This is a genomic window from Micromonospora sp. C28SCA-DRY-2 (genome assembly GCF_030519475.1).
Lineage (GTDB): Bacteria > Actinomycetota > Actinomycetes > Mycobacteriales > Micromonosporaceae > Micromonospora.
In genome coordinates this window covers 168,822-224,856 of record NZ_JAUMKD010000010.1, presented here as the reverse complement: position 1 = coordinate 224,856, position 56,035 = coordinate 168,822, and the positions used below count along the sequence as shown (strand labels likewise).

52 protein-coding genes and 1 pseudogene (2 of these 53 only partly in view) are annotated in these 56,035 nt (G+C 73.0%); 29 read left to right on the top strand and 24 right to left on the bottom strand.

Features of this window, described 5'->3' with window-relative positions; translation table 11 throughout:
- On the top strand, positions 1-1,016 hold the 3' portion of the coding sequence (locus tag Q3W71_RS29685) for a WXG100 family type VII secretion target (protein ID WP_302922767.1). The gene continues 46 nt to the left of window position 1, outside the view; 1,016 of the gene's 1,062 nt are visible here — the last part of the coding sequence; its start codon lies off the left edge, out of view; the stop codon is at positions 1,014-1,016.
- A 120-nt stretch (positions 1,017-1,136) separates the two neighbouring features.
- A complete protein-coding gene (locus Q3W71_RS29680; RefSeq protein WP_302922766.1) occupies positions 1,137-2,045 on the top strand; it encodes a hypothetical protein in 909 nt (302 codons plus the stop codon).
- Positions 2,046-2,062: 17 nt separating this feature from the next.
- On the opposite strand, the gene Q3W71_RS29675 is transcribed toward Q3W71_RS29680, so the two are convergent.
- Entirely contained in the window at positions 2,063-3,034 is a 972-nt protein-coding gene (locus Q3W71_RS29675) for an aldo/keto reductase (RefSeq protein ID WP_302922765.1), read from the bottom strand.
- A gap of 244 nt (positions 3,035-3,278) precedes the next feature.
- On the opposite strand from Q3W71_RS29675, the gene Q3W71_RS29670 reads away from it, so the two are divergent.
- Entirely contained in the window at positions 3,279-4,331 is a 1,053-nt protein-coding gene (locus tag Q3W71_RS29670; RefSeq protein ID WP_302922764.1) for an LLM class F420-dependent oxidoreductase, read from the top strand.
- Complete coding sequence (locus Q3W71_RS29665) at positions 4,328-5,164, top strand: undecaprenyl-diphosphate phosphatase (RefSeq protein WP_302922763.1); 837 nt, start codon at positions 4,328-4,330, stop codon at positions 5,162-5,164. The genes Q3W71_RS29670 and Q3W71_RS29665 overlap by 4 nt, the downstream gene beginning before the upstream one ends.
- Positions 5,165-5,980: 816 nt before the next feature.
- Here Q3W71_RS29665 and Q3W71_RS29660 read toward each other — a convergent pair.
- Positions 5,981-6,554 (bottom strand): annotated as a pseudogene (locus tag Q3W71_RS29660) (hypothetical protein).
- A 1,461-nt stretch (positions 6,555-8,015) separates the two neighbouring features.
- Between Q3W71_RS29660 and Q3W71_RS29655 the strand changes: the two are divergent.
- The 4 genes from Q3W71_RS29655 to mshC all read left to right on the top strand — a co-directional run bounded on the left by Q3W71_RS29655 (position 8,016) and on the right by mshC (position 11,550).
- Positions 8,016-8,729 carry an MSMEG_4193 family putative phosphomutase gene (locus Q3W71_RS29655; protein WP_302922762.1) on the top strand — a complete coding sequence of 238 codons (714 nt, stop codon included), beginning with the start codon at positions 8,016-8,018 and terminating at the stop codon, positions 8,727-8,729.
- 121 nt (positions 8,730-8,850) lie between these two features.
- Complete coding sequence (locus Q3W71_RS29650; RefSeq protein ID WP_302922761.1) at positions 8,851-9,429, top strand: DUF3090 domain-containing protein; 579 nt, start codon at positions 8,851-8,853, stop codon at positions 9,427-9,429.
- A complete protein-coding gene (locus Q3W71_RS29645) occupies positions 9,426-10,244 on the top strand; it encodes an SCO1664 family protein (protein WP_302922760.1) in 819 nt (272 codons plus the stop codon). The genes Q3W71_RS29650 and Q3W71_RS29645 overlap by 4 nt, the downstream gene beginning before the upstream one ends.
- Before the next feature lie 67 nt (positions 10,245-10,311).
- Complete coding sequence (mshC, locus tag Q3W71_RS29640; protein ID WP_302922759.1) at positions 10,312-11,550, top strand: cysteine--1-D-myo-inosityl 2-amino-2-deoxy-alpha-D-glucopyranoside ligase; 1,239 nt, start codon at positions 10,312-10,314, stop codon at positions 11,548-11,550.
- Between the two features lie 192 nt (positions 11,551-11,742).
- Here mshC and Q3W71_RS29635 read toward each other — a convergent pair whose 3' ends face one another.
- The gene (locus Q3W71_RS29635; protein WP_302922758.1) at positions 11,743-12,534 is read right to left on the bottom strand and encodes a GntR family transcriptional regulator; all 792 of its coding nucleotides are present in this window, start codon (positions 12,532-12,534) and stop codon (positions 11,743-11,745) included.
- 206 nt (positions 12,535-12,740) lie between these two features.
- The gene (locus Q3W71_RS29630) at positions 12,741-13,610 is read right to left on the bottom strand and encodes a PAC2 family protein (RefSeq protein ID WP_302922757.1); all 870 of its coding nucleotides are present in this window, start codon (positions 13,608-13,610) and stop codon (positions 12,741-12,743) included.
- Between the two features lie 263 nt (positions 13,611-13,873).
- Here Q3W71_RS29630 and metH point away from each other — a divergent pair, with 263 nt between their 5' ends.
- Positions 13,874-17,389 (top strand): methionine synthase, encoded by a 3,516-nt coding sequence (metH, locus tag Q3W71_RS29625; RefSeq protein WP_302922756.1) that lies wholly within the window; start codon positions 13,874-13,876, stop codon positions 17,387-17,389.
- Between the two features lie 247 nt (positions 17,390-17,636).
- Here the strand turns inward: metH and Q3W71_RS29620 are convergent, their stop codons facing one another.
- The 3 genes from Q3W71_RS29620 to Q3W71_RS29610 are packed head-to-tail and all read right to left on the bottom strand — an operon-like array spanning position 17,637 to position 19,902.
- Positions 17,637-18,614 carry an ABC transporter permease subunit gene (locus tag Q3W71_RS29620; RefSeq protein WP_302922755.1) on the bottom strand — a complete coding sequence of 326 codons (978 nt, stop codon included), beginning with the start codon at positions 18,612-18,614 and terminating at the stop codon, positions 17,637-17,639.
- On the bottom strand, positions 18,611-19,510 hold the full coding sequence (locus Q3W71_RS29615; RefSeq protein ID WP_302922754.1) for an ABC transporter ATP-binding protein: 900 nt from the start codon (positions 19,508-19,510) through the stop codon (positions 18,611-18,613). Before Q3W71_RS29615 ends, Q3W71_RS29620 begins: the two co-directional genes overlap by 4 nt.
- Positions 19,507-19,902 carry a GntR family transcriptional regulator gene (locus Q3W71_RS29610; protein WP_302922753.1) on the bottom strand — a complete coding sequence of 132 codons (396 nt, stop codon included), beginning with the start codon at positions 19,900-19,902 and terminating at the stop codon, positions 19,507-19,509. Before Q3W71_RS29610 ends, Q3W71_RS29615 begins: the two co-directional genes overlap by 4 nt.
- A gap of 464 nt (positions 19,903-20,366) precedes the next feature.
- On the opposite strand from Q3W71_RS29610, the gene Q3W71_RS29605 reads away from it, so the two are divergent.
- On the top strand, positions 20,367-21,053 hold the full coding sequence (locus Q3W71_RS29605) for a Type 1 glutamine amidotransferase-like domain-containing protein (protein WP_302922752.1): 687 nt from the start codon (positions 20,367-20,369) through the stop codon (positions 21,051-21,053).
- Positions 21,054-21,500: 447 nt separating this feature from the next.
- Here the strand turns inward: Q3W71_RS29605 and Q3W71_RS29600 are convergent, their stop codons facing one another.
- Complete coding sequence (locus Q3W71_RS29600) at positions 21,501-22,079, bottom strand: dienelactone hydrolase family protein (RefSeq protein WP_302922751.1); 579 nt, start codon at positions 22,077-22,079, stop codon at positions 21,501-21,503.
- Positions 22,080-22,144: 65 nt separating this feature from the next.
- Between Q3W71_RS29600 and Q3W71_RS29595 the strand changes: the two genes are divergently transcribed.
- The 3 genes from Q3W71_RS29595 to Q3W71_RS31045 all read left to right on the top strand — a co-directional run bounded on the left by Q3W71_RS29595 (position 22,145) and on the right by Q3W71_RS31045 (position 24,365).
- Positions 22,145-22,708 (top strand): transcriptional regulator, encoded by a 564-nt coding sequence (locus Q3W71_RS29595; protein WP_302922750.1) that lies wholly within the window; start codon positions 22,145-22,147, stop codon positions 22,706-22,708.
- Positions 22,709-22,826: 118 nt separating this feature from the next.
- On the top strand, positions 22,827-23,735 hold the full coding sequence (locus Q3W71_RS29590) for an aminoglycoside phosphotransferase family protein (protein WP_302922749.1): 909 nt from the start codon (positions 22,827-22,829) through the stop codon (positions 23,733-23,735).
- 66 nt (positions 23,736-23,801) lie between these two features.
- Positions 23,802-24,365 (top strand): DUF4262 domain-containing protein, encoded by a 564-nt coding sequence (locus Q3W71_RS31045; RefSeq protein ID WP_368051347.1) that lies wholly within the window; start codon positions 23,802-23,804, stop codon positions 24,363-24,365.
- Between the two features lie 72 nt (positions 24,366-24,437).
- On the opposite strand, the gene Q3W71_RS29585 is transcribed toward Q3W71_RS31045, so the two are convergent.
- On the bottom strand, positions 24,438-25,064 hold the full coding sequence (locus Q3W71_RS29585) for a bifunctional 2-polyprenyl-6-hydroxyphenol methylase/3-demethylubiquinol 3-O-methyltransferase UbiG (RefSeq protein ID WP_302922748.1): 627 nt from the start codon (positions 25,062-25,064) through the stop codon (positions 24,438-24,440).
- 172 nt (positions 25,065-25,236) lie between these two features.
- Between Q3W71_RS29585 and Q3W71_RS29580 the strand changes: the two genes are divergently transcribed.
- The 3 genes from Q3W71_RS29580 (at position 25,237) to Q3W71_RS29570 (ending at position 27,661) form a co-directional block, all read left to right on the top strand.
- Positions 25,237-25,461 (top strand): hypothetical protein, encoded by a 225-nt coding sequence (locus tag Q3W71_RS29580; protein WP_302922747.1) that lies wholly within the window; start codon positions 25,237-25,239, stop codon positions 25,459-25,461.
- An 87-nt stretch (positions 25,462-25,548) separates the two neighbouring features.
- Complete coding sequence (locus tag Q3W71_RS29575; protein ID WP_302922746.1) at positions 25,549-26,373, top strand: hypothetical protein; 825 nt, start codon at positions 25,549-25,551, stop codon at positions 26,371-26,373.
- Positions 26,374-26,560: 187 nt separating this feature from the next.
- Positions 26,561-27,661 (top strand): calcium:proton antiporter, encoded by a 1,101-nt coding sequence (locus Q3W71_RS29570; protein WP_302922745.1) that lies wholly within the window; start codon positions 26,561-26,563, stop codon positions 27,659-27,661.
- Positions 27,662-27,757: 96 nt separating this feature from the next.
- Here Q3W71_RS29570 and Q3W71_RS29565 read toward each other — a convergent pair whose 3' ends face one another.
- Positions 27,758-28,999 carry an RNA polymerase sigma factor gene (locus Q3W71_RS29565; RefSeq protein WP_302922744.1) on the bottom strand — a complete coding sequence of 414 codons (1,242 nt, stop codon included), beginning with the start codon at positions 28,997-28,999 and terminating at the stop codon, positions 27,758-27,760.
- A 7-nt stretch (positions 29,000-29,006) separates the two neighbouring features.
- Positions 29,007-29,411 (bottom strand): YciI family protein, encoded by a 405-nt coding sequence (locus Q3W71_RS29560; protein ID WP_302922743.1) that lies wholly within the window; start codon positions 29,409-29,411, stop codon positions 29,007-29,009.
- 130 nt (positions 29,412-29,541) lie between these two features.
- On the opposite strand from Q3W71_RS29560, the gene Q3W71_RS29555 reads away from it, so the two are divergent.
- Together Q3W71_RS29555 and Q3W71_RS29550 are read left to right on the top strand one after the other, a co-directional pair.
- Positions 29,542-29,751, top strand: a complete 210-nt coding sequence (locus Q3W71_RS29555) for a hypothetical protein (RefSeq protein ID WP_302922742.1) — start codon at positions 29,542-29,544, stop codon at positions 29,749-29,751.
- A 111-nt stretch (positions 29,752-29,862) separates the two neighbouring features.
- Positions 29,863-30,612 carry a neutral zinc metallopeptidase gene (locus tag Q3W71_RS29550; protein ID WP_302922741.1) on the top strand — a complete coding sequence of 250 codons (750 nt, stop codon included), beginning with the start codon at positions 29,863-29,865 and terminating at the stop codon, positions 30,610-30,612.
- A gap of 6 nt (positions 30,613-30,618) precedes the next feature.
- Here Q3W71_RS29550 and Q3W71_RS29545 read toward each other — a convergent pair whose 3' ends face one another.
- Positions 30,619-31,173, bottom strand: coding sequence for a hypothetical protein (locus tag Q3W71_RS29545; protein ID WP_302922740.1), 555 nt, complete (start codon positions 31,171-31,173; stop codon positions 30,619-30,621).
- 374 nt (positions 31,174-31,547) lie between these two features.
- Between Q3W71_RS29545 and Q3W71_RS29540 the strand changes: the two genes are divergently transcribed.
- Positions 31,548-32,198, top strand: coding sequence for an HAD family phosphatase (locus Q3W71_RS29540; protein ID WP_302922813.1), 651 nt, complete (start codon positions 31,548-31,550; stop codon positions 32,196-32,198).
- 51 nt (positions 32,199-32,249) lie between these two features.
- Here the strand turns inward: Q3W71_RS29540 and Q3W71_RS29535 are convergent, their stop codons facing one another.
- From Q3W71_RS29535 to Q3W71_RS29515, 5 genes are all read right to left on the bottom strand, one after another.
- Positions 32,250-34,799, bottom strand: coding sequence for an ABC transporter permease (locus Q3W71_RS29535; protein ID WP_302922739.1), 2,550 nt, complete (start codon positions 34,797-34,799; stop codon positions 32,250-32,252).
- A complete protein-coding gene (locus Q3W71_RS29530) occupies positions 34,799-35,569 on the bottom strand; it encodes an ABC transporter ATP-binding protein (protein WP_302922738.1) in 771 nt (256 codons plus the stop codon). Before Q3W71_RS29530 ends, Q3W71_RS29535 begins: the two co-directional genes overlap by 1 nt.
- A 344-nt stretch (positions 35,570-35,913) precedes the next feature.
- On the bottom strand, positions 35,914-36,600 hold the full coding sequence (locus Q3W71_RS29525) for a response regulator transcription factor (RefSeq protein ID WP_302922737.1): 687 nt from the start codon (positions 36,598-36,600) through the stop codon (positions 35,914-35,916).
- A gap of 133 nt (positions 36,601-36,733) precedes the next feature.
- Positions 36,734-37,927 (bottom strand): sensor histidine kinase, encoded by a 1,194-nt coding sequence (locus Q3W71_RS29520; protein WP_302922736.1) that lies wholly within the window; start codon positions 37,925-37,927, stop codon positions 36,734-36,736.
- A gap of 287 nt (positions 37,928-38,214) precedes the next feature.
- Positions 38,215-39,126, bottom strand: coding sequence for a PD-(D/E)XK nuclease family protein (locus Q3W71_RS29515; protein WP_302922735.1), 912 nt, complete (start codon positions 39,124-39,126; stop codon positions 38,215-38,217).
- A 152-nt stretch (positions 39,127-39,278) separates the two neighbouring features.
- Between Q3W71_RS29515 and Q3W71_RS29510 the strand changes: the two genes are divergently transcribed.
- From Q3W71_RS29510 to Q3W71_RS29500, 3 genes are all read left to right on the top strand, one after another.
- Positions 39,279-40,370 carry a M50 family metallopeptidase gene (locus tag Q3W71_RS29510; RefSeq protein ID WP_302922812.1) on the top strand — a complete coding sequence of 364 codons (1,092 nt, stop codon included), beginning with the start codon at positions 39,279-39,281 and terminating at the stop codon, positions 40,368-40,370.
- 62 nt (positions 40,371-40,432) lie between these two features.
- On the top strand, positions 40,433-41,386 hold the full coding sequence (locus Q3W71_RS29505) for a tRNA (adenine-N1)-methyltransferase (protein WP_302922811.1): 954 nt from the start codon (positions 40,433-40,435) through the stop codon (positions 41,384-41,386).
- 153 nt (positions 41,387-41,539) lie between these two features.
- The gene (locus Q3W71_RS29500; protein WP_302922734.1) at positions 41,540-42,112 is read left to right on the top strand and encodes a hypothetical protein; all 573 of its coding nucleotides are present in this window, start codon (positions 41,540-41,542) and stop codon (positions 42,110-42,112) included.
- Between the two features lie 77 nt (positions 42,113-42,189).
- On the opposite strand, the gene Q3W71_RS29495 is transcribed toward Q3W71_RS29500, so the two are convergent.
- The gene (locus tag Q3W71_RS29495) at positions 42,190-42,483 is read right to left on the bottom strand and encodes a ferredoxin (RefSeq protein WP_302922733.1); all 294 of its coding nucleotides are present in this window, start codon (positions 42,481-42,483) and stop codon (positions 42,190-42,192) included.
- Between the two features lie 178 nt (positions 42,484-42,661).
- On the opposite strand from Q3W71_RS29495, the gene arc reads away from it, so the two are divergent.
- The 7 genes from arc to prcA all read left to right on the top strand — a co-directional run bounded on the left by arc (position 42,662) and on the right by prcA (position 50,907).
- A complete protein-coding gene (gene arc, locus Q3W71_RS29490) occupies positions 42,662-44,443 on the top strand; it encodes a proteasome ATPase (protein WP_302922732.1) in 1,782 nt (593 codons plus the stop codon).
- A 147-nt stretch (positions 44,444-44,590) separates the two neighbouring features.
- Positions 44,591-46,573 (top strand): hypothetical protein, encoded by a 1,983-nt coding sequence (locus Q3W71_RS29485; RefSeq protein ID WP_302922731.1) that lies wholly within the window; start codon positions 44,591-44,593, stop codon positions 46,571-46,573.
- 117 nt (positions 46,574-46,690) lie between these two features.
- Positions 46,691-48,208, top strand: coding sequence for a depupylase/deamidase Dop (dop, locus tag Q3W71_RS29480; RefSeq protein WP_368051341.1), 1,518 nt, complete (start codon positions 46,691-46,693; stop codon positions 48,206-48,208).
- A 160-nt stretch (positions 48,209-48,368) separates the two neighbouring features.
- Complete coding sequence (locus tag Q3W71_RS29475; RefSeq protein WP_302922730.1) at positions 48,369-48,584, top strand: ubiquitin-like protein Pup; 216 nt, start codon at positions 48,369-48,371, stop codon at positions 48,582-48,584.
- 5 nt (positions 48,585-48,589) lie between these two features.
- A complete protein-coding gene (locus Q3W71_RS29470) occupies positions 48,590-49,258 on the top strand; it encodes an endonuclease VII domain-containing protein (protein WP_302922729.1) in 669 nt (222 codons plus the stop codon).
- The gene (gene prcB, locus Q3W71_RS29465; protein WP_302922728.1) at positions 49,177-50,016 is read left to right on the top strand and encodes a proteasome subunit beta; all 840 of its coding nucleotides are present in this window, start codon (positions 49,177-49,179) and stop codon (positions 50,014-50,016) included. The genes Q3W71_RS29470 and prcB overlap by 82 nt, the downstream gene beginning before the upstream one ends.
- Positions 50,017-50,070: 54 nt before the next feature.
- Positions 50,071-50,907: a proteasome subunit alpha gene (gene prcA / locus Q3W71_RS29460; protein ID WP_302922727.1), complete on the top strand. Its 837-nt coding sequence runs from the start codon at positions 50,071-50,073 to the stop codon at positions 50,905-50,907.
- A gap of 133 nt (positions 50,908-51,040) precedes the next feature.
- Here the strand turns inward: prcA and Q3W71_RS29455 are convergent, their stop codons facing one another.
- The 6 genes from Q3W71_RS29455 to rfbB form a co-directional block, all read right to left on the bottom strand.
- Positions 51,041-52,069, bottom strand: coding sequence for a glycosyltransferase family 2 protein (locus tag Q3W71_RS29455; protein WP_302922726.1), 1,029 nt, complete (start codon positions 52,067-52,069; stop codon positions 51,041-51,043).
- Entirely contained in the window at positions 52,066-53,373 is a 1,308-nt protein-coding gene (locus tag Q3W71_RS29450) for a lipopolysaccharide biosynthesis protein (RefSeq protein WP_302922725.1), read from the bottom strand. The genes Q3W71_RS29455 and Q3W71_RS29450 overlap by 4 nt, the downstream gene beginning before the upstream one ends.
- Positions 53,373-54,074, bottom strand: coding sequence for a glycosyltransferase family 2 protein (locus Q3W71_RS29445; protein ID WP_302922724.1), 702 nt, complete (start codon positions 54,072-54,074; stop codon positions 53,373-53,375). Before Q3W71_RS29445 ends, Q3W71_RS29450 begins: the two co-directional genes overlap by 1 nt.
- Positions 54,067-54,438 (bottom strand): DUF2304 domain-containing protein, encoded by a 372-nt coding sequence (locus Q3W71_RS29440; protein WP_088993756.1) that lies wholly within the window; start codon positions 54,436-54,438, stop codon positions 54,067-54,069. Before Q3W71_RS29440 ends, Q3W71_RS29445 begins: the two co-directional genes overlap by 8 nt.
- A complete protein-coding gene (gene rfbD / locus Q3W71_RS29435; RefSeq protein WP_302922723.1) occupies positions 54,435-55,322 on the bottom strand; it encodes a dTDP-4-dehydrorhamnose reductase in 888 nt (295 codons plus the stop codon). Before rfbD ends, Q3W71_RS29440 begins: the two co-directional genes overlap by 4 nt.
- Positions 55,323-55,473: 151 nt before the next feature.
- Positions 55,474-56,035, bottom strand: the 3' portion of a protein-coding gene (gene rfbB / locus Q3W71_RS29430; protein WP_302922722.1) for a dTDP-glucose 4,6-dehydratase. 440 nt of this gene lie beyond the right edge of the window; 562 of the gene's 1,002 nt are visible here — the last part of the coding sequence; the start codon falls outside the window, past its right edge — the gene reads right to left on this strand; the stop codon is at positions 55,474-55,476.

Below are 56,035 nucleotides of genomic sequence, written 5' to 3'. Positions count from 1 at the left end.
ACAACGCGCTCTCCGGCGTGCACGAGGCGGTGGACAGCGTCTGCCGCACCCTGGCCTGGCCGCTGATCCAGCTCGTCGACCTGGTCGACGGCGAGCCGGCGGCGCTGCGCGCCAAGGCCACCGAATGGGACGCGCTGGCCGCGCAGGTGCGCGAGCTGGCGCAGAGCCACCGCAGCACCCGCGAGGCCGCCCAGGCGGGGTGGCGCTCGCCGTCCGGTGAGGCGTACGGCCGCCGGATGGCCGAGGTGGAGCAGCAACTGCTCGACCTCGGCGAGCAGTTCGCCGCCACCGCGGAATACCTGCGCGGCGTCGCCGACGGCCTGCAGACCGTGCACGACGTGCTGGTCGACCTCTGCGTCGAGTTCGTGAACTGGATGCTGGTCACGCTGGTCACCGCGCTGCTGATGGCGCCGTTCACCGCCGGGGCGTCCTGGGCGGCCGGCATGGCCATCACGGTCACCCGCGGCATGATCGTGCTGACCCGGATGCTCAAGGTGATCCGGCCGCTGGCCGCGCACCTGCAGAAGGTGATCAAGCTGCTCCAGCGGGTGCTCTACTACCTGCGAAAGCTGCGCAGCCACCTGGACAAGCTGGTCGACAAGCAGAAGTGGCTGCGCACCGGCCAGAAGTTCGCCGACAAGCGGAGCGCCGGCGGCAAGGCGGACAAGTGGTACCACAAGGCCCTGGACCCGGCTCGGGGTCACCTCAAGCTGGGCAAGTCCGGTTCGCCGTTCGACATGGGCGCCTTCGAGCGGATGAAGGTGCTGCGCAGCGAGGGCATCACCAACGGCGCCCAGACGATCGCCCGCGACTGGGCCACCAACCTGCCGTGGAACGTGCCGAACACCATCGTGCACGGGGTCACCTGGGGCACCGCCGCGGTCGCCACCGGCCTCTCGATCCCCGGCGCCGACCTGGTCGACGACAAGGTCGGGCAGGCGGTGCAGGACGGCGCCGACTGGATCGACCAGAATGTCTTCGGTCAGCCGCCCGCGGAGCAGCCGGCGGGCCGGTGACGGTCGATCGAGGAGGTACGGCGTGAGCGCGAGGAGTGAGCCGGTCCGGCGAGCCCCGCAGTCGCGAACCGAGCTGGCGCCGGTGAGCGCGAGGAGTGAGCGGCGAACCGAGGTGGCGCCGTGAGCGGTGGTGGGCGGGGCCGGCTCGGGCGGCTCACCGAGGCGGTGCTCGGTGGCGCCCGGGCGGCCCGGGACAAGGCCCGCGAGCTGCGCGACGAATTCCGTACCAGCGACGAACCCGAGCGCGCGCTGGTCGCGCCGCTGGTGCCCGGGCAGGAGCTGCGCTACGTCGGGCTGGCCCCGGTCCGGGCGCCCGAGGGGCACCGCGCCGGCAGCCAGCTCGTCGACCGGGTCGGCGACGAGATGGCCGAGGCGCTCGACCCCCGGGCGCTGTTCGGGCTGCTCAACATCGTCAACCCGGTGGCCTGGGTGGACGCGGTGATGACCCCGGTGCGGCTGGCCGCGGGCGTACTCCTGCTCCCCGGCAAGGCCGCCGTGCTCGCGGCCGGCGTGCCGGGCGAGGATGAGCCGGCGGCCGGGCCGCCGCAGCAGGCGCCGGCCCGGGAGCCGCTGCCGCTGACCGAGGAGCAGGAGGCGTTCCGGGCGCTGTTCCGGCTCAGCCGCTACCGGCCGCTGGCCGACCAGCTCGCCGAGATCGCCTACCGGCGCCGGTACGTCTTCAGCGGCGACCTCGCCACCCTTGCCGGCAGCCTGCTGCTCTTCCTGGAGCGCTACACCGGCACCCCGCTCGCGGTGACCGACACCCACCTGCACCTGCTGCGGATGGGCCGCCGGCCGGACGAGGGGCGGCCGGACAAGCGCCAGCCCCGGCTGCTGTGGAGCGTGCAGCGCGACCGGATCGCCCGGATCGACTGCGACCACGGCGGTGCTCGGCTGATGCACTTCCCGTCGACCATCGGGTTCGACGACGGGTCCTGGATCCGGATCGTCAATCCGGCGACCCGGGACGACCAGAACCGGTTCCTCGCCGCCGTCCGGGAGATCCCCGGCCAGCGCCCGCCCGGCTGACGCCGCGGCGGCGTCGGTCAGCCGTCCCGCTCCGGGTAGCCGACCGGCACCGACGACACGTCGTCCAGCGCGGTGGTGATCTCCTCCGGCAACGTCATCCGCTCCACCTGGAGGGCGCCGAGCAGTTGCCCCACGGTACGGGCGCCGAGGATCGGCGCCACCACTCCCGGCCGGTCGCGGATCCAGGCCAGCGCCACCTCCAGCGGCGAGACCCCGAGCCCACCGGCCGCGGTGGCCACCGCCTCGACGATGCTGGAGCAGCGCGGCTCCAGGTAGGTGGCGACGAACCGCTCGAAGTGCGGCGACGCCGCGCGGGAGTCGGCCGGCCGGCCGTGCCGGTACTTGCCGGTGAGCACCCCGCGGCCCAGCGGCGACCAGGGCAGCACACCCAGCCCGAGCGCCTCGCAGGCCGGCAGCACCTCCCGCTCCACGCCCCGCTCCAGCAGCGAGTACTCCACCTGCGCCGCCACCACCGGGGCCCGCCCCGGCCAGGCGGCCTGCCAGGTCGCGGCGCGGGCGGTCTGCCAGCCGGAGAAGTTGGACACCCCGACGTAGCGGACCCGCCCGCTGGCCACCGCGTGGTCCAACGCCGCCAGGGTCTCCTCCAGCGGGGTGTCCGGGTCGTAGCCGTGCACCTGGAACAGGTCGACGTGGTCGGTGCCGAGCCGGCGCAGCGAGGCGTCGAGCGTACGCAGCAGGTGCCCGCGCGAGCCGTCACGCCGGCGGCCGCTGCCCGGCCGCAACCCCGCCTTGGTGGCGATCAGCAGCTCGTCGCGGGGGACCAGGGTGCCCAGCAGCGAACCGATCACCGACTCGGCGTCGCCGTCGCCGTAGACGTCGGCGGTGTCGACGAGGTTGCCGCCCGCGTCGAGGTAACTCTTCAACTGGGCGGCCGCGTCGTCGGCGTCGGTGTCCCGGCCCCAGGTCATGGTGCCGAGAGCGAGCCGCGAAACCGCCAGCCCGCTTCGGCCGAGCGGTCGCTGTTGCATGGGTGAACCTTATTTCGAACCGGGCCGGACGGATATCCTCGCTCGCCGGCAAGTCTGCCGCTCCGCCCCGGTGTCCGCTCGGCCCGGTGCCGGCTGGTCCGCCCGGCCGGCCGGAGCCGTCCGTCCGCCCGACCCGCCGGCCGCCCGACGCCGAGGTCGGGGCGATTCCGGTGAGCCGGTGATCGGCCCCGCGGGCGGCATTGCGTAACCTGGTGCGACCTGTGGTGCGGATGGGGGAGGACCAGTGCGACTCGGGCTCAGCCTCGGATACCAGACGGCGTGGAGCACGCCGGCCGACCACCTGGCCCTGGCCCAGGAGGCGGACCGGCTCGGCTACTCGGTGGTGTGGGCGGCGGAGGCCTACGGCTCCGACTCGCCGAGCATGCTCGCCTGGATGGCCGGCCAGACCGAGCGGATCGACGTGGGTGCCGCGGTGATGCAGATCCCCGCCCGCACCCCGGCGATGACCGCGATGACCGCGGCGACCATCGACGCCCTCTCCGGCGGCCGGTTCCGGCTCGGCCTCGGGGTCTCCGGCCCGCAGGTCTCCGAGGGCTGGCACGGCGTACGGTTCGCCAAGCCGCTGGCCCGCACCCGCGAGTACGTCGACATCGTGAAGCTGGCGGTGGCGCGCAAGGAGGTCGCCTACGACGGCGAGTTCTACACGCTGCCGCTGCCGGACGGCCCCGGCAAGGCGCTCCGGCTCGGCTTCCACCCGCCGCGCGAGCACATCCCGATCTACCTGGCCGCGGTCGGCCCGAAGAACCTGGAACTGGCCGGGGAGATCGCCGACGGCTGGCTGGCCGTCTTCTACTCGCCGGAGTTCGCCGAGGAGCACCTCGCCGCGGTCCGGGCCGGGCGGGCGAAAATCGGCAAGGACCTCGCCGGCTTCGACGTGGTCCCGTCCGTTCCGGTGGTCGTCGGCGACGACGTCGCCAGCTGCGCCGAGCTGGTCCGCTGGTACGCGGCCCTCTACGTGGGCGGCATGGGCAGCCGGCAGCAGAACTTCTACAACCAGCTGGCCACCCGCATGGGGTACGGCGACGCCGCCCGCGAGGTGCAGGACCTCTACCTCGCCAAGCGGCAGCGCGACGCGGCCGCCGCGGTGCCGATGGAGTTCATCGACCGCACCTCGCTGCTCGGCCCGAAGGAGCGCATCGCCGAGCGGATGCGGGAGTACGCCGCCGCCGGCGTCACCACCCTGTCGGTGAGCCTGTTCGCCGCCGACCGGGACAGCGGGGTGCAGACCCTGCGTACCGTCGCCGAGGCGCTCGACCTCGCCGGAGTCGGCGAGTGACCTGGGTCGAAGCCATCGTCCTGGGCATCGTCCAGGGTCTGACGGAGTTCCTCCCGGTCAGCTCGTCCGGGCACCTGCGGATCACCTCCGCGATCTTCTTCGACCGGGACGCCGGGGCGTCGTTCACCGCGGTGACCCAGCTCGGCACCGAGGCGGCGGTGCTGATCTACTTCGCCAAGGACATCTGGCGGATCACCCGCACGTGGCTGGTCGGGATCAGGGACAAGTCGGTCCGTTCCAGCCTCGACTACCGGATGGGTTGGTACGTGATCGTCGGCTCGATCCCGATCGGGCTGTTCGGCTTCCTGTTCAAGGACCAGATCCGGACCGCCGGCCGCAACCTCTGGCTGGTCGCCACCACGCTGATCGTCTTCGCGTTCGTCCTCGCCTTCGCCGAGTACTGGGGCCGGCAGACCCGGACCCTGCAGAACTTCCGGATGAGCGACGGCGTGGTGATGGGCTTCGCCCAGGCGATGGCGCTGATCCCCGGGGTGTCCCGCTCCGGCGGCACGCTCACCGCCGGCCTGCTGCTCAACCTGACCCGCGAGGCGGCCGCCCGGTACTCGTTCCTGCTGGCCATCCCGGCGGTGGTGATGTCCGGGATCTTCAGCATCGGCGACGTCTTCGAACCGGCCGCACCGGGCACGTCGGCGCCGTCGGTCGCCCAGATGGTCGTCGCCACGGTCATCGCGTTCGCCATCGGCTACGCGGCCATCGCCTGGCTGCTGCGCTACGTCGCCCACCACACCCTGTACGTCTTCGTGCTCTACCGGGTGGCGCTGGGCACTCTGGTCCTCGCCCTGCTGATGACCGGCACCATCAGCGCCACCTGAGCGGGCCCGACACTCGACGGCCCCCGGCACCGCGCGGTGCCCGGGGGCCGTCGCCGTTCCAACGCGCATTCGGCAACGGCGAGGGACTCGCGCTTCGGCCGGGTGCGGGCTCTCGGGCCTGCCCGGCCGGGATGCGGGCTCGGGCGGCCGTCCGGGGGCCTGCGCGGCCGGGTGCAGGGGTCGGCCTGCGGGCTCGGGCTCCGGTCTGTGCGGCCGGACGCGGCTCGGGGTCGGGGCGACCGGGTCTGGAGACAGCGCCGCCCCCCGCGGCCTGGTGGCTGCGGGGCGGCGGTGTCGGTGTGCAGGTCGCCCTCTCGGCGAGTGGCGACGCGGTTCCAGCCGGACGGTATTCCGCAGAAGGCTGTTGGGGTGAGGCCCGGGGACACTGGGTCCCATCCGACACTGGTCTCAACAGGGTGGTGGGTCTGGTTGTTCCCCGGGTGGCTGGAATCGGTTTTGTCGTGCTGGCCGCGTCGCCCTGGCCGTCCGGGTCGCGTCGTCTTGCGGTGGTCGGGTCGGTGGCTGGTGCGTGGGGTGGTCGCGTCTCTGCCTGCTGCGTGGGGGTTAGGGTTGGGGTGTGGCCCGCCGTGCCCGGCTCCGCGGTCCGGGCTTGATCCCTGCGCCGGTCACGGCGGGCCACCCCGGACCTGGCTGAGCCGCCGACGCCTGGTCGCGGTCGCCGGCGGGGGCCTGGCCTTGTGCGGGCCGGCATCCCGGTCGGTGGTGTTGGCCCTGTGGTGGTGGATGTGCTGCTGGCCGGCGCACCCATGTGGTGCCGGCCAGCAGGTCTAGCAGGAAAGTCCGTGTGTTTGGTTGTCAGTTGTTCCAGTGCTCGGCGACGAGGTCGGCGGCCTGCTGTTCCACTGGGCGTAGTGGTCGGGGTAGGCCGCCGACACCTGCACCCTGGGCGGCGACGGTCAGGGGCATGTCCTGCCAGCCGTCGACCTGCTAGGCCCGGGAACGCCATGGTGGAGTACTCGGGGTCGGTGATCTGCTCGACCGTGCCCAACCCGAGCTCGGGCGCTGCTGGAACAGGCCCCGCGAGTCGTGGTCGTTGCGCCACCCAGGTGACCCAGGTTCTCCAGCTTCGACTCCTGCAACGCGGTGGCGATGCCACACGGCGGCCCGCTCGTCCATACCGGACTTCTTCGTCGCCGCGATGATCGCCTTCATTCGCGGTCTGCTCATCGTTCAGCTCGATGCGCGACTGCTCGCCCTGCACACCATGCGGATCAGCTTCCCCTTCACACCCGGCTTGTCGGCCTGCACGGCGGCGACCGGCTGGCCGCCTCAACCGAGCAGCGTGGGCGGTGGCGGGGCCGGCGGCGACACCACCGGCGAACGCCAGACCAGCGATACCCAGAACGCTCTTACGCATGATCGTGTTCATCACAAAAGCTCCTTCGGGGGTCAACGCCACCAGCCCAGGGGGGAACGGGCACAGGGGCGCAAGCACCACCAGGGCGCTCAGAAGACTTCGGAGGATCCGGCACGCGCGGGGCGGGGATGCCCTGGTACCGGGATGCCCGGCAGACCTGCCGGACGGTGTCCCTTCGCGGTGCCGGACTGTGTGTAACGACCACCGGGCCACCATCATTCCGGGGCCCTCAACCCTCCGCCGGCGTGTGCCGGGGCAAAGGGCTGCCGCGATCGTTCGGGGGATGCAACGACCACCGGGCCGCCGTCATTCGGCGCCACGACCCTCAACCTGGCGCCGGGCAAGGACTGCCGCGATCGTCGAGGGGATGCAACGACCGGCCGCCCGCCATCATTCCGCCAGGCCGGGACCCTCACGCCGGCCATACCAGCGAGCCCTTGCTCGATCGTCCGCAGTATAACGCCCCGACCCGGGCCCGATTCCGCCACCCGGATGCCGCCGGTCACACCCACGAACCCGACAAACACCCACACCGGCACGGCGGCGGCCTATGTGCCGGCCGCAGCCGACGCCGATCGACTCCATACCGCCGATATGGGGCCATCCCGACCCAGTTGACACCGCAAAATCGGCGACCTGGCGCAGGCCCTCCGGGTCGATACCCCGCCGCATCGGCGAAACGGTGCGGGGCCCTCGGGGCGGACACCGCCACGTCGGCGAGACAGCGCAGCCCTTCGCGCACCCCCGACACCCCGTGCGCGGAATGTCTGGATGACCGACCCACTGCCCGGCTCCACGAAGGGGTGAGCCCTCGGTCCGCGCTCGCCGATCAGCCCGCCCGGCAGCGAGCCGCCCTCGGGCCCCCACGGCGGGGCGGACCCCAGAGAACGAGCGCCGGACGTCTGGCCCCGCCAGTCGCGGCAACCAAGCGCATCCGCTGATACCTCCACGGCATGATGACACAGGGCATCACCCTCACCGGACACCATGCCCACCCAGACGACAACGTCCGCCGGCCAACCGCCGGCCGGCATGGTGATCCCGCGCGCTACCCGCACCAGACAGGGCGAGCGAACGAGGTGGGCACGGCACATCGCCAACGTCACCGCCGACCAGGACGGGGCGCGCGGACCCGACCGCGACCAGACCCGACCGCGACCAGGGCGGGCGCGCCGTAACCTCGCGAACGGACTCGGACTGCGGCACCGGTGGCCCCGTGACCAAGCGAATCTGGACCACCACAACGTGGCCCCGCCGCACCGACACGGGCGGACCGGGACCACGACGCGGGTGTGGCCCGCCGTGACCGGCGCAGGGATCAAGCCGAGCCGCCCGGAGCCGGTCACGGCGGGCCACACCCCACCGCAACCACCCACCTCACCAGGAACGCGCAGACAACGCGGAACGGCGGACCGAAGAGCCAGAAGCCGGGCGCACCGGACGGCGGCGGACCTCGAGATCCCAGGCCCTAGGGTGGTGACCGTGGCGACCCTTCTGCTTCTGCGACACGGCCGGACGACCGCGAACGCGGACGGTGGGCTGGCCGGCCGTCAGCCGGTCGAGCTGGACGACACCGGCCGGGCCCAGGCGACAGCGGTCGGGGAGCGGCTCCGGGCGGTGCCGCTGGCGGCGGTGGTGACCAGTCCGTTGATCCGGTGCCGGCAGACCCTCGAGTTGGCGTTGCCGGAGGCGACCCCGGTCGTCGAGGAGGGCCTGATCGAGTGCGGTTACGGCAGCTGGGAGGGGCAGCCGTTGAAGAAGCTGGCCAAGGAGCCGCTCTGGCCGGTGGTGCAGCAGCATCCCAGCGGGGCGGTCTTCCCGGAGGGGGAGGCGATGGCGGCGATGGCGGCCCGCGCGGTGGCGGCGGTGCGCTCCTGGGACGCCCGGGTCACCGCCGAGCACGGCGCGGAGGCGGTCTGGCTGGCGTGCAGCCACGGCGACGTGATCAAGGCGATCGTGGCCGACGCGCTGGGCGTACACCTCGATCTGTTTCAGCGGATCGTGGCGGACCCGGCGTCGGTGACCGCGATCCGCTACACGCCGGTGCGCCCGTTCCTGCTGCGGCTCAACGACACCGGCGGTGACCTGGCCGGGCTGGTGCCGCCGCCGCGCAAGCGGCGCCGGCGGGCGGCCCGGGCGGCCGACTCGGACGCCGCGGTCGGCGGGGGCGCGGGGGCGTCGCGGTGAGCGCGGCGGGCGCGGTCCGGCCCGGGTCGGCCCGGCGGTACGGCGGGGTCGCCGGGGCGGGGGCGATTCGGGGTGTCGGTGGGGTGCGCGTTGCCGTTGCGGGCCGGATAGGGTCGTGGGTATGACCCACCAGGTGCACGCCTTCGAGCCGCCGGAGCGGTTCGTCGCCGGGACCGTCGGGCCGCCGGGGGATCGCACGTTCTTCCTCCAGGCGCGCGGCGGTGGCCGGCTGGTCAGCGTCGCGCTGGAGAAGGTCCAGGTGTCGTTGCTGGCCGAGAAGCTGGAGGAGCTGCTCTCCGAGGCGCAGCGCCGGTTCGGCGTCGAGCTGCCCGAGCCGGCCACCAGCGTCGGCGACAACGACCCGCTGGACACGCCGGTCGACGAGGAGTTCCGGGTCGGCACCCTCGGGCTGGCCTTCGACGTGGACACCGCCACCGTGGTGATCGAGGCGATCGCGGCCGGTGAGGCGGAGGCCGAGGTCGAGCTGGGCGAGCCCGACGACGACGAGGACGCCGACGACGACGAGCCCGACGACGACCTCGACCGGCTCCGGGTGCGGTTGACCCCGGAGGCGACGCGGCAGTTCATCGAACGGGCCCGGCGGGTGGTCAACGCCGGCCGGCCGCCCTGCCCGCTCTGCGGTCAGCCGCTGGACCCCGCGGGCCACCTCTGCCCGCGGCACAACGGTTACCACCGGTGACGTCGTCCGGGCTGCAACCCCGCCAGGACGGCGACGCCGCGCTCCGGCTGCTCCGTGACGGCGCGCTCGACCTCGAGGGCCGGCTGGTGGACGCCTCGAACACCACCCTGCGGGGGATCCTCACCCTGGACGGGGTGACCGCCCGCTGCGTCTACAAGCCGGTGCGGGGCGAGCGCCCGCTCTGGGACTTCCCGGACGGCACGCTGGCCGGTCGGGAGGTGGCCGCGTACCTGGTCTCCCGGGCCAGCGGCTGGGACCTGGTGCCGCCGACGGTGCTGCGCGAGGGCCCGTTCGGGCCGGGCTCGTGCCAGCTCTGGATCGACGAGCCGGCCGACGCGCAGCCGCTGGTCGGGTTCGTGTCGGCCGACGCGCTGCCGCCGCGCTGGTTCCCGATCGCCGCCGCCCGCGACGACGACGGCACCCCGTACGCGCTGGCGCACGCGGACGACCCGCGGCTGGCCCGGCTCGCGGTGCTCGACGCCGTGATCAACAACGCCGACCGCAAGGGCGGCCACGTGCTGGTCGGCCCGGACGACCGGATCTACGGCGTGGACCACGGGGTGAGCTTCCACGTCGAGGAGAAGCTGCGCACGGTGCTCTGGGGCTGGGCCGGCCGGCAGTTGCCGGCGGACGCGGTGGAGATGCTCGACGGGCTCGCCGGGCAGGTCGCCGGGGCGCTCGGCGCCGAACTGGCCGACCACCTGACGATCACCGAGATCGCCGAACTGGCCGCCCGGATCGACCGGCTGCGCGACACCGGCCGGTTCCCGCAGCCGCCCGAGGACTGGCCGGCGGTGCCCTGGCCGCCCATGTGAGCCGCTGTCGTGATGATCACCCCGGTGCTCGTCCTGCCCTGTCGTACCGCTGGTTAGGCTGGCAATCATGGAGTCTTGGGCGGGACATGAGGTGCCGCGGCTGCCCGGCAGGGGCGGGCCGCTGGCGTTGTTCGACTCGGCACGGCAGGGGGTCCACCCGAGCACGCCGGACGGCACAGCGACCATGTACGTCTGCGGCATCACCCCGTACGACGCCACCCACCTCGGTCACGCCGCCACCATGATCACGTTCGACCTGGTCCAGCGCGTCTGGCGGGACGCCGGGCTGAACGTGAAGTACGTGCAGAACGTCACCGACATCGACGACCCGCTGCTGGAGCGCGCGGCCCGCGACGGGGAGGACTGGAAGGTCCTCGCGATGCGGGAGACCGCCCTGTTCCGGGAGGACATGGAGGCGCTGCGGATGATCCCGCCGGCGCACTACATGGGCGCGATCGAGTCGATCCCGGACATCGCCGAGAAGGTCCTGGTGCTGCTCAAGGACGGCGCCGCGTACCGGCTGGAGGACGGCACCGGCGACGTCTACTTCGACATCACCGCGGCGCCCCGGTTCGGCTACGAGTCCAACCTGTCCCGCGAGCAGATGTTGGAGATCTTCCCGGAGCGCGGCGGCGACCCGGAGCGGGCCGGCAAGCGCGACCCGCTCGACCCGCTGCTGTGGCGGGGCGCCCGTGAGGGGGAGCCGTCCTGGCCGGGCGGCGAGCTGGGCCCGGGCCGTCCGGGCTGGCACATCGAGTGCGCGGTCATCGCGCTGGGCCTGCTCGGCGACCGGATCGACGTGCAGGGCGGCGGCAACGACCTGCTCTTCCCGCACCACGAGTGTTCCGCGGCGCACGCCGAGCGGCTCACCGGCGAGGCGCCGTTCGCGACGCACTACACGCACGCCGGCATGATCGGCCTGGACGGCGAGAAGATGTCGAAGTCCCGGGGCAACCTGGTCTTCGTCTCCCGGCTGCGGGCCGACCAGGTGGATCCGATGGCGGTGCGGCTGGCGCTGCTGTCCGGGCACTACCGGGCCGACCGGTCCTGGACCGAGGACCTGCTCACCACCGCCCAGGAGCGGCTGGCCCGCTGGCGGCGGGCCGCCGCCGCGCCGGCCGGGCCGTCCGGGGCTGAGCTGCTGGCCGGCGTACGCGCCCGGCTCGCCGACGACCTGGACACTCCGGGGGCGCTGGCGCTCGCCGACGCCTGGGCCGAGCAGGCCCTCGCCGGCACCGCCGACGACCCGACCGCCCCCGCCCTCTTCGCCGACACCCTGGACGCCCTCCTCGGCATCCGCCTCTAACGACCCCCACCCCCACCCGGCCCCACCCGCTTGATTATGAGGTGCTGCCATGACCCGGGCGGCCTCCCGGTCGGTCGCCTCGGCGGAGGGGCAGGTGATGATCGGCATCGATCACTGACGCAATGAGCTGCGACACGTCGAGGCGGCAGGCGACTACTTGATGATCGCCGGACTGGAGCCGGGGAGGGGGAGTCAGGCGAGGGTGAGGCCGGGGTCGGGGTCCGGTTCGGGGGCCGGGGCGGGGATCCGGTACTCCTCGGTGAGCGTGGTGACCGGGCCGGGCCAGGTGGCCTGGGCGACCTCGATCGGCTTGCGGGCGCCGTCGTAGGCGACGTGTAGCAGGTGCAGCACCGGGGTGTCCGGGCGGATCTGCAGGATCTCCGCCTCCTCCCGGCTGGGCTGGCGGGCGCTGATCGTGTCGGTGGCCGAGACGTACCGCCGCCCGGTGGCCTCCTCGGCCTCCTGGTAGAGCGGCCGGCCGTACGCCTCGCTGCGTTCCAGCGAGGTGCCGGCGGCGTCGGCGGGCAGGAACCAGGAGGCGCCGACCTCGACCGGGGAGTCCTCGGTGCGGACCAGGTGCCGGCGGCAGACCAGTTCGGTGCCGTCGGGCACGCCGAACGCGTCGGCCACCTCCGGCGGGGCCGGGGCGCGGCCGACGGAGACGAGCTGCTGCTTGTACCGGGCGGCGAGGTCGGTGTGGTAGCCGCGGAAGCCGCCGTACCGCCCCCGGGAGAGCCGGTTGAGCCGCCGCCGGGTGCCCCGGACGTACGTGCCGGAGCCGGGCTTGGTGATCAGGATGCCCTCGACCCGCAGCTGGTCGACGGCGCGTTGGACGGTCTGCTTCGCCACCCCGAACATCTCGGCGATGGCCGGGATGGACGGCAGCCGTTCGCCCGGCCCCCAGTCGCCGCGCCGCACCTGCGCTTTGAGCTGCGCGGCGATCTGCCGGTGCGGGAACTCGGCAGCGCCCGGATTGATCTGCATGCCCGCCTCCTCGATCACAGCTAGGTTCCTAGGATGGCCTAGCGGGTGTGACCGCGCCACCCCGGACACGCCGGAGCACCGCGCTTCGGCCCGGAAACCGCACCCGAGGCAGGCACCGCGGCGGTGAACCGTGGAACGTCGGGCGAGAAAACGACCGGACCCCGGAACGGCTGTCCGGGGCCCGGTTCGCGAAACGGGGGAGAGGGCTACCAGGAGCCGGCGGTCGGGCCGGCCGAGCCGCCGCGGCGGCGCAGGTACTTCTCGAACTCCTGGGCGATCTCGTCACCGGTCAGCGGGGTGATGCCCGCGTCGCCGACGCGCTCCTCCAACTCGCGCACGTACTCGCCCAGCTCGGCGTCCTGCTCGGCGGCGCTGCGCACCCGCTGCTCCCACTCGGCGGCCTCCTCGGCCAGGTCGGCCATCGGCACCGGCAGGTCGAGCACCTCCTCGACCCGGTGCAGCAGGGCGAGGGTGGCCTTCGGGCAGGGCGGGTTGTTGGCGTAGTGCGGCACGTGCACCCAGAACGAGACCGCGTCGACCTCGGCGCGGGTGCAGGCGTCGTGCAGCACCCCGACGATGCCGGTCGGCCCGTCGTAGCGGGTGGGGGTGAGCTGGTAGCGCTCGGCGGCCCGGGAGTCCGAGGCGCTGCCGCTGATCGGCAGCGGCCGGGTGTACGGCACGTCGGCCAGCAGCGCGCCGAGCAGCACCACCCGCTCGACCTCCAGGCTGTGGCAGATCTCCAGCACCTGCTCGCAGAAGGTGCGCCAGCGCATGCTCGGCTCGATGCCGCGGATCAGCACCACGTCGCGTTCGGTGCCCTCCGGGCTGGCCACCATGAACCGGGTGGTGGGCCACTGCACCCGGCGGGTCTCGCCGTCGGCCATCGTGATGGTGGGCCGGCTGACCTGGAAGTCGTAGAAGTCCTCCGGGTCCAGCTCGGTGACCTGCCGGGCGTTCCACACCTGCTCCAGGTGTTCAACTGCGGCGGTGGACGCGTCCGCGGCGTCGTTCCAGCCCTCGAACGCGGCGATGGCCACCGGGGACCGCAGCACCGGCAGTCCGTCGAACTCGGTCACGCCGTCACCTCTCCCTGCTGGTCGCGGACGGTGCCGGGGCCGCGCCCGGTGTCCCGCCGGCCGGGCGCGGGGGCGCTGCTGTAGTCCTTCACGTCCGCCAGCCTACGTCCAGGGGCGGGGCGCGGCCCGGTGGCCGCGCCGGTCGGCAGGCGGGAAGCAACCGGCATAAGCCTACAGACCGGACAGGGTGATCCGGCTGACAGTATCTGGGACGGGGGTATGGGCCGCGACGCGGTCGGGGCCGGCACACTAACCTGAACGGCGTGCGGACTTCGTTGCTCGACGTACTGGCAGAGCGGATCCTGATCGCCGACGGCGCGATGGGGACGATGCTACAGGCGGCCGACCTGACCCTTGACGACTTCGAGGGCCACGAGGGCTGCAACGAGGTCCTCAACGTGACCAGGCCGGACGTGGTCCGCGGCGTGCACGAGGCCTACCTCGCCGCCGGGGCCGACTGCGTCGAGACCAACACCTTCGGCGCCAACCTGGCCAACCTCGGCGAGTACGACATCGCCCACCGGATCCGGGAGTTCTCCGAGGCGGGCGCGCGGATCGCCCGCGAGGCGGCCGACGCGTTCGCCACGCCGGAGCGGCCCCGCTTCGTGCTCGGCTCGATCGGTCCCGGCACCAAGCTGCCCACCCTGGGGCACGCCGACTACGCCACCCTGCGCGACGCGTACCGGGAGAACGCCGCCGGCCTGATCGCCGGCGGCGCGGACGCCCTGATCATCGAGACCTGTCAGGACCTGCTCCAGGTCAAGGCGGCGGTGGTCGGCGCGAAGCGGGCGATGGCCGAGCTCGGGTCGACCGTGCCGATCATCTGCCACGTCACCGTCGAGACCACCGGCACCATGCTGCTGGGCAGCGAGATCGGCGCGGCGCTGACCGCGATCGAGCCGCTCGGGGTGGACCTGATCGGGCTGAACTGCGCCACCGGTCCGGCCGAGATGAGCGAGCACCTGCGCTACCTCTCCCAGCACGCCGGGCTGAGGCTGTCGGTGATGCCGAACGCCGGCCTGCCGCAGCTGACCGCCGACGGGGCGGTCTACCCGCTCACCCCGGTCGAGCTGGCCGACGCGCTGGAGCGGTTCGTCGCCGACTACGGCGTGTCGCTGATCGGCGGCTGCTGCGGCACCACGCCGGAGCACATCCGGGTGGTCGCCGAGCGGTTGCACGGCGCCCGGCCCGGGGCCCGCGAGCCCCGGCACGACGCCGGCGTCTCGTCGATCTACCACCACGTGCCCTTCGCCCAGGACGCCAGCGTGCTGATGGTGGGGGAGCGGACCAACGCCAACGGCTCCAAGGCGTTCCGCGAGGCGATGCTGGCCGCCGACTGGCAGGCCTGTGTGGAGATCGCCCGCAGCCAGGCCCGGGACGGCTCGCACCTGCTGGACCTCTGCGTCGACTACGTCGGCCGGGACGGCACGACGGACATGCGCGAGCTGGCCGGCCGGTTCGCCACCGCGTCCACTCTGCCGATCATGCTGGACTCCACCGAGCCGGCCGTGATCGAGGCGGGCCTGGAGATGCTCGGTGGCCGGTGCGTGGTCAACTCGGTGAACTTCGAGGACGGCGACGGCCCCGGGTCCCGCTACGCCCGGGTCATGCCGGTGGTCGCCGAGCACGGCGCCGCGGTGGTCGCGCTGCTCATCGACGAGGAGGGCCAGGCCCGCACCCGGGAGTGGAAGGTACGCGTCGCCGAGCGGCTGATCGAGGACCTGACCGGCCGCTGGGGCCTGCGCCGCTCCGACATCCTCATCGACGCGCTGACCTTCCCGATCGCCACCGGCCAGGAGGAGACCCGGCGGGACGGCATCGAGACCATCGAGGCGATCCGGGAGATCGCCAACCGCTGGCCGGGGGTCAACTTCACCCTGGGCATCTCGAACGTCTCGTTCGGGCTCAACCCGGCCGCCCGGCAGGTGCTCAACTCGGTCTTCCTGCACGAGTGCGTGCAGGCCGGGCTGACCTCGGCGATCGTGCACGCCAGCAAGATCCTGCCGATGTCGAAGATCCCCGACGAGCAGCGCGAGGTCGCCCTCGACCTGGTCTACGACCGCCGGCGCGAGGGCTACGACCCGGTGCAGCGGTTCATCGAGATCTTCGAGGGCGTGGACGCCGCCTCGGCGCGCGCCGGCCGGGCCGAGGAACTGGCCGCGCTGCCGTTGGAGGAGCGGCTCAAGCGGCGGATCATCGACGGCGAGCGCAACGGCCTGGAGGCCGACCTGGACGCCGCCATGGCCGGCGGCCGGACCCCGCTGTCGATCATCAACGACATCCTGCTGGACGGGATGAAGGTGGTCGGCGAGCTGTTCGGCTCCGGGCAGATGCAGCTGCCGTTCGTGCTCCAGTCCGCCGAGGTGATGAAGACCGCGGTGGCGTACCTGGAACCGCACATGGAGAAGGCCGACGACGGCGGCAAGGGCCGCATCGTGCTCGCCACCGTGAAGGGCGACGTGCACGACATCGGCAAGAACCTGGTGGACATCATCCTGTCCAACAACGGCTACGAGGTGGTGAACATCGGCATCAAGCAGCCGATCACCGCGATCCTCGACGCCGCCGAGGAGCACCGGGCCGACGCCATCGGCATGTCCGGGCTGCTGGTCAAGAGCACGGTCATCATGAAGGAGAACCTCGCCGAGATGGCCTCGCGCGGGGTCGCGGAGCGCTGGCCGGTGCTGCTCGGTGGGGCGGCGCTGACCCGGGCGTACGTCGAGGACGACCTGCGGTCGATGTTCCCCGGGCAGGTGCACTACGCGCGGGACGCGTTCGAGGGTCTGTCCCTGATGGACCGGGTGATGGCCGCCAAGCGCGGCGGCGCGCCGGTGATCGACGCGGAGCGGGAGGCGGCGCTGGCGGCCCGGCGGGCGCGCCGGGAGCGGCAGCGGGCCATCGTCAACGAGTCGCTGCCGGAGCTGGACGACGCGTCGGTCCGCTCCGACGTGGCCACCGACGTCGAGGTGCCCACCCCGCCGTTCTTCGGCACCCGGGTGGTCAAGGGCGTGCCGCTGGCCGACTACGCGGCGCTGCTCGACGAGCGGGCCACCTTCCTCGGGCAGTGGGGCCTGCGCGGCGCCCGGGGCGGCAAGGGACCGTCCTACGAGGAGCTGGTGGAGACCGAGGGCCGGCCGCGGCTGCGCTACTGGCTGGACCGGCTGATCGCCGACAAGGTGCTGGAGGCGGCCGTGGTCTACGGCTACTTCCCCGCCTACGCCGAGGGCAACGACCTGGTGGTGCTGGACGAGAACGGGCACGCCGAGCGGGCCCGGTTCTCCTTCCCCCGGCAGCGGCAGGAGCGGCGGCTGTGCCTGGCCGACTTCTTCCGGCCCCGCGGCGACCAGCTGGACGTGGTGGCCCTGCAACTGGTCACCGTCGGCCAACCGGTCAGCGAGTACGCGGCGAAGCTGTTCGCCCGTAACGAGTACCGCGACTACCTGGAGGTGCACGGGCTGTCGGTGCAGCTCACCGAGGCCCTGGCCGAGTACTGGCACAAGCGGGTCCGCGCCGAGCTAACGCTGCCGGGTGGCCGTACGGTCGCCGACGACGACCCGGCCGACCTGGCCGGCCTGCTGCGCACCGACTACCGCGGCTGCCGGTACGCGTTCGGCTACCCCGCCTGCCCGGACCTGGAGGACCGGGCGAAGGTGGTGGAGCTGCTCGGCGCCGAGCGGATCGGGGTGCAGCTGTCGGAGGAGTTCCAGCTCATCCCGGAGCAGGCCACCGACGCGATCGTGGTGCACCACCCGGAGGCCAGCTACTTCAACGCCAAGTGACGACCGCGGGCGTTCTGACCTGCGGCGAGAACTCGTCACGGCCCTGATGGGCTCCCCCACGGGGGTGGGGACACCCCGAGACTGGATCTTGAGTCCAGAGGAAGGGGTGTCCCCCCGTTGGGGCGCCCATCGAAGTACCCGCGAGAGTTTCGGCGCGACGCGGTTGACCTGGTGCGCTCGTCCCGGCGGCCGATCATCGGGGTCGCGCGCGTGTCAACCAGGACCGTGAACGCTTGTGGTCAGGGCACTAGATCATGCGGCGCCGTACCCGCCACACCACCACACCGATCAGGACCGCCGCGACGGCGAGGAACAGGGCCGCCTCGATGAGCTGGAACGTCCAGAACCGGTCGGCCGGGTGGTAGACGTTGAACTGCTGGATACCCCGCGCGTGCAGGAACTGGTTGAGGTTGGTGCCGGCCCGGTTGGCGGCGGCCTCCAACTCGTAGTACTCGGTCCAGCTCAGCCTGCGCCCAGTGGCGTCTGCGTAGCCGTGTTCGATCATCCAGGAAGCGTTGCTGGGCACGGGCCCGTGCCCAGCCTGGTCCTTCGAGCCGCCGACGGGGATCGGCTCCATGGTGGTGAGCGGCGTGGCGTACGCGGGACGGGCCAACAGCGCCACCGGCATCCGGACGGCGAGGAACGCCCCGAACGCGACGCCGAACGCGGGCAGGCTGCGCCGCAGGATCGCCCCGGCGGCGGTGGCGACGCCGAACGCGAACAGCGCGTACGCCACCGGAACAAGTCCCTCCAGGTCGAAGGCGTCGTACTGGAACCGCCCTTCCCACGCGTCGAAGGGCTGACGGAACCAGGTGACCACCGCGGTGAACATCCCGGTGAGCGCGACGGTGACGCCGGCCAGTGCCGCGAGCTTGGCCGCCAGCCAGCGCATCCGCGGCACGGCCTGCGTCCAGGCGAGCTGCCAGGTGCCGTCCTCCAGTTCGCGCGCGAGCAGTGGCGCACCGAGGAACGCACCGATGACGACGGGGACCAGATAGAAGCCCGCCAGGAGGTTCTCGACGTACCCGTACTCCTCGTCGAGCCGGCGGAAGGAGGCCGCGCAGGCCTCGTTGCTGCCGGCCTCTCCCGCGCACCGGGCGGGACCGCCGGGGAACAGGTCGTGGGCCTGCGTCCCGAGCACGAGCAGGGCGATGCCGAACGTGCCGACAAGCAGACCCAGGACGCAGACCTCGGTCCGGTGCTGGCGCCAGATCAACCACGTCATGCCGCCACCCCCGAGGTGACCGCGGCGCTCGGCTCGGACGGCCGGCGCAGGTACGCCAGCACCAGGTCCTCCAGCGCGACCGGCCGGGCCTGCCACCCGGGCGCGGCCGGGATCGCGCCGTCGCGTACCAGCAGGGTCGTGTGCCGGTCGCTGTGGACGGCCTCCACGACGGCGCCGGCCCGGTCGAGGTCGGTGGCCGTGCGCGGGCCGACGAGCAGCCGGTGCTCGGCGAGGAGGGTGTCGATGTCACCGGTGAGCGTGACCCGGCCGTGGTTGAGCACGACCAGGTGGTCGCAGACGCGCTCCAGCTCGTGCACGACGTGGGAGGAGAACAGGACGGTCACCCCGCCTTCGGCCACGGCGCCCATGAGGACCTGCAGGAACTCGTGCCGGGCCAGCGGGTCGAGGCTGGCCACCGGCTCGTCGAGGACAAGCAGGTCCGGCCGCTTCGCCAGGGCCAGAGCCAACGCGACCTGGGCCTGCTGCCCGCCGGAGAGCGTACCGGCCCTGCGGTCGAGCGGGATGCCCAGCTTCGCCAGCCGGCGCTCGGCCAGCCCCTGGTCGAACCGCAGGTTGCAGGCCCGGCCGAAGCGGAGCATCTCGGCGACGGTGAAGCGCTTGTACAGCGGGTGATCCTGGGCCAGGAACCCGACCCGGGACAGAGTTTGCGGGGTGCTGGCGGTGACGTCGTGGCCGAGGACCTCCACCGTGCCGGTGCTCGGTGCCAGCAACCCGACGACCAGGCGCAGCAGCGTGGTCTTGCCCGCGCCGTTCGGCCCGACCAGGGCGATCACGCCGCCCGCCGGCAGGGCCAGGGTGCAGTCGCGCAGCGCCCAGCCCTTCCGGTACCGCTTGCCCACACCGTCGGTGCGCAGCGCGAACTCGGTCCCTGTCACGCCACGTCCTCATTCCTCGTCTGGTGGTGGACGGAAGTAAAAAGCGCGTTGACCGCCTGCTCGTCGAGGCCGGCCGCGTAGGCGCGGCGCAGCCAGGTCGCCAGGCCGCGGCGCAGCGACGTGTACGTCGATGCCGGCATCACGGCCGACTGCTGTTGATTGACGAACGTGCCCTGGCCGGGACGGCCAGTGACCAGGTTCTCCTGCTCCATCTGCCGGTACGCCTTGGCGACGGTGTTCGGGTTGATCGCCAGGTCCTCGACCACCTCGCGGATGAGCGGGAGGCGGTCCCCGGGTTGGAGAAAGCCCAGCAGCACCGCCTGGCGGACCTGCTGGACGAGTTGCAGGTACGGCGGCACGCCGGAGTGGGTGTCGAGCCGGAAGACGAACACGGTAGCCCCTTACTGCTTTCCTAGTAGCATAGTAAAGCAGTAAGTTGGGCGGTCAAGAGGGTCGACGGGCCCGCACGACCTCGGCACCACATCCGGGCGCACGCCTGCCCCGACCGCCGGCGGGTGCCCGCGCGCTCGGGGCGCCGGCGGCCGGCCGGGCCGCGCGGCCACGAGCCCGCGCGGCGTAGGGGAGCGCACGCCGGCCGCGTCGGCGAGCTGCCGGCGGTCGCGGGGTTGCGGCTACTGCGCCTCCGGCGGGGGCGCTCCGGCTCGAACTGGCGAACGAATCGCCGGTAAAGGCGTGGCATCGGACCTGTGTCGTCGTGCGGGCGGAGGCAGTTGACGGTTGGACGGCCGCCAGCGGATGATCCATCGATGTGTCGCTCGGGTTAGCCGGCCGGGACGCTGGTCCTCATGGACAACATGACCGCCGTCATGCGGTGGCTTCAGGAGAGCGGATTTTGATGAAGTTCCTTCTCACGTCCTCGGGCATCGGTAACCCGAGCATCTCCGACGCGCTCGTCGGCCTGCTCGGCAAGCCGATCGCCGAGTCCACGGCCCTGTTCATCCCCACCGGTGTCTACCCCTTCCCCGGCGGCGGTGCGAGGGCATGGAAGGCGATTCACGGCCAGGCTTCGATCCCGCTGTGCCAGCTGGGTTGGAAATCCCTGGGGCTGTTGGAGCTCACCGCGCTGCCGACCATCCGAGAAGAGAACTGGGTCCCGGCGGTCCGGGAGGCCGATGCCCTCCTCGTCTGGGGCGGCGACGTGCTGTACCTGACCTACTGGCTGCGCCGGTCGGGCCTGGCTGACCTCCTGCCGTCGCTGAGTGACACGGTTTATGTGGGCGTCAGCGCCGGGAGCATCGCGGTCACCCCGTACAACTGCGACGCCGAATTCGACCTTGGATTCGTCCCTGACGGCAGCGACATGGCGCAGGGCGCCGACCGGGCGCTGGGGCTGGTGGATTTCACGCTGTACCCCCACCTCAACCATCCGGACATGGAGGACGCCAAGCTGTCCGACATCCAGAAGTGGGCGTCCGGAATCCCGGTCCCGACCTACGCCATCGACGACAACATCGCCATCAAGGTGGTCGACGGCACCGTTGACGTCATCTCCGAAGGCGACTGGAGACTGATCAACCCGTGACCGAGATGTCCCTTCAGCCGAGCCAGCCCTACACAGGGCAGGTCCACAACTCGCGAACACAGCAATCGGCCGAAGAGACGTGGGCCCGATAAAGGCGAGCCCTTCCTTCCTGTCGACGGTGAGGACTTACTTCCCGCGCCACCACACCGCCAGCATTCCCACGAGCCCTACGAGGACGACACATCCCAGCCCGGCGCAGAGCAAGAGCGCCGCGCCGGCAAATGCTCCACTGTCCACGGCCGGACTCTAGCTTGCGGGCAGGGTCGTGCCCGATCCGTGCCCGATGCAGCGGTCAACAGGGGTACGACTCGATGCGGCACAGTCCCGTCAACCACGTGTCCGCCAACTGAGGTGCGACCGGTCAGCGGCCCGGAGGCGGCAGGTTGGCCACCGACGAGACGTGCTGTCCGGCGGAGGCCCGGATGAAGCGTGGGCCAGCTGGTCGGGTCACGCCGGTCTGACGGTGGCGAGGAACGCCCGCACCCGCTCCATGAGCAGCGCGGACGCCTCCGGGTCGTACCCGGCGAGCGAGGAGTCGGCGAAGAGGTGCTGGTCGCCGGGGTAGACGAACAGCTCGGCGTTCGCCGTGGAGCCGGCGAGTTCGCGTGCGGCCGGCAGGTCCTCGTCGAAGAACTCGTCGTCCTCCTTGCCGTGGATCTGCACCGGCACGCCCTCGGGCCACGTCTCGCCGAACTCCGCGACCGGGAGGCAGGAGTCGATGAGGAGTGCCCCGCGGGCGCCGGGCCGGGTCTGCGCGAGCCGCTGGGCGATCGTCACGCCGAAGGAGAATCCGGCGTAGACGAGCCCGGCATCGAGTTCGTCGGCTGCCGCGATGCCGCGCTCCCGGAGCGTGTCGAATCCCACCTCTCGCGCGAATCCGAACCCTTCCTCGATGCTGCCGAACGTGCGGCCGTCGAACAGGTCCGGTGTGTGCACGGTGTGCCCGTCCTGTCGGAGGCTGTCGGCGAAGCTCCGGACCCCGTCGGTCAGGCCCTGGATGTGGTGGTACAGCAGCACGTCGGCCATGGCGTCGCACTCCTCGCGAACGATCGAATTTTTTGGAACGTTCCGCGATGCTAGTCTGTTACGCCATGGCGGACAACCCCCCGGACTACGAGCTTGCCGATCGGATGGCGCTGACCAGACCGGACCAGGTGAAGGCCATCGGCCACCCGCTCCGCACGGTGATCCTGCAGCTCCTCCACGAGCGGGCCGCGACCGTCACCGAGCTCGCGGCCGCGGTCGAGCGCCCCAAGAGCACCGTCGCGCACCACGTGGACGTGCTCGCCCGGAGCGGCCTGCTCCAGGTGGTACGCACGCGGAAGGTGCGGGCGATCGAGGAGCGCTTCTACGGGCGCACCGCGCGCATGTTCTACGTGGCTGCCGAGCCATCGCCCGCCGGTGGGCAGATGCCGGGCGACTTCAACGACTTCGAGGTGGCTGCACGCGAGTCCGCGAACGCGTTCGAGCAGGGCAAGCTCTGGGGCTTCATCCGGCATGCGCGCATCTCGGAGGACCAGGCCGCCCAGTTCTGGGACCAGATGGCGGAACTGGTCGATGCGTTCGACCGGATGCCGAGGTCCGGCGAGACCATGTACGGGTTCGCGATCGGCATCTACCCCACCGACCACCCGACCCTGCCGGCGGCGGAGTGACCGCCGACTCGACGTCGACAGTGCGTGATCGCGCGGATCGCGGCAATTGGGCGGTTGCCTCGGTGCGCGCTGCGGAAAGTCAGTCGCTCGGCGCGGAATCCCAGGGAAAGATCTTGGCATGACCATCCACCAGGACGAGGTCCGGATCGACGAGGGCGTTGTCAGGTCGCTGCTGGATGAGCAGTGCCCACAGTGGGCCGGGCTGCCGCTGTCGCCAGCGGGTGCCGGCACCGACAACGTCATGTACCGGCTGGGCAGTGACCTGCTCGTGCGACTCCCGCGAACCGCTGACAAGGCGCGGTCCCTGCGCAAGGAGCAGGAATGGCTGCCCCGGCTGGCGCCGCTGGTGGCATGCTCGGTCCCGGAGCCGGTGCATGCCGGCATGCCCGCCGCCGGCTATCCGCTCCCTTGGTCGATCTACCGGTGGATCGACGGCGGCGAGGCCGGGCCGGACACCGTCCAGGACTGGTCGGCCTTCGGCGCTGATCTGGCGGCCGTCGTGCGGGACCTGCACGGTATCGACCTCATGGGGGCGACCCGCACGGGCGACCTGAGTTGGTACCGCGGCGGACATCTGCGGGCCTGCGACGAGTGGATCAGCAGGTGTCTCCGGGACTGTCGAGCCACCGTCGGCGGGGACATCGACGTCGAGACGCTGGAACGGTTGTGGCGCGAAGCGCTCGCCCTGCCCGAACCCTCCGGACCCCAGGTGTGGCTGCACGGCGATCTCAAGCCCACCAACCTCCTGGTGCGGGACGGCAGGTTGCACGCGGTCATCGACTTCGGCGGCCTGTCGATCGGCTTGCCCGACGCCGAGCACTCCACGGTGTGGGACCTACCGTCCGAAGCGCGACACACGTACTGGGACGCCCTGGGCCTCGACGAGCTGACCTGGACGCGCGCCCGCGCCTGGGCCATCGCGGTGGGCGCCAGCGGCATCTCGTACTACTGGCACACCTACCCCGCTTTCGTCGCCGAGTGTCGAAGCCGTCTCCAGGCGATCCTCGCCGACGCAGCCACCCGCTGAGCACGGCCGGACGTACCCGCCCTTCCACCGGCCAGGTGGGGCCGGGGCCGGCCGTACGATGACGGTGTGAATCAAGCCGTTTCGCCCTGCCACCGCATCCTCTGTCACGAGTACGGCGACACGGACGACCGACACCCCACGGAGCTGACGACGATCGGACACGTCCAGCAGCACGGCTGGAGCGTGGTGACGATCCCCGACGATGACAAGGGGCCCGGCTGGGCGTACACGATCGGGCTGTGGCACACCGGTTTCATTGGGACCGGGACAGCGAAGACCACCTGCACCAACGGCAGCCTCAGCTCTGGAAGCGGCCTGCGGATCACCCGACCGGCGTCTGGACGCAGGATCTCTGAATCGTCGAGTCGGATGTGCCAGGCACGTCCGAGACGCCCAGCTCAAGTGGCCCAGACCAGCCTGCATCCAAGTCTGGTGAGCCGCCCACCGTGCGTCGGGTTGAGCCTGGACAGGAGCGGATTGGACATGTCCTCCGGTGCGGCGGTCGCGGCAACCCTGACTGCACCCCCTTCGGGGGCCTTCGGCGAATTTCCGCCAAACGGAATGAGTGGTCCGTCGACGTCGAGGAAGAGCAAGGGACGCTCGGCACCAGCGGTCACCGTCGCACGATAGCGATCCCTCTCTGCGAGCGTCACCCATCGAGTGAAGCCGGCCTGGCGCCATCACGTGGACCCACCGGTGGGGTCAGCTCTGTGGCCGTCGTGCCCAGAACAGTGCGTGACCGCTGTCCCCCTCCGGGACGAAGTCCTCGGCGGTGACCTCCAGTCCCGCCCGATGCAGCCAGGAACGGTAGGTCGAGGCGCCAGCTTGGCTCCACCACATGGCGGCCGGACCACCGAGCCAGTTGTCCTCGGTGCCGGTCCAGGCGCTGGTGCCGACGGTGGTCAGCAGCCAGCCCCCGGGCCGTAGCCAGGTGGCGATCCGCCCGATGAGCCGCGGTTGGTCGGTCAGGGGCATGTGGATCAGGGTGTAGAGGCAGACCACGGCGTCGAACGAGGCCGGCGGCAGGTCCAGTCGGGTGGCGTCAGCGCGGCGGAAGGTGCCGGTCGGCACCAGGCGGCGGGCCCGCTCGATCTGCACGTCGCTGATGTCGATGCCGGTGACGCGGTGGCCGGCGCTGGCGAGGGAACGGGCGACCGGCACGCCACAGCCGCATCCGAGGTCGAGGACCGCCGCCGAGGCCGATAGCCGTCCGTGCAGGTCGTCGAGCCAGGGACCGTACTGGCCGTCGGCGGCATCGTCCGCCCGGTAGTGGTAGGAGAGTTCGTCGTATCCGCGTCGGACCAGGTCACGCGGGTCACTGCCGCCCATCCTGGCGAGGCTACGAGTCCCGGGGCCGCTTGCCGATCCGTTTCTGGCGAGCGGAGCAGCCGCACCAGCACCGCGGATCAGGTCAGGCGTCTCGCGTGGACCCGAGCGTGCCGGCCGTGCAACCGAATCCACCTCGGCACGCATCCAGGCGTTGAAGGCCGCACGGATGGGAGTGATCGGTGGACGTTTCGAGTACGGGCTGCGGGCTCGGCGGTGGGGCCGGTTCGGACCGCGCGACGGGCGGGTCGACCCGATGACCCGGCGCATCGAGCACGACGGCGTGATGGTCGTCGCCTGGCGCGTCCTGCTCGGCCTCGCCGCCGCCGGCGTCGTCGGCATCGTCGTCGCCGCCGGGTGGGCCCTGACCTGGCTGGTCAGCCGGGCCGGCGGCGGGTGACAGGTCGGGTGCCGGCCGAGCGGAGGTACGGCCGGCCGCGGCGACGGCGGGGCGGTGCGCCGCGGCGGCCGCCCCTACGATGGCGCGGTGCTGCTCACCGACTGGCTGCCCGACGTCTGGGCGCGGACCCGGGCGGTACGCGTCCTCGACGGCGGTCTGGACGGCGGGCCGCTGGCCGACCGCGCCGTGCTGGCCGAGACGCGCGACCCCGTCCGGCTGGCCCGGATGCGGCAACTCACCACGGTCGGCCGGTTCACCGGCGACGTCTGCCGCTGCCTGGGCGGCCCCACCCTGGCCCTGTACGGCGTCGACGACGAGTTGCTCGGCAGCGCCACCCTGCACGGGCACGGCAGCGTCTCGTGGCAGCGGTCCAGGTTCGCCGACGACCTCGAGGTCGCCGAGCCGCGGGCGTTGACGCTCTTCCTGGCCGAGTGCGGGGTGAGCGGTCTGCTCGTCGACCTGCTCGGTCCGCTCGTGACCACCCTCGGGTTCGACGAGGCGCCGGACGGTCCGCAGTTCCGCCCGGTCGGGGCGCCGGCGGTGCTGGTCGGGCGGGAGGTGCCCCTGGTGCTTCGGGACTTCCTGGTCGGCGTCGCCGGCGACACCGCCGCCCGGCTTCCCCAGGACCGGGTACGCCGACTCGCCGAGCGGCTGGCCGCGGCGGAACCGGATCCGGTGGCCCGGGCGGGTGCGCTGCTGGCGTGGCTGGGCCGGCTGCCGTACCCGACGGAGGCGCTGTGGGGTGAGGGCGTTCTGGTGCGGCGGCTGCTCGCGGCGCTGCCGGTCGCCGACATCGTGGCGGCGACGGCGTCGGGCGGCCCGGTGGTGGTGCTCGGGGCGCTGAACTGGGCGGCCCACCAGCCGGACGATCGCGTGTTGGCCGCCGTGATCGCGCCGGCGCTGCTCGGCTGATCCACTGCGGAATCCGCGGCGCCGCTGGTGGACCGGCCGCCCGCCGTGGTCGACACGCCGGGACCGGTTCGACCGTCGCCGCGCGGGACTCCCGGCGGCCGGGCAGGCTGTGGGGCGTGACGGTTCGTACGGTGGTCATGACCTCGGGTGGTGGTCACATGATCCAGTTTCCTGGCAGGGTTGAGTGATGGCCGCTCAGCTCCGCGCTCGTCTGACCGACTGGACCGTGATCGTGCCGCTGCTGGCGGTGCTGTTGCTGATCCTGACCTGGGGAAGCGAGTTGTCGGGCCCGCTCGTGGTGGTGGTGGCCGCCTTCCTGGCCGGCGCGGTGCTGGCCGCCGTGCACCACGCCGAGGTGGTCGCGCACCGGGTGGGGGAGCCGTTCGGCTCGCTGGTGCTCGCGGTGGCGGTCACCGTCATCGAGGTCGCCCTGATCGTCACGCTGATGATCAGCGGCGGGGAGAAGACCCAGTCGCTGGCCCGGGACACCGTCTTCGCCGCCGTGATGATCACCTGTAACGGGATCCTCGGCCTGTCGCTGCTGATCGGCGCGCTGCGCCGGCGGGTGGCGGTGTTCAACTCCGAGGGCACCGGCGGGGCACTGGCCACCGTGGCCACCCTCGCCACGCTCAGCCTGGTGGTGCCGACCTTCACCACGAGCCGCCCCGGCCCGCAGTTCAGCCCGGCTCAGCTGGCCTTCGCCGCGGTGGCCTCGCTGGCGCTGTACGGGCTGTTCGTCCTGGTCCAGACCGGCCGGCACCGGGACTACTTCCTGCCGGTCACCAGCGAGGGCGCGGTGATCGAGAGCGACGGTCACGCCGCACCGCCGTCGACCCGCAAAGCGCTGATCAGCCTCGCCCTGCTGCTCGTCTCGCTGGTAGCGGTGGTCGGCGACGCCAAGTCGGTCTCCCCGACGATCGAGGCCGCCACCGCCAAGGCCAACCTGCCGCACTCGTTCGTCGGCGTGCTCATCGCGCTGCTGGTGCTGCTGCCCGAGACCCTGGCAGCGGTCCGCGCGGCGCGCCGGGACCGGGTGCAGATCAGCCTGAACCTGGCCCTCGGCTCGGCGATGGCCAGCATCGGGCTGACCATCCCGGCAATAGCGCTGGCCATGATCTGGCTGGAGGGCCCGCTGGTGCTCGGCCTCGGCGGCACCCAGATGACCCTGCTCGCCCTCACCGTGGTCAGCGGGGTGCTGACCGTGGTGCCGGGGCGCGCCACCCTGTTGCAGGGCGGCGTCCACCTGGTGCTGCTCGCCGCCTTCGTCTTCCTCGCCGCCAGCCCCTGACCCGGCGCCACCGCAGCGCCCCGGCGCTGCCTCACGCGCCCCGGCGCTGCCGCACGCGCCCAGCGCGCCGCGGCGCTGCCGCAGGCGCCCGGCGCCTCACCCGCCGTCGAGGCGGTCGGCCCGGGCGTGCAGGTAGCGCTGCTGGGCCAGGTTGGTCGACCGGGCGGCGGCCGCCCGGTAGGCGTCCCGGGCGGCGGTCCGGTCGCCGAGCAGTTCCAGCAGGTGCGCGCGGACGGCCGGCAGACGCGCGTCGCCGTCCAGCCGGCCGTCGGCGGCCAGCGCGTCGACCAGGGCGAGTCCGACCGCGGCGCCCCGGCTCATGGCCACCGCCACCGCGTGGTTGAGCGCCACCACCGGACTGTCGGAGACCTGCCGCAGCACCTCGTACAGCGCGGTGATCTGGGCCCAGTCGGTCGCCTCGGCGCTCGGCGCCTCGTCGTGCACGGCGGCGATCGCCGCCTGCACCTGGTAGGGGCCGACCCGGCCGCGGGGGAGCGCGGCGGTGACCAGGGCGATGCCCTCGGCGATCTGGCCGGCCTTCCACCGGCTGCGGTCCTGCTCGGCCATCGGCACCAGTTCGCCGTGCGGGCCGGTGCGCGCCGGCGCCCGCGCGTCGGTGAGCAGCATCAGCGCGAGCAGCCCGGTGACCTCCGGGTCGTCCGGCAGCAGCCGGTGCAGCAGGCGGGTCAGCCGGATCGCCTCGGCGGCCAGGTCGGCGCGGAGCAGGGCCGGGCCGGCGGTGCTGGCGTACCCCTCGTTGAAGATCAGGTAAAGCACGTGCAGGACGGCGGCGAGGCGCGCGGCACGCTCGGGCCCGACCGGCATCGCGAAGGGCAGTCCACTGTCGCGGATGCGCTGCTTGCCGCGGGTGATCCGGCGGGTCATCGTGGCCTCCGGCACCAGGAACGCCCGGGCCACCTCGGCGGTGCTCAACCCGCCGACGGCGCGCAGCGTGAGCGCGATCTGGGAGGCCGGCGACAGCGCCGGATGACAGCACAGGAACAGCAGGGTGAGGGTGTCGTCGGTGTCGGCCGGCGGCCGGTCGGCGGCCGGAGCCAGCCGTTGCTCGGGCAGCACCCGGCGGGCCACCGCGTCCTCCCGCCGCTGCCGGGCCTGCTCGCTGCGCAGCAGGTCGGTCAGCCGGCGGGACGCCACGGTGATCAGCCAGGCCCGCGGGTTGTCGGGTACGCCGTCGCGCGGCCAGCCGGTGGCCGCCGCGATCAGCGCCTCCTGGGTGGCGTCCTCGGCGGTGTCGAAGTGGCCGTACCGGCGGACGAGCGCCCCGAGGACCTGCGGCGCCAGCCGGCGCAGCAGGTCCTCGACACGTTCCCCGGGCATCGCCGGCTCAGCCGTCCAGGTCGGCGATGCCCTCGGCGACCGGCCGCACGTCCACGTACTCGCCGGGGGCGTCCGGGTTGACGAAGGTGGCGGCGATCTCGGTGGCCCGGTCGAAGCTGTCGCACTCCACGATGGTGTAGCCGGCCAGCACCTCCTGCGTCTCCGGGTAGGGCCCATCGGTGACCACCGGCAGCCCGCCGCTGAGCTGCACCCGGCGGGCGTGCACCGGGGCGACCAGCCCGCGCGCGTCCACCAGTTCACCGGACTCGGCCAGCGCCTGGTGGATCTTCTCCATGTGGGCGTGCATGGCGGCGACCTCCTCGGCGGACATGGCCGGCTTGTCGGCCGCGGGCCGGCCGGCCAGCACGTCGTAGTCGCGCTGGGAGCCGTACAGCAGGATCATGTACTTCATCGCGAATCCTCCTCGTCGGCGCCGGTGCGGCGCCCTCACCGGAGACGTCGGCGCCGCCCGCCGGTTCCGGACACCGAGGGGTGGAGCCTACGTCCGCGGCACGGGTGCCGGGGTCGACTACCGTCGACGCATGACGATGTGGATGCTGCTCGGCGGTGTCGCGGTGGTGATCCTCGGGGCGTTCGCCTGGGTGGGCTGGCGGGACCGCCGGCGGCTCAGCGGGCCCGACGACACGCGCGCCGACCGGGACGCGCGCGCCAGCCAGCACGCGCACGAGGTGCGGCGACACGCCTCCCCGGGGCAGGAGTGGTCGGCGCGCAACGAGACGCAGGGGTTCTGAACGCTCCGCGTGGGTGAACCGCCGTGGCCGTGGCGCCGTGGATCACGGCGAGGGCATGACGGACGTGCCGTCGGGGTACTGCACGGGCATCGCCGACGCCGGGAGGGCACTGTGACGGCACGTTCGCATCGGCGGTCGCGCGGGTCGCTGGCCGGGTTGGTGGTGGCGTTGGTGGCGACCGCCGGCTGTTTCGTCGGCGGCGTCTCCGAACCGGACGGTGGCGAGCCCGCGCCGCAGCGTCCCGGGGCATCCGCCTCGCCCGGGGCGGGGCAGACCCGGGCGGACGGCACCACCAGCGTCGAGGAGTTCCAGCAGGACGTCCGCGACGCGCAGAGCATCGCCGAGCGGTACTGGGCCGAGCAGTTCCGGGCTTCGGGTGAGCGGTTCCGGCCGGTGCGGCGGATCATCCCGTACCAGCGCGGCGGCGAGGTGACCTGCGGCGGGCAGGAGATTCCCCGCAACAACGCCGTCTACTGCTCGGCCGGCGACTTCATCGCCTACGACGTGCGCTGGTCGGTGGGGGCGTTCCGGCAGGTCGGCGACGCGTTCGTGTTCTACCTGCTGGGCCACGAGTACGCGCACGCCATCCAGGTCCGGCTCGGCATCCGCTACAGCTTCACCATCCAGCAGGAGTTGCAGGCCGACTGCATGGCCGGGGCGTACCTGGGGGACTCGGTGCGCGGCGGGGTGCTGACCCTCGACGAGGGCGACCTGGACGAGTTCCGCGAAGGGCTGCTCGCGGTCGGCGACGACCCCGACCAGCCGTGGTTCGCGGAGGGCTCGCACGGCACCGCCGAACAGCGCACCGAGTCCTTCTTCCGCGGCTACGAGCGGTCCCTGGCGGCCTGCGACCTGGGCTGAGCCGGTTCAGCCCTCGCCCCACCACTGGCTCACCAGCACCGACGCGCCGCCGCCGTTGTCGCCCAGGTTCGGGTCGTTGAAGGAGAAGATCACCCGAGGGTTCAGGCCGGCGCTGTAGTAGAGCAGGCAGCCGCTGTCCGTACCGACCGGGAACCACCGGCCGGGGCCGTAGGAGAGGCCGTTCCTCAGCACCAGCACGGACCCCTCGGTGACCTTGGCGATCAGCGCGTACCGGGGCGCGTCCGGCGCGGGCCACCCGGTGCCACCCGCCGGCCACTCGCCGGCGATCGACTTCTGGGTGCCCCAGTGGTCGATGCGGATCCGGCCCTGCGCGGACACCCGGAGGACGTCCCGGTCCAGGATGCCCACCGGGGTCGGCCACACGGTCTGCCGGTTGCCCGGCGCGGACCACGGCTGGTCGTCGGCGTGCTGGGGCGGGGCCAGGTCGTAGCAGCGGTCCAGCGGCAGGCTGGCCGCCGCGGCCGGGGCCGCCGGCCAGAGCGCGGCGGTGAGCGCGAGAACGACCACCGTGCACCGGGACAGCAGGGATCGGACGCGCATCGGCGACCTCCTCGGGCGACGGGCCACCGTGACGGCGGCCGGCTGCGCCCAGTCTGCGACCGGCCCGCAAGCCCCCCGCCCGCGCGGCAGCCGGAGCCCGCCCGCAAGTCCGCCGCCCGCGCGGCAGCCGGAGCCCGCCCGCAAGTCCGCCGCCCGCGCGGCAGCCGGAGCCCGGCCCGCCCCGGCCACGGCCTGCCGCCCACGCCACCGCGGCACGCCCGTCGTGCCCGGCCCCGACCGCGCCCTGCCCGCGCTCGCCGGTGCCGGCCGTCGGGTAGGTCACCCGGACGGCACCTCGGGCCGGCAGTCGCGCGGGAAGTTGAGAGGATCGCCGGGTGACCGCTGATCCGCTGCCCAACCGCCATCCCGCCGCCGTGCTCTTCGACATGGACGGCACCCTGGTCGACAGCGAGAAGCTGTGGGACGTCGCGCTCAACGAACTGGCGGCCGAGTACGGCGGCACCCTCTCCGACGCGGCCCGCAAGGCGATGGTCGGCACCAGCATGGCCGCCTCGATGCGGCTGCTGCACGACGACCTGGGCCAGCCGGAACGCGACCCGCTGGTCAGCGCGGCGTGGATCGACGCCCGGATCCTGGAGCTGTTCCGCACCGGGCTGCGCTGGCGCCCCGGCGCGCTGGCCCTGCTGCGGGCGGTCCGGGCGGCGGGCATCCCCACCGCCCTGGTCACCTCCAGCGTCCGGCCGCTGGTCGAGGTGGCACTGGACACCCTGGGCCGGGACAGCTTCGACGCGGTGGTCTGCGGCGACGAGGTGGACGCCACCAAGCCGCACCCGGAGCCGTACCTGACCGCCGCCCGGCTGCTCGACGTGCCGATCGCCCGCTGCGTGGCGATCGAGGACTCGCCGACCGGAGTGGCCAGCGCGCTCGCCGCCGGGGCGGCGGTGCTCGCCGTACCCGCCGAGGTGCCGATCGCCGCGACGGCCGGCGTACACCAGCTGGAGAGCCTGACCGGCGCGGACCTGGAGCTGCTGGCCGCCCTGTTGGGCGAGGCGCCAGCCCGATGACGCGCGGAGGGGCCCGCCGGTCGGCGGGCCCCTCCGTCTGCGACGGCGACCTCAGTCGTGGGCGATGGCGCCCAGCACGTTGATCCGGGCGGCCCGGACCGCCGGCAGCACCGCGGCGATCACGCCGACGATCGCGGCCAGGCCGAGCATGACCCCCATCTGGTCCCAGGGCAGCACCAGGTCGGTGATCCCCTCGTCCTTCAGCGCCTCGACCACCGCGGCGCCGAGCCCGCTGCCGACCGCCACGCCGAGCAGCGCGCCGAACACCGAGATCACCACCGCCTCGACGGTGATCATGCGCATGGTCTGCGCCCGGCGCAGCCCGATCGCCCGCAGCAGGCCCAGCTCCCGGGTGCGCTCCAGCACCGACAGCGCCAGCGTGTTGATGATGCCGAGTACGGCGATCACGATGGCCAGCGCCAGCAGGATCTGGATCATCGTGAGCAGCCCGTCCAGCTGGCCAGCCTGCTGCTCGATGAACGCGTCCCGGTCGGCCACCGACACCTCGGGGGAGTCGGCCAGCAGCGCCTCGACCTGCGGCTGCACCGAGGCCACCGAGGTGCCGGGGGCCAGTTGGATGTAGCCCTGGATCGGCTGCGGGATGCTGAAGTCGCGGGCCGCCGCCGGCGGCAGCACCACCGGGTTGGTCAGCTGCGAGCTGGCGTAGATGCCGCTCACCGTGTAGGTGCGCGCCTCGCCGCGGGCCAGCTGCACCGGCACCTGGGAGCCGACGGAGAGCCCGCGCGACTTCGCGGTGTCCGAGCTGACCAGCATCTGGTCCGGCGCGAGCCGGTCGATGTCACCGGCGGTCGGGGTGGCCCCGAAGATCTGCCGCAGCGAGGCCACCTCGCTGCTGGCCGCCACCCAGGTCCGTTCGCCGCCGACCAGCGCCATGTCGCCGTACTCGCCGTCGACCATGCGTACGCCGGGGATCGCCGCGGCCTTCTCCAGCACCGCCGGGTCGAAGCTCGGCGGCCGCGGGCCGCTCTGCACCCCGGCGATCACCAGTTCGGCCTTGATGGTGTCCTGGGCCAGGCCGCTGATGCTGCTCTTGGCCGAGTCCAGGATCACCGTCACGCCGGTGACCAGCGCGATGCCGACCATCAGCGCGGCGGCGGTGATCGCGGTACGCCGCGGGTTGCGGCCGGAGTTGAGCCGGCCCAGCTTGCCCGGCACCGACCAGGCGAAGATCGCCCCGAGCAGGCTCACCACCGGCCGGCTGATCAGCGGGGTCAGCAGCGCCACGCCGATGAAGGCGAACAGCACCCCACCGAGGATGGTGGCCAGGGTGTTGTCGCCGGCGTTGCCGGTCAGGCCCAGGGCCAGCAGCGTCGCGCCGATCGCGGTGACCACGCCACCGGCGATGGTGATCTTGGTGAGTGGGCGGTCCGGGGTGGCCACGTCCTGCATCGCCGCGATCGGCGGGATCCGGGACGCCCGCAGCGCCGGCAGCAGCGCCGCCACCACGGTGATGATCAGGCCGACCGCGAACGCGCCGATCACCGCGGCCGCCGGCACGCCGAGCCCGGCCAGGGTGAGGCCCCCGGCGAAGGTGCTGAACAGGTACGCCAGCAGCGCGCCGATGCCGATGCCGGCGCCCAGGCCGAGCACCGAGGCGATCAGGCCCACCGCGATGGCCTCCAGCACCACCGAGCCGATGATCTGCTTGCCGCTGGCGCCGATGGCCCGCATCAGCGCCAGCTCCCGGGTGCGCTGGGCCACGATGATCGAGAAGGTGTTCAGGATCAGGAAGGTGCCCACCAGCAGGGCCACCGCGGCGAAGCCGAGCAGGATCCGGTTGAAGAAGGTCAGCGCCTCCTTCAGCCCGGCCGCCGCGTCGGCGGAGAGCTGCTCGCCCGTCTTGACCTCGTAGCCGGCACCCACGGCGGCGGCCACCGCGTCGCGCAGCGACTCGTCGGATACCCCGTCGGCGGCCTTGATCGACACGCTGTTGTAGGTGTCCGGCGCGCCGAGCATCAGCTTCTGCGCCACCGGAGTGGTGAACATGATCTCGTTGGCGCCGCCGATCGAGTCCCGGCCACCGCTGTAGCCGAAGACGCCGACGATGGTGAACTCGCGCTTCGGCTCCAGGGTCAGCACGCCCACCCGGTCGCCGACCTTCACCTTCCCGGCCGTCGCGAGCGCCTTGTTGATCACGATCTCGTCGTCGGCCTGCGGCCCGCGGCCCTCGCGCAGCTGCACCAGGTCGCTCTCCCCGGTCCAGTTCTCACCCAGCTGCGGCGGGCCGAAGGAGGTCACCACCTTGCCGTTGCTGCCGATCATCCGCGCACCGTCGGCGGCCACCACCCCGGTGGCCTCGGCCACCCCGGGCACCGCCTTCACCGTGTCGAGGGTGGCCGCCGGGAACGGCGGACTGACCTGCTCGCCCTCGGTCTCGCCGAGCGCGATCTTCGGCTTGGCGGCGACGTTGACGTCGACCCCCTCGTACGCGTCGGCGAAGATCGCGTCGAAGGAGCGGCCGAGGGTGTCGGTGAGCACGAAGGCGCCGGAGACGAACATGACCCCGAGCACCACCGCCAGGCCGGACAGGATGAGCCGGACCTTGCGGGCCAGCAGGCTCTTCAGTGTCGCCCGGAACATCAGTTGCCCACCTCGGCGGCGTGGGTGTCCAGCTTCTTCATGGTGTCCAGCACCGTCTCGGCGGTCGGCTCGATCAGCTCGGAGACGATCTGCCCGTCGGCGAGGAAGACCACCCGGTCGGCGTACGCGGCGGCGGTCGGGTCGTGGGTGACCATGACGATGGTCTGCCCGTGCTCGCGCACCGAGTTGCGCAGGAAGTTGAGCACCTCGGCGCCGGCCCGGGAGTCCAGGTTGCCGGTCGGCTCGTCGGCGAAGATCACCTCGGGGCGGGAGACCAGCGCCCGGGCGCAGGCCACCCGCTGCTGCTGGCCGCCGGAGAGCTGCGCCGGGCGGTGGTCCAGCCGGTCCCGCAGCCCGACCGTGGCGATCACCGTGTCGTACCAGGCCGGGTCGGGCTTGCGGCCGGCGATCGACAGCGGCAGCAGGATGTTCTCCTTGGCCGTCAGCGTCGGCAGCAGGTTGAACTGCTGGAAGATGAAGCCCACCTTGTCCCGGCGCAGCTTGGTCAGCCCCGAGTCGCCGAGGCCGGTGACCGTGGTGTCGCCGATCGACACGGTGCCCCGGGTCACCGAGTCCAGCCCGGCCAGGCAGTGCATCAGCGTCGACTTGCCCGACCCGGACGGCCCCATGATCGCCGTGAACCGGCCCTGCTCGAACTCCGCGCTCACCCCCCGCAGCGCGACGACCTGCGCCTCGCCGCTGCCGTACACCTTCCACACGTCGTTCGCCCGGGCCGCGGCCTGCGCCTGCCGGCCTACCGTCGCGGTCACGTCATGCACCTCTTCCGTCTGAATTCGATCCGCGCCGCCCCCGCTGGTCCGGCGCGGCAGTCCCCATCATCTGTGCTCCCCGGCGGCGATCCGTCCGACTCCGGGTGGAAGCGGTGCGGATTTCGCGCTGCGGGTGCCCCCCATCGCCGGCTCAGGGTTGCCCCTGAGCCGGCCGCCGGTCGAGCGCTTTACCGCCGGCCGGGACCGATCCTGCACACTGGCGCCGCGTCAGGGTCAACCGCGCCGCGCCGTCTTCCGTCACGGTAGGTGACCGCGACAACCGCGCCGTCGCCCCGCCGGCGCATCCTCGGGTACGCCCCGGGCGGTAGCCGGGCGGGCCCGGCCTACGCCCGGGGACGGACCAGTCCCGACTCGTACGCCAGCACCACCGCCTGCACCCGGTCGCGCAGCCCCAGCTTGGTCAGCACGTGCCCGACGTGGGTCTTGATGGTGGTCTCGCTGACCGACAGCGCCCGGGCGATCTCGGCGTTCGACAGGCCCCGGGCGACGTGCACCAGCACCTCCCGCTCCCGCTCGGTGAGCCCGTCCAGCGCCCGTGGCGGGGTCGCCGCCGGGTCCGGGAGCACGTCGGCGAAGCGGTCCAGCAGCCGCTTGAGGATCCGGGGGGCGACCACCGCGTCCCCGCCGGCCACCGTGCGGATCGCGGCCACCAGGTCGTCGGCCGGCACGTCCTTGGCCAGGAAGCCGCTCGCCCCGGCGCGCAGCGCCCCCACCACGTACTCGTCGAGGTCGAAGGTGGTCAGGATCAGCACCCGCACCGGCAGCCGGGCGTCGACGATGGCCCGGGTGGCGGCGACCCCGTCCATCCGGGGCATCCGGATGTCCATCAGCACCACGTCGGGCAGCAGCCGCCGGGACAGCTCCACCGCCTCCACGCCGTCGCCGGCCTCGGCGACGATGTCCAGGTCGTCCTCGGCGCCGAGCACCATCCGGAACCCGGTACGCAGCAGCGGCTGGTCGTCGGCGAGCAGGATCCGCACCGGCCGCGCCGGCGCCGTCGGGTCGGTCATCCGCTCTCCCTGTCCTGCTGCCGTCGTCCGGCCGCTGTCCCTGGTCCTGCCGCTGGGCCGCCCCGTCGGGTGGTCCGGCGCCGCGCGTGCCGGCCGACGCTCGGGCCGACCGTCGGTGCCGTCCGCCGGGCCGTCACACCGGGCGGACCGCCGCGGGCTCCACCGGAATCCTCGCGTACACCCGAAAGCCGCCGCCGGGGCGCGCCCCGATGCGCAGGACCCCACCGTAGAGGCCGACCCGCTCGCGCATCCCCACCAATCCGTGCCCGATCCGGTCGGTGTCGGGCAGCGGCCCGCGCCCGGTGTCGGTCACCTCCACCTCGACCGCGTCCACGCCGAAGCCCAGCCGCACCTGGGCGGTGGCCGTGCCGGCGTGCTTGAGGGCGTTGGTCAGCGCCTCCTGCGCGATCCGGTACAGGGTCAGCGCCACCCCCTGCTCCATCTCGCCGGGGGTGCCCTCGACCCGCAGGGTGACCGGCAGGCCCGCCTCGCGGACCTGGTCGACGAGGGTCTCGATGCCGGTCAGCCCCGGTTGCGGGGCCAGGTCGGCGGCCGGCTCGGCGTCGGTGCGCAGCACGTCCAGCAGCCGGCGCAGCTCCCGCAGGGTGGCCCGGCCGGTCTCCTCGATGGTGGCCACCGCCTCGTCGGCCGCGTCCGGGTCCCGGCGCAGCACCCGACGCGCCCCGGTGGCCAGCACCCCCATCACGCTGACGTGGTGGGCGACCACGTCGTGCAGTTCCCGGGCGATGCGCCGGCGCTCGTCGGCGACCGCCTGCTCGGCCAGCGCCCGCTGGTTCTCCTCGGCCACCCGGGCGCGCTCGCGCAACGCCTCCGTCGACATCCGGCGGGCGTGCACGGTCCGCCCGACCGAGAACGCCACCGCCCCGACCAGCAGGTTGTTCAGCACCAGGTAGGCGGGGCCGATCTCCAGGCCGCCGACCGGTGGCGCGACCGTGTTGACCACCGCCACGGGCAGCCACAGCCCGGCCGCGGCGGCCGACGCCGCGCGTACCGGCCGGCGGGCGGCGATGGTGTAGGTGAGCACGATGCAGGTCAGCCCCTGGGTGCCCGGCGCGAGGTGCAGCAGGCCGGGCAGCGCCAACGTCGCCACCGCCGCGCCCACCGCCGGCCACGGCGCCACCCGGCGCAGCGCGGTCGGGGCGGCGCAGAGCGCGCTCCAGCCCAGCGCCGAGGGCAGTGGCCCGGGCCACAGCTCGCGCGGCGTGAGCAGGGTGAAGATCGCCTCGGCCACGATCAGGCCGACGGCGAGCAGCGCGTCGGCGGCCAGCGGGTGCTGGCGCGTCCACTCCCGCGGGCCCGACGTCATACCGCGACGCTAGCCGCCGTGGCGCCGGGCGAAGATCGTCGCCGGTGGTGAGGCGGTCTCCTCCCTGAGGAGGAGACGACCGCCGCCGGCCTCGGGGGCGGGTCGACCGGTGCCGGTCGACCGGTGCGTGCCGGGTCGAGGCGGGCCGACCGTGCGCGCGGGTCGAGGCGGGCCGACCGTGCGTGCCGGGTCGAGGCGGGCCGACCGGTGCGCACGGTCGAGGCGACGCCGGTCCGTCCGGGCCCGGCGCGGGTCGGTGTGGATGCCCGCGGTGGTCGGGTGGTCGGCTACTCGTCGGCGCCGGGCGGCGCCGGGCGGGAGCGGGCGTCGCGCAGCGGATCCGCCGGCTCGGGCACGGGAAAGGGCGGCGGGGTGCCGCCGAAGCTGGGGCAGCGCGCCTGGTGGCTGCACCAGTCGCAGAGCCGGCTCGGCCGGGGGCGGAAATCCCGCTGGGCGGTGGCCTGCTCGATCGCCCGCCACAGCGCCACCACCGTGCGCTCGAAGCGGAGCAGCTCGTCGGCGTCCGGCGCGTAGTCGCAGACCTCGGCGTCCTTGAGGTAGAGCAGCCGGAGCACCCGGGGCACCACGCCGCGGGTGCGCCACAGCACCAGCGCGTAGAACTTCAGCTGGAACAGCGCGCGGGCCTCGAACGCCTCTCGCGGCGCGCCGCCGGTCTTGTAGTCGACCACCCGCAGCGCGCCGTCCGGCGCGACGTCGAGCCGGTCGAGGTAGCCCCGGATGAGCAGCTCGTCGTCGACCACCGCGGAGATCAGGCTCTCCCGCTCGGCCGGCTCCAGCCGGCGCGGATCCTCCACCGCGAAGTAGCCCTCCAGCAGCGCCGCGGCCGAGCGGAGGAACTCGGCCAGGGCTGGCTCGTCGCCCTCGGCGAACAGCCCGGCCAGCTCCGGCTGCTCGGTGACCAGCCGGTCCCACTGGGGGGCCACCAGGTCGCCGGCGGCGTCCGGGGTGCGGCCGCCGGCCGGCAGGTCGAACAGCCGCTCCAGCACCGCGTGCACCAGCGTGCCCCGGGCCTGCTCGACGGTGGGGCGCTCGGGCAGCCGGTCGATGCTGCGGAACCGGTAGAGCAGCGGGCAGGTCTTGAAATCCGCCGCCCGCGACGGCGACAGCGAGGCCCGTACCGTCGGCGGCACCTCTGCCGGGGCCGCGGGCTGCTGGGTGGTCACCGGTTCCGCCGTCATGCCCGGAAGGTTAGGGCACCGGTGTGACACCGCCGCGCCCCGCCGCGCCGCGCGCCGCCGCGGGCCCGGTCCGTAGCATCGATCCGGTGGAGGAGCAGAGCAGGCGACCGCGACCCCGGCCCGGCGGGCGCGCCACGCTGACCGTGGGGCGGGTGTTCGGGGTGCCGCTGCACCTCAACGGCTCGATGCTGCTGCTGGCGGCCCTGGTGACCGTGCTGTACGCCGAGTTCGCCCGCCGCCAGCTGGAGCTGCCGCAGATCAGCGGCTACCTGATCGGCTTCGGCTTCGTCGTCTCGCTGCTCGGCTCGGTGCTGCTGCACGAGCTGGGGCACGCGCTGACCGCCCGCCGGTACGGCATCGGTGTGCGCGGCATCACCCTGGAGCTGCTCGGCGGGTACACCGAGATGGACCGGGACGCGCCCACCCCGCGGGTCGACCTGCTGGTGTCGCTGGCCGGGCCGGCGGTCTCCGCGCTGCTCGGGGTGGCCGCGGTCGCCGCGACCCTCGCCCTGCCCGACCGTACGGTGGCCAACCAGCTCGCCTTCCAGCTCGCGGTGAGCAACGTGATCGTCGCGCTGTTCAACATCCTGCCCGGGCTGCCGCTGGACGGCGGGCGGGCGCTGCGCGCCGCGGTCTGGGCGGTCAGCCGGGACCGGCACCTCGGCACCGAGGTGGCCGGCTGGGTCGGGCGGATCGTGGCCGTGGGCACCGCGCTGCTGGTGGCCGCGCTGACCGCCACCCGGCTGCTGGCGCCGCTGGCGCTGCCGCTGATGCTGCTGGTCGCGTTCACCCTGTGGCGGGGCGCCGGCCAGTCGATCCGGGTGGCCCGGGTCAGCCGCCGGTTCCCGCTGATCGACCTGTCCCGGCTGGCCCGACCGGTGCTGACCGTGCCCACCGGCACCCCGCTGGCCGAGGCGCAACGGCGGCGGGCCGCCGGCGCCGCGCCGGGCGCCGCGCTGCTCGTCGCCGACTCGGCCGGCCGGCCGGTGAGCCTGGTCGACCCGGCCGCCGCGGAGGCGGTGCCGGCGGAGCGCCGGCCCTGGCTGGCGGTCGACGCGGTGGCCCGGTCGCTGGCCGAGCTGCCGGCCCTGCCGGCGGGGCTCGACGGGGAGCGGGTGATGGAGGCCGTCCAGGCCCACCCGGGCGCGCAGTACGTGGTGACCGCAGGCGAAGATGTCGTGGGCATCCTGCACATCGCGGATCTGGCTCAGCTCCTGGAACCTCAACGGAAGATGAACACGTGACCGCAACTCCCTCCGCCGCCCAGGCCGACCCGGGCGCCCCGGCGCCCGCCGACACCCCGGCGCTGCCCCCCGTGCACCGCGGGCCGTTCCGGCCCGGCGACCGGGTGCAGCTGACCGACCCGAAGGGGCGGATGCACACGGTCACCCTGGAACCGGGCAAGGCCTTCCACACCCACCGGGGCATCCTGGAGCACGACGCGCTGATCGGGCTGCCCGACGGCAGCGTGGTCACCACCTCCGGGGGCGGCACCGCGTTCCTGGCGCTGCGGCCGCTGCTGTCGGACTACGTGCTGTCCATGCCGCGCGGCGCGCAGGTGATCTATCCGAAGGACTCCGCCCAGATCGTGGCCATGGGCGACATCTTCCCCGGCGCCAAGGTGCTGGAGGCCGGCGCCGGATCGGGTGCGTTGAGCTGCTCGCTGCTGCGCGCCGTCGGCACCGGGGGGGAGCTGCACTCCTACGAACTGCGCGACGACTTCGCCCAGATCGCCCGGCGCAACGTGGAGGCGTTCTTCAACGGGCCGCACCCGGCCTGGCACCTGCACGTGGGCGACGTCGCCGGGTGCACCGAGACCGGCTTCGACCGGATCATCCTGGACATGCTCACCCCGTGGGAGAGCCTCGACATGGTCGAGCGGGCGCTGCTGCCCGGCGGCGTGTTCATCGGCTACGTGGCCACCACCCCGCAGCTGTCCGAGCTGGTGGAGGCGCTGCGCGAGCGCGGCGGCTGGACCGAGCCGCGGGCCTGGGAGTCGCTGGTGCGCGACTGGCACGCCGAGGGGCTCGCGGTCCGCCCGGACCACCGCATGATCGCGCACACCGCGTTCCTGGTGTCCGCGCGTAAGCTCGCCCCCGGCGTGACCGCGCCGCCGCGGCGGCGCAAGCCCAGCAAGGGCACCGAGGCGTACGTGCAGCGCCGGCAGGCACTGCGCGAGGCCGAGGCGGCCCGGCAGGCGGCGGCCGCCCGGGCCGCCGGGGCGCAGCCCGACTCGACGGAGGAGATGGACAGGCCGTGACGGCGGAATGGGGCGGCTGGGAGTGAACGGGTGGATCCGGCCGGTCGCTGCGGGCCGGGTGGTGCGACCCTCGGGCGGCGGCATGAGCGAGCGGAGCGTCGGGCTCTGCGCGGCCGTGCCCCGTGTCGGTACGTGGCGCGGCGGGGTGCCGGCGTGAGCCGGCCCGGCTTCGGCGGCGGTGACCTGCCGGCGGTGTTCCCGGACTGGTCGCCGTACCAGGATCTGGAATCGGCGGCCCGGGCCTACCTGCGGGACCCGGACGTGGCGCTGGAGGCGCTCGGCGGGGTGCTGCGCGGGGCGTCGGTGCTCGGCTTCACCCTGGAACGCTTCGTCAACGAGGTGAACGGGGTGTGGCAGGAGGTCGTGGTCTGCGACGGCAGCCGGCTCATCCTCTGGCACGGCGAGGACGTCCCGCCGGGGGAGGGGCCGCCCGGCTCGATGACCTCCTCGTTGCGGGTGGTGCCGGTCTCCTCGGTCACCGAGGTGGGCTGCCGGCGCCGGCTCACCCGGGGCGACAACGGCGAGATCCGGGTCGACAGCATCGACGTCTACCTGCTGCTGACCTCGCTGGACGAGGCACCGCCGAGCGAGGAGGTGGCGGGCGCGCCCCGGCACGACGCGTTGCGCTTCGGCAAGACGCTCGACGACGGCGGCGCCGGGCAGATCGCCCGGCTGGAGGAGTTCGCCCGGCTGGTCGCCTCGGTGGTCGGGCGTCCGCTGCTCTGAGCGGGGGCGGGGCGGCGGTGGCCGGCACGGCCGCTCCGCTCCGCCGCCTGCGCGCTCAACCGGAGGAGTCGGGGCGGTCAGTCGTCGGCGTCGGGGCCGGCGATCTCGACGCCGTCGCTGTCGCGCACCACGTGGATGCACTCGCCCGGGCATTCCCGGGCCGAGTCGATCACTTCGAGACGCAGGTGGGCGGGGACGTCGACCCGGCTGCCGGGGGCCTGCCGCAGCTCGCCGTCGGGGCCCTTGACGTACGCCAGGCCGTCGATGTCGAACTCGAAGACCTCCGGCGCGTACTGCACGCACAGCCCGTCGCCGGTGCAGAGGTCCTGGTCCACCCAGACCGTCAGCTGGTCGGTAGCGACCCCGGCCACGGGCGCACCCCCCATGTTCTCCCGTCCCACGCCCCGACGGTACCCGAACGCCCGTTCGGCCCCACCGGCCCACCCTTGGCGATCAAGGTTCGGTGACGAGGGCGTTGCGCGGGACCGAATCGGCCTCATAGCGGCTAGTGTTAGGGCAGAACGTTCAAGCCCCCCGGGGAGGTGGGACGTGGCACGCAGCGACGACGCGGACTCGCGCGCCGCACGGTGGGAGAAGGAGGCCCACGATCTCTCCACGCAGGTCGCGTTCCTGCAAGAGGAACTCGCTCTGGTGCGGCGCAAGTTGACCGAAAGCCCCCGACACGTCCGGCAGCTCGAAGAGCGGCTGGCGGCCACCCAGGCACAGTTGGCGCGGCTGACCGAGAACAACGACCGGCTCGTGAGCACTCTCAAGGAGGCTCGCGCGCAGATCGTGACGCTCAAGGAGGAGATCGACCGCCTCGCGCAACCGCCGAGTGGCTACGGCGTCTTCCTGGCGCGGCACGACGACGGCACGGTGGACGTCTTCACCGGTGGGCGCAAGCTCCGGGTGGCCGTCTCGCCCTCGCTCGACGTGGCCGAGCTGCGGCGCGGCCAGGAGGTGCTGCTCAACGACGCGCTCAACATCGTCGACGCGTTCGGCTTCGAGCGGGTCGGCGAGGTGGTGATGCTCAAGGAGGTCCTCGAGGGCCCCGGCGGCGCTCCGGGCGACCGGGCGCTGGTGGTCTCGCACTCCGACGAGGAGCGGATCGTCCACCTGGCCGACTCCCTGATCGGTGCGCCGATCCGGGCCGGCGACTCGCTCATGATCGAACCGCGCTCGGCGTACGCGTACGAGCGGATCCCCAAGAGCGAGGTCGAGGAACTGGTCCTGGAGGAGGTGCCCGACGTCGACTACACCGACATCGGCGGCCTCCACGCGCAGATCGAGCAGATCCGCGACGCGGTGGAACTGCCGTTCCTGCACGCCGACCTGTTCCGCGAGCACCAGCTCCGCCCGCCGAAGGGGATACTGCTCTACGGCCCGCCCGGCTGTGGCAAGACCCTGATCGCCAAGGCGGTGGCCAACTCGCTGGCCAAGAAGATCGCCGAGCGTCGGGGCGAGGAGAAGCACACCAGCTACTTCCTCAACATCAAGGGCCCGGAGCTGCTCAACAAGTACGTCGGCGAGACCGAGCGGCACATCCGGCTGATCTTCCAGCGAGCCCGGGAGAAGGCCGGCGAGGGCACCCCGGTGATCGTGTTCTTCGACGAGATGGACTCGGTCTTCCGCACCCGCGGCTCCGGCGTCTCCTCCGACGTGGAGAACACCATCGTCCCGCAGCTGCTCAGCGAGATCGACGGTGTCGAGGGCCTGGAGAACGTCATCGTCATCGGCGCCTCCAACCGGGAAGACATGATCGACCCGGCGATCCTGCGGCCCGGCCGGCTCGACGTGAAGATCAAGATCGAGCGGCCGGACGCCGAGGCGGCCAAGGACATCTTCTCCAAGTACATCCTCTCCGGGCTGCCGCTGCACCCGGACGACCTGGCCGAGCACGGCGGCGACCCCCAGGCCACCGTCGCGGCCATGATCGACGCGGTGGTGCTGCGGATGTACTCGGAGACCGAGGAGAACCGCTTCCTCGAGGTCACCTACGCCAACGGCGACAAGGAAGTCCTCTACTTCAAGGACTTCAACTCCGGCGCGATGATCCAGAACATCGTCGACCGGGGCAAGAAGATGGCCATCAAGGAGTTCCTCACCTCCGGCCGCAAGGGGCTGCGCCTGCAGCACCTGCTCGACGCCTGCGTCGACGAGTTCCGCGAGAACGAGGACCTGCCCAACACCACCAACCCGGACGACTGGGCCCGCATCTCCGGCAAGAAGGGGGAGCGGATCGTCTACATCCGCACCCTCGTCTCCGGCGGCAAGGGCGCCGAGGCCGGCCGGTCCATCGAGACCGCCAGCAACACCGGCCAGTACCTGTAACCGCCGGGTCGACGGGCCCGCGGCACGCCGCGGGCCCGTCGCCGTGTCACCCGATGTTCACCCCGGCCGGCGCGCGTCCGGCGGGCGGAACGCCGGGCCCGTCGGTAAGCTTCCGGGCACCGCTTCGCCGACTCGCCGAGGAACCGCGTGCCGTCCGAGCTCACCGTCGTCGACCCGCCGGCCACCCCGGCGGCCGAGCCGACCCGACCGGCCACCCGCCGCGGGCGCGGCGCCGCGCTGGCGGGCGCCGCGCTGCTGGCGGCCTGGGTGGTGCCCGTCGGCGCGTACGCCGCAGACCGGACCTGGCTGCTGCCCCCGCTGGTCCTGCTGGTCACCGCCAGCCTGCTGCGCGGCGGCCGCACCCTGCTCGACCGGCTGCTGCTCGCCACCATGCTGCTGCTCGGCGCGACCACCGCGGCGGGCCTGCTCTTCGCGGTCTGGCCCTGGGGGCTGCACCCCGTGCCGGTCAACGGCACCGCCCTCACCGCGCTCGTGCTGGCCGCCGCGGCCACCGGCCGCCGACCGCGGCTGCCCCGGCCGGGCTGGCCCGACCTGTTCCCGGTGCTCGGCACCGCCGCGCTCGTCGGCTACCTCGCCCAGCCGCTGCTGCGCGCCGGAGACATCGCCACCCAGCTGACCCTGCTCGGTCGCGGCGAGGACAACTACCGCCACCTCGCCCTCTTCGACGTCATCGGCCGCACCGGCGGCTACGTCTTCGTCGACCCGGCCGCCGCCCGGGAACAGATCGTCTCCGCCCTGGTCCACTACCCGCAGGGCTGGCACCTGACCACCGCCCTGCTCGACGGGCACCTCACCCCGATCGGCGCCGCCGCGCGCGGCGCCGGCGGCGTCGAGCCCTACCTGTGGTGGACCATCGCCGGCTTCGGCCTGCTGGCCCTCACCCTGCTCTGGGTCGCCCAGCGGATCCCCGGACCGCTGCACCCCCTGCACCGCACGGTGCTCACCGTCGTCGTCGGCGCCCTGATCCTCGGCACCCAACTGCCCCGGCTGCTCATCGCCGGGTACCCCACCGAGGTGCTCGGGCTGACCCTCACCGTCGCCCTGGCCGGCCTGGTCATCCGACCGCTGGCCGGCACCCGGGAACAGCTGGTGCTGCTGGGCGCCCTGGTGACCGGCATCGGGTTCAGCTACTACCTCTTCCTGCCGGCCGCCGCCGTCCTGGCGCTCTGCTGGTTCGCCGGCCACTGGCGGGAGTCGCTGCGGGCCTGGCCCACCCTGCTCGTCGTCGCCCTCGTCACCGTCCCCCTCGCCGCCACCACGCCCCTGCTGGGTCTGCTCCGCGCCGACCACGCCGAGGCGCTCGCCGCCCCCATCGGCCGGGACGTCACCCAGACCTGGCGCGCCCTGCTCTGGCTCGGCGGCCTCGTCGTCCTCGCCCTGGTCGTCCAGGTCCGCCGCAGCGACCGCGCCTGGCGCCGCACCCTGCTGGTCATGCTCGTCGGCGCCGCCTTCGCCCTCGCCATCGCGCAGGCCAGCATCAACGCCGGCGGGCAACCGGCGTACTACTTCAACAAGGCCGGCCACCTGGCCACGGCGCTGTTCATCGCCGGCACCGCCGGCCTGGTCCGGCTGCTGCCCACCCCGCGCCGCGACCGCGGCCTGCCCCGACGGATCGCCACCACCGCGGCGGCGGCCGTCACCGGCATCGCGCTCGCCGCCGCCGCCGTGACCTACTGCGGCGTCACCGGCTGGCACCGCGGCATCCTGGTCACCGACGAGTGGACCTGGGCGCAGCGCTGGGTGCACCAGGACCTCGAACAGCCGGTCCGCGCCGCGGTGGTCTGCGCCGAGGTCGACCGGGCCTACCCGCCGGTGCCCTGGGCCACCACCTTCATCCTCGACCGCGGTCCCTACCGCTCCTACCTGGAAGGGCTCTGCCTCTCGGCCCTGCAGGGCACCACGGCGCAGAGCGAGCCCGGCGTCTACGGCATGGTCTTCCTCGAACCCGACCGCACCCGGGAGATGCTGCGCCGCACGCCCGGACCGGTCCGGTTCGTGGTCACCGACCCCGGCGCCCGGCGGCGGGTGGAGAAACTGCTCATCGCCGAACCGGAACTGCACCGCCGGGTCACCGTCGAGGTCATGCTCATCCCCGAGCCGTACCGCTGAGCCGCCCGTGGCCGGCGACACCGCGACCGGCTGCACCGCCACGCCCCCATCCGCGGTGGCGCCGACTACGCTCGAAGCGGACGGGGGACCGGTCGGGCGAGCGAAGCGGGTAGGTCGATGAGCGTAAGACGGATCATGGGCACCGAGGTCGAGTACGGCATCTCCGTACCGGGCCAGGCGGGGGCCAACCCGATGGTCACCTCGTCCCAGGTGGTCAACGCCTACGGGGCACGCCCGGAACTCAACCGCGGCGGCCGGGCCCGCTGGGACTACGAGGAGGAGTCGCCGCTGCGCGACGCCCGCGGCTTCACCTACTCCGGGGCCGCCTACGACCCCGCCGAGGCGCTGGCCGACGAGGACCTCGGCCTGGCCAACGTGATACTCACCAACGGCGCCCGGCTCTACGTCGACCACGCCCACCCGGAGTACTCCACACCGGAGGTGACCAACCCGCTGGACCTGGTCCGCTGGGACAAGGCCGGCGAGCGGGTGATGGCCGAGGCGTCCCGCCGGGCCGCCACCATCCCCGGCACCCAGCCGATCCACCTCTACAAGAACAACACCGACAACAAGGGCGCCAGCTACGGCGCCCACGAGAACTACCTGATGCGTCGGCAGACGCCGTTCGCGGACATCGTCGCGTACCTGACGCCGTTCTTCGTCACCCGCCAGATCGTCTGCGGCGCGGGCCGGGTCGGCATCGGTCAGGACGGCGGGCAGAGCGGCTTCCAGATCTCCCAGCGGGCCGACTTCTTCGAGGTCGAGGTCGGCCTGGAGACCACCCTCAAGCGGCCGATCATCAACACCCGGGACGAGCCGCACGCCGACGCCGACAAGTACCGCCGGCTGCACGTCATCATCGGCGACGCCAACCTGTCGGAGATCTCGACGTACCTCAAGGTCGGCACCACCGCGCTGATCCTCACCATGATCGAGGAGAAGGCGCTCGGCGCCGACCTCGGCATCGCCGACCCGGTCAGCGAGCTGCGCGCGGTCAGCCACGACCCGTCCCTGTCCCACCTGATGCGGCTGCGCGACGGGCGCCGGCTGACCGCCCTGGACGTGCAGTGGGCCTACTACGAGCGGGTGCGGTCCTTTGTCGACGACCGCTACGGCAACGACGCCGACGAGCAGACCCTGGACGTGCTGGCCCGCTGGGAGGGCGTGCTGGACCGGCTCGGCCGGGACGTGATGCTCTGTGCCGACGAGCTGGACTGGGTGGCCAAGCTGCGGCTGCTGGAGGGCTACCGGGAGCGGGAGAAGCTCGGCTGGGGCTCGCACAAGCTCCAGCTGGTGGACCTGCAGTACTCCGACGTGCGCCCGGAGAAGGGCCTCTACCACCGGCTGGTCAGCCGTGGGGCGATGAAGACGCTGCTGACCGACGAGCAGACCCGCACCGCGATGACCGAGCCGCCGGAGGACACCCGGGCCTACTTCCGCGGCCGCTGCCTGGCCCAGTACGCCTCCGAGGTGGTCGCCGCGAGCTGGGACTCGGTCATCTTCGACGTGGGCCGGGAGTCGCTGGTGCGGGTGCCGATGATGGAGCCGGAACGGGGCACCCGCAAGCACGTCGGCGAACTGTTCGACCGCTGCCCCAGCGCCAAGGACCTGCTGGAGACCCTCACCGGCGGCTGACCACGCCGGGCCGGTCCGGCGCGCGCCCGTCCGGCGCGCCGGGGCCGGCCGCCGTACGACGGCGACCCTGGCCCGGCGCGCGCCCACCCGGCGTGCGGCGGGCCTTTCGTCGCTCCCGCGAGGTAAGTTTCTCGCAAGAGATCGTTGGAGGAGGCACCAGATGGCCACTCGTGACAGCGGCGGGCAGTCGCAGTCGGGCAAGTCCCGCCAGGGCGGAGAGATCGAGGACGTCACCACCGAGGCCAACCCGGAGGTCGCCGAGCGGCACGCGGAGATCACCGAGGACGTCGACGACCTCCTCGACGAGATCGACTCCGTCCTGGAGGAGAACGCAGAAGAGTTCGTGAGAGGATACGTGCAGAAAGGGGGGCAATGAGGCTTATGTCCGATTCGCCACAAGCGTCGGACAAGGTCTGTCCCCAGTGCGGCCGTTCGCTACCCGCGTCGGCCTTCCACCGCAACAAGCGCCGGCCCGACGGGCTCGCGTTCTACTGTAAGACCTGCGCGGCGGCCCGCTCGGAGGCGAGCCGCCGCAAGCACGGGATCGCCGCGCAGCGGCGGGCTCCGGAGCCGGTCGCGGATGGACTCAAGTGGTGCCCGGACTGTCAGCAGACCAAGCCGCTGGAGGACTTCCCGCGAACCAGGAAGGGCAACGGCCGGCACAGTTACTGCAAGCCGTGCCACAACATCCGAGGTCGCGAGAGCAAGGCACGGCTCTACGGCGGCAACCGGGAGTACCACCTGCGGCGGCGGTACGGCATCGGGCAGCAGGAGTTCGACGAACTCCTCGCCGAGCAGGGCGGGGTCTGTGCCATCTGCGGCGGCGCGGACCCGCAACATGTGGACCACGATCATCGCACCGGTTGGGTGCGCGGGATACTCTGCTTCAACTGCAACGGTGGTCTTGGTCAGTTCCGTGACGATCAGGCGCGGCTGGCCGGGGCGATCACATACCTGAGAGGAACCACGTGGCAGCGGGTTTTGATCCATCCGGGCGTCTACCAGATGTGTTCACCAACGCGGGGACGTCCTCCTTCACCACGTTCCTGAGCAAGGTGGCTCCCGAGATGCTGCCCGGCCGCCGGCCGCTGCCGCCGGGCATGGCCGCCGACCTGGCGCCGCACGCCACCACCATCGTGGCCATCTCGGCCGCCGGTGGCGTGGTGATGGCCGGCGACCGGCGGGCCACCATGGGCAACCTGATCGCCCAGCGCGACATCGAGAAGGTGCACCCGGCCGACGCGTACTCGCTGGTCGGCATCGCGGGCACCGCCGGCATCGGCATCGAGCTGATGCGACTGTTCCAGGTGGAGCTGGAGCACTACGAGAAGATCGAGGGCGCGATGCTCTCGCTGGACGGCAAGGCCAACCGGCTCGCCTCGATGATCCGGGGCAACCTGGGCGCGGCGATGCAGGGGTTGGCCGTGATCCCGCTCTTCGCCGGCTTCGACCTCGCCTGCGCCGACCCGGCGAGGGCCGGCCGCATCTTCAGCTTCGACGTCACCGGCGGCCCCTACGAGGAGACCGGCTACGACGCGATCGGCTCCGGGTCGCTGTTCGCCAAGTCCGCGCTGAAGAAGCGGTACCGGGCCGGGCTGTCGATGGACGACGCGGTCCGCCTCGCGGTGGAGGCGCTCTACGACGCCGCCGACGACGACACCGCGACCGGTGGGCCGGATCTCACCCGCCGGATCTACCCGGTGGTGATGACCGCGACGGCGGAGGGCACCCACCGGCTCACCGACGCCGAGACGGCGACGATCGCCGAGAGCGTGGTCTCGGGCCGGATGGAGAACCCGGGCGGCTGATCCGCCCGCACAGTCAGCAGCCGTCAGCACAGCGTCGTAAGGAGAACCGCCGCCGTGGCCATGCAGTTCTACGCCTCGCCCGAGCAGATCATGCGCGACCGCTCCGAGCTGGCCCGCAAGGGCATCGCCCGGGGTCGCAGCGCGGTGGTCCTGAGTTACGAGGGCGGAGTGCTCTTCGTCGCGGAGAACCTCTCCAGCGCCCTGCACAAGGTCAGTGAGATCTACGACCGGATCGGCTTCGCCGCCGTCGGCCGCTACAACGAGTTCGAGAACCTGCGCCGCGCCGGCGTGCGGATGGCCGACCTGAACGGCCTGAGCTACGACCGGCGCGACGTGACCGGCCGGGCCCTGGCCAACGCGTTCGCGCAGACCCTCGGCGCGATCTTCACCGAGCAGTCCAAGCCGTTCGAGGTGGAGATCTGCGTGGCGCAGGTCGGTGCCACCGCCGAGGACGACGAGATCTACCGGCTCACCTACGACGGCTCGGTCAACGACGAGCCGGGCCGGATGGCGATGGGCGGCCAGGCGGAGGCGATCACCAACGTGCTCAAGGCCGACCACTCGGCGGAGATGTCGTTGAGCGACGCGGTGAAGCTGTCGGTGCGGGCGTTGAGCAGCGTCGGCGGCGAGGGTGGCGCGGCTCGGACCATCGCGGCGAACCAGCTGGAGGTGGCGGTGCTGGACCGCCGCCGGGTCGGCCGGACCTTCCGGCGGATCACCGGCGCCGCGCTGACCGCGCTGCTGGACGGCGGCGCGGCCAAGGCGGAGGAGCCGGCCGCCGCGGGTGGACCGACGACGCCGTCCACGCCGACCGAGGAGGCGCACAAGCCGACCAGCTCCGCCGGGTCCGCGGACCTGGAGGACAAGCCGGGTCAGCCGGCCGACGAGTAGTCCCGTCGCGGTGCGCCGGGGTCCGGGCTTCCGGGCCCCGGCGTACGCGTTTCCACGGCATGCGAGTGGCGCCGGGTGGGCGTGCCGCCGGGCAGTCCCGGCTGCGCGTTCGGCGGAGTGGCGGTGGCGCCAGTCAGGCCCGGCGCAGCAGCGGGCGGACCAGCGCCCAGTAGCCGGCGGCGATGACGTTGAAGATGCCCATCCCGGGCGGCGCCTCGACGTTGGACGGGTCGACCTTCGCGGTCATCACGGTCGCGATGACGCCGTCGGGAACGGTCCGCTCCGCCTGGAGACGGCGGCGGCGGGCGCGTACCCAGGCCCGGTTGCTCCACAGCCAGCGCCAGCCGCGGACCTTCTCCCTGGGCCAGCCGCCGAGCAGCGCGGCGACCAGCATGGCGGCCTCGGAGAGCAGCAGCATCGGCGCCAGCAGCGCCAGCGTCCGCCCCTCGTACGCGGTGAGCAGGGAGAGCAGCCGGTTCCGCTCGACCAGGTAGACCTTGAGCGAGTTGCGGGAGAACTCGTAGTGGTGCACGACGACGGCGTCCGGCACGTACTGCGGGCGGAGTCCGCGCTGCCAGAGGCGGAGGCTGAGTTCGGTGTCCTCGTGGTAGGCGAAGTACTCGGCCGGGAAGCCGTCCAGCTCCTGCCAGAGCTGCCGGCCGATGACGAAGCAGCAGCCGCTGAGCGAGGGCACCGTGGTGCGGACCGCGTGGGCGCTGGCCGGCTGGCCGTTGCCGCCGGCCCAGGAGAGCCCGATGAAGTGCAACGGGTTGCCGGAGGTGTTGATCAGCTCCGGGTTCTCGGCGAGCCGGATGGAGGCCATGGCGGCGCCCACGCCGGGCTCCCCGGCGACCGCGACCACCTTGGCGAGCGCGTCGGGGGCGACGATCGCGTCGGAGTTGACGAAGGCGAGCCACTCGCCGGTGGCCTCGGCCGCGCCGACCCGGCAGCCGCCGGCGTACCCGGTGTTGGTCTCCGGGCGGATCACCCGGACGCCGGGGAAGCCCTTGACCACGTCGATGCCGTCGCCGGTGCACCCGTTGTCGACGACGATCAGCTCGATCTCGACGTCGGTGCTGGCCAGCACGGCCCGGGCGGCGTCGACCAGGTACGGCTCGGCGCCGTAGGCGAGCATCACCGCGGAGACCTGGGGGCGGGTCATCGGATGCCTCCGGATACGCCAGTCGCCACGGCGTCGTCGAGCGGCCGGGCCGGGGTGGGGACGGGACGGGTGCCGCCGCGCAGCAGCAGCGCCATGGTGCCGGCGACCACGACGGAGCCGACGGTGTAGGCCAGCTCGACGCGGAGCGCGACCGGCGCCGGGGTCAGGGTCACGGCGAGCAGCGCGGCCACGCCGAGCGTCCAGGCGAGGGCCTGGGCCCGGTGCCGGTTCAGCGCGAGCAGGGCCTGGCCGAGCACCATCGACCAGAGGTAGGCGAGGGTGGCCACGGCGAGCCAGGCGAAGTCGACCTGGTCGAGCACGTCGGGGGCGTCGAAGAGGGCACGGACCAGCCACGGGCCGAGCAGCACGGCGCCGACCGCGCCGATCAGCCCGAGCGCGGTGACCACGCCGAGCGAGCGGCGGAGCAGGCCGTGGAAGGCGGCCCGGTCGCCGGTGGTGGCGGTGGCGGCGAGCCCGGGCAGCAGCGACGCCTGCATGGAGCCGAACACGAAGAGCGGGATCCGCACCAACACCAGCGCGGAGAGCAGCGCCCCGGCGGTGGCCACGTCGTCGGGGGCGATCAGCCGGACGTTGATCACGCCGACGTTCACCACGACCTGGGAGAGCAGGCTGGAGACGGTGAGCAGCCCGAGGCCGCGCAGCAGCGCGCCCCACGGCACCGGCGCGCCGCCGCCGACGGCGCGCAGCACCGGCGGCAGGGTGAACAGCACGCTGGCCAGCGGGGCGATCACCAGCACCACCCCGTACCACAGCGGGGAGCTGACGCCGGCGAGGCCGAGCAGGGCGACCATCACGATACGCAGCCCGCCGTCGATGCCGAGCTGGCCGCCGTACCAGGGGAAGAGGGACAGGCCGGAGAGGACGCCGCGGGTGGTGTACGCGATCGCCATGGCGACCAGCGACCCGATCAGCACCAGCACCATGTCGCCGTCGCCGGCGAAGAGCCGGTCGGCGAGCACGCGGTAGCCGGCGGCGGTGGCGAGCACCATCACGGCCAGCACCGCGGCGGCCAGCGCGGCGCCGCGGGCCAGCACCGGGCCGGGCGGCAGCCCCTGCGTACGGCGGGCGGCGACGACCCGGGCGACCTCCTGCTCGACCGGGATGAACACGCCGATGCCGACGGTGAACACGATCGACCAGAGCACCGACAGGGAGCTGTAGTCGGCCTCGGTGAGGCCGTGGCCGGCGACCGCGAGGTGGACGTAGGAGGCCAGCCCGAGCAGGGCCAGCCCGGCACCGACGGCCACGGTGCCGGGCGGGACGAGGGCGAGCAGGCGCCGCATCACTGGCGGATGAGCGCCAGCGTGAGCACCACGAACGCCCGGCCCAGGTAGATCATCGCCTTGGCGGGGGAGTGGCTGGGTGTGCCGGCCATCCGCTTGCGCATGGCCACCGGCACCTGCCGGATCCGGTAGCCGCGGCGGGCGGTGTGCACCAGCGTCTCGACGGTGTCGCCGAGGTACTCGGCCGGGTACCAGCGGGCGAACATCTCGATCACCCGCCGGTTGGCGGCGCGGAAGCCGGAGGTGGTGTCGGTGAGCTTGGTGCGGGCCACCCGGGACAGCACGGCGGAGAGCATCACCATCGCCCAGCGGCGCGGGCCGCGGACGGAGTAGTCGCCCTCGCCGGCGAACCGGGCGCCGATCACCAGGTCGTTGTCGTCGAGCAGGTCGACCAGCTTCGGCACGTAGCGGGGGTCGTGCTGGCCGTCGGCGTCGATCTGGATGGCGACGTCGTAGCCGTGGTCGCGGGCGTACCGGTAGCCGAGCCGCATGGCCCCGCCGACGCCGAGGTTGTAGGGCAGTTGGGCGACCCGGGCGCCGGCCGCGGCGGCGACATCGGCGGTGCGGTCGGTGGAGCCGTCGTCGACCACCAGCACGTCGACGCCGGGCAGTTCGCCGCGCACCTCGCCGACCACGTCGGCGATCGAACCGGACTCGTTGAGCGCCGGGATGATGATCAGGACGCGCTTGCCGTTAACCATCGTTGGACACCAGTTCGTCTCGGGCGGCCCGCTCGGCGGCGATCTCGGCGCGCAGCAGGGCGAAGTCTTCGGCCAGGGTGCGGGTCTCCTCCTCCAGCGCGCTGACCTCCCAGCTCAGGTGCACACAGACCAGGAGCAGGAAGACGATGCCGAGGAAGAGCACGAGGCTGACGCCGGAGGCGACGCCGAGCATCCCGGCGACGCTGTCCAGCAGTCGGGGGAAGAGCGACAGGGGGATGACGACCAGCAGCACGCCGAGCCACAGCATGCCGTACTTCTCCCGGAGCTGCCGGCGGCGCAGCAACTCGACGATGGTGCCGAGCAGCAGCAGGCCGGTCAGGCCGGTGACGAGGGTGAGCTTCATGCGACCTTCCACGGGGCGGGTGGAGTGGCGGAGGCGAACGCGTCGGCCAGGGTGGTGTGCCAGTCCGGAAGCGGTGGCAGACCCGCGGCGGCCCAACGGCCGTGCCCTAGCACACTGTACGCCGGTCTGGGGGCGGGACGGCGAAACCGATCGCTGGTGGTGGGTCGGATCCGGTCCGGGTCGAGCCCGCGCAGCGCGAACACCGCGCGGGCCAGCCCGTACCAGGTGGTCCGGCCGGCGCAGGTGCCGTGGTAGACGCCGGGAGCGGCCCGGCCGGCCAGCGCCGCGTCGCCGAGCGCCACCAGCTGCGCGGCGAGGGCGTACGACCAGGTGGGCTGGCCGTGCTGGTCGTCGACCACGTCGAGCTGCTCGCGCTGCTCGGCCAGCCGGAGCATGGTGGCGACGAAGTTGGGCCCGTGCGCGCCGTAGAGCCACGCGGTGCGCACCACGTAGCCGGTTTCGGGGAGGAATCGGGCGACGGCCCGCTCCCCGGCCAGTTTCGAGCGGCCGTACGCGTTGACCGGCGCGGTCGGCGCGTCCTCGGCGTACGGGCTGTCGCCGTCGCCGGGGAAGACGTAGTCGGTGGAGATGTGCACCAGCCGGGCGCCGGTGTCCGCGCAGGCGCCGGCGAGGTGCCCGACGGCGTCGCCGTTGACGGCGGTGGCGGCCGCCTCGTGCTCCTCCGCCCCGTCCACGTCGGTCCACGCCGCCGTGTTGACCACCAGGTCGTGCCCGGCGACGGCGGCGCGGACCGCGCTGGCGTCGGTGATGTCGAGGTCGGCCCGGGTGGCGGCGGTCACCTTCAGGTCCGGCCGGGTGCCGAGCACCGCGAGCAGGTCCCGGCCGAGCATCCCGCCCGCGCCGGTGACGAGCACCCGGCTCATGCCGGCACTCCGCTGCGCCGAACGTTCCGAGCCCCGGACGCGTCGGTGGATGCCGCAGCATCGACACGGCCTCGGCCGGGGGTCGGAGTGTGAGCAGTGCCGCCACGAGACACCGTGGCGCGGCGGTGACGATTCGCTCGCTGACGCTCGCTCATGCGGCCGGGGCGGACTTCAGCGGCTCCCACCAGGCCCGGTTCTCGCGGTACCAGCGCACGGTGTCGGCGAGCCCACGGTCCAGGTCGATGCTGGGGGCGTACCCCAGCTCCTCGCTGATCTTGGTGATGTCCAGCGAGTAGCGGCGGTCGTGGCCCTTGCGGTCGGCGACCGGGACGACCCGGTCCCAGCCGGCCCCGCAGGCCTCCAGCAGCCGGCCGGTGAGCTCCTTGTTGGTCAGCTCGGTGCCGCCGCCGATGTTGTAGACCTCACCGGCGCGGCCCTTCTGCTGCACCAGCGCGATGCCCCGGCAGTGGTCGTGCACGTGCAGCCAGTCGCGCACGTTGCCGCCGTCGCCGTAGAGCGGCACGGTCCCGCCGTCGAGCAGGTTGGTGACGAAGAGCGGGATGACCTTCTCCGGGAACTGGTAGGGCCCGTAGTTGTTGGAGCAGCGGGTGACCACCACGTCCATCCCGTGGGTGCGGTGGTAGGCCAGGGCGAGCAGGTCGGAGCCGGCCTTGGAGGCCGAGTACGGCGAGTTCGGCGCCAGCGGCCAGGTC

What these genes read in the sequence shown, in the direction of transcription:
- Q3W71_RS29675 (WP_302922765.1), bottom strand. Translation starts at nt 3,034, where the DNA reads ATGCAACAGCGACCGCTCGGCCGAAGCGGGCTGGCGGTTTCGCGGCTC.
- Q3W71_RS29650 (WP_302922761.1), top strand. Translation starts at nt 8,851, where the DNA reads ATGACCCACCAGGTGCACGCCTTCGAGCCGCCGGAGCGGTTCGTCGCC.
- mshC (WP_302922759.1), top strand. Translation starts at nt 10,312, where the DNA reads ATGGAGTCTTGGGCGGGACATGAGGTGCCGCGGCTGCCCGGCAGGGGC.
- Q3W71_RS29635 (WP_302922758.1), bottom strand. Translation starts at nt 12,534, where the DNA reads ATGCAGATCAATCCGGGCGCTGCCGAGTTCCCGCACCGGCAGATCGCC.
- Q3W71_RS29620 (WP_302922755.1), bottom strand. Translation starts at nt 18,614, where the DNA reads ATGACGTGGTTGATCTGGCGCCAGCACCGGACCGAGGTCTGCGTCCTG.
- Q3W71_RS29605 (WP_302922752.1), top strand. Translation starts at nt 20,367, where the DNA reads ATGAAGTTCCTTCTCACGTCCTCGGGCATCGGTAACCCGAGCATCTCC.
- Q3W71_RS29600 (WP_302922751.1), bottom strand. Translation starts at nt 22,079, where the DNA reads ATGGCCGACGTGCTGCTGTACCACCACATCCAGGGCCTGACCGACGGG.
- Q3W71_RS29595 (WP_302922750.1), top strand. Translation starts at nt 22,145, where the DNA reads ATGGCGGACAACCCCCCGGACTACGAGCTTGCCGATCGGATGGCGCTG.
- Q3W71_RS29590 (WP_302922749.1), top strand. Translation starts at nt 22,827, where the DNA reads ATGACCATCCACCAGGACGAGGTCCGGATCGACGAGGGCGTTGTCAGG.
- Q3W71_RS29585 (WP_302922748.1), bottom strand. Translation starts at nt 25,064, where the DNA reads ATGGGCGGCAGTGACCCGCGTGACCTGGTCCGACGCGGATACGACGAA.
- Q3W71_RS29570 (WP_302922745.1), top strand. Translation starts at nt 26,561, where the DNA reads ATGGCCGCTCAGCTCCGCGCTCGTCTGACCGACTGGACCGTGATCGTG.
- Q3W71_RS29565 (WP_302922744.1), bottom strand. Translation starts at nt 28,999, where the DNA reads ATGCCCGGGGAACGTGTCGAGGACCTGCTGCGCCGGCTGGCGCCGCAG.
- Q3W71_RS29560 (WP_302922743.1), bottom strand. Translation starts at nt 29,411, where the DNA reads ATGAAGTACATGATCCTGCTGTACGGCTCCCAGCGCGACTACGACGTG.
- Q3W71_RS29555 (WP_302922742.1), top strand. Translation starts at nt 29,542, where the DNA reads ATGACGATGTGGATGCTGCTCGGCGGTGTCGCGGTGGTGATCCTCGGG.
- Q3W71_RS29545 (WP_302922740.1), bottom strand. Translation starts at nt 31,173, where the DNA reads ATGCGCGTCCGATCCCTGCTGTCCCGGTGCACGGTGGTCGTTCTCGCG.
- Q3W71_RS29535 (WP_302922739.1), bottom strand. Translation starts at nt 34,799, where the DNA reads ATGTTCCGGGCGACACTGAAGAGCCTGCTGGCCCGCAAGGTCCGGCTC.
- Q3W71_RS29525 (WP_302922737.1), bottom strand. Translation starts at nt 36,600, where the DNA reads ATGACCGACCCGACGGCGCCGGCGCGGCCGGTGCGGATCCTGCTCGCC.
- Q3W71_RS29520 (WP_302922736.1), bottom strand. Translation starts at nt 37,927, where the DNA reads ATGACGTCGGGCCCGCGGGAGTGGACGCGCCAGCACCCGCTGGCCGCC.
- Q3W71_RS29515 (WP_302922735.1), bottom strand. Translation starts at nt 39,126, where the DNA reads ATGACGGCGGAACCGGTGACCACCCAGCAGCCCGCGGCCCCGGCAGAG.
- dop (WP_368051341.1), top strand. Translation starts at nt 46,691, where the DNA reads ATGAGCGTAAGACGGATCATGGGCACCGAGGTCGAGTACGGCATCTCC.
- Q3W71_RS29475 (WP_302922730.1), top strand. Translation starts at nt 48,369, where the DNA reads ATGGCCACTCGTGACAGCGGCGGGCAGTCGCAGTCGGGCAAGTCCCGC.
- Q3W71_RS29470 (WP_302922729.1), top strand. Translation starts at nt 48,590, where the DNA reads ATGTCCGATTCGCCACAAGCGTCGGACAAGGTCTGTCCCCAGTGCGGC.
- Q3W71_RS29455 (WP_302922726.1), bottom strand. Translation starts at nt 52,069, where the DNA reads ATGACCCGCCCCCAGGTCTCCGCGGTGATGCTCGCCTACGGCGCCGAG.
- Q3W71_RS29450 (WP_302922725.1), bottom strand. Translation starts at nt 53,373, where the DNA reads ATGCGGCGCCTGCTCGCCCTCGTCCCGCCCGGCACCGTGGCCGTCGGT.
- Q3W71_RS29445 (WP_302922724.1), bottom strand. Translation starts at nt 54,074, where the DNA reads ATGGTTAACGGCAAGCGCGTCCTGATCATCATCCCGGCGCTCAACGAG.
- Q3W71_RS29440 (WP_088993756.1), bottom strand. Translation starts at nt 54,438, where the DNA reads ATGAAGCTCACCCTCGTCACCGGCCTGACCGGCCTGCTGCTGCTCGGC.
- rfbD (WP_302922723.1), bottom strand. Translation starts at nt 55,322, where the DNA reads ATGAGCCGGGTGCTCGTCACCGGCGCGGGCGGGATGCTCGGCCGGGAC.